At 36.4% G+C, this 57,671-nt stretch carries 47 protein-coding genes and 1 tRNA gene (2 of these 48 running past the window's edge); 21 read left to right on the plus strand and 27 right to left on the minus strand.

What is annotated here, in order from left to right; translation table 11 throughout:
* Positions 1–604, minus strand: partial view of a GLPGLI family protein gene (locus KO02_RS17805; protein WP_038700465.1) — the 5' portion only. 212 nt of this gene lie to the left of the window's left edge; the window shows 604 of its 816 coding nt (coding positions 1–604); the start codon lies at positions 602–604; its stop codon lies beyond the left edge, outside the window.
* 495 nt (positions 605–1,099) lie between these two features.
* Between KO02_RS17805 and KO02_RS17810 the strand changes: the two genes are divergently transcribed.
* Positions 1,100–1,663: a hypothetical protein gene (locus KO02_RS17810; protein ID WP_038700467.1), complete on the plus strand. Its 564-nt coding sequence runs from the start codon at positions 1,100–1,102 to the stop codon at positions 1,661–1,663.
* A 384-nt stretch (positions 1,664–2,047) separates the two neighbouring features.
* Here the strand turns inward: KO02_RS17810 and KO02_RS17815 are convergent, their stop codons facing one another.
* The 5 genes from KO02_RS17815 to KO02_RS17835 all read right to left on the minus strand — a co-directional run bounded on the left by KO02_RS17815 (position 2,048) and on the right by KO02_RS17835 (position 7,331).
* The gene (locus KO02_RS17815; protein WP_038700469.1) at positions 2,048–2,269 is read right to left on the minus strand and encodes a hypothetical protein; all 222 of its coding nucleotides are present in this window, start codon (positions 2,267–2,269) and stop codon (positions 2,048–2,050) included.
* A gap of 90 nt (positions 2,270–2,359) precedes the next feature.
* The gene (locus KO02_RS22960) at positions 2,360–2,677 is read right to left on the minus strand and encodes a hypothetical protein (RefSeq protein WP_051960024.1); all 318 of its coding nucleotides are present in this window, start codon (positions 2,675–2,677) and stop codon (positions 2,360–2,362) included.
* Between the two features lie 20 nt (positions 2,678–2,697).
* Positions 2,698–4,032: a TolC family protein gene (locus tag KO02_RS17825; RefSeq protein WP_081918424.1), complete on the minus strand. Its 1,335-nt coding sequence runs from the start codon at positions 4,030–4,032 to the stop codon at positions 2,698–2,700.
* Positions 4,032–6,194, minus strand: a complete 2,163-nt coding sequence (locus KO02_RS17830) for a peptidase domain-containing ABC transporter (RefSeq protein ID WP_038700474.1) — start codon at positions 6,192–6,194, stop codon at positions 4,032–4,034. Before KO02_RS17830 ends, KO02_RS17825 begins: the two co-directional genes overlap by 1 nt.
* Before the next feature lie 39 nt (positions 6,195–6,233).
* Positions 6,234–7,331, minus strand: coding sequence for an HlyD family secretion protein (locus KO02_RS17835; protein ID WP_038700476.1), 1,098 nt, complete (start codon positions 7,329–7,331; stop codon positions 6,234–6,236).
* A 111-nt stretch (positions 7,332–7,442) separates the two neighbouring features.
* Here KO02_RS17835 and KO02_RS17840 point away from each other — a divergent pair, with 111 nt between their 5' ends.
* Positions 7,443–8,099, plus strand: a complete 657-nt coding sequence (locus KO02_RS17840; protein WP_038700478.1) for a rhomboid family intramembrane serine protease — start codon at positions 7,443–7,445, stop codon at positions 8,097–8,099.
* Positions 8,100–8,525: 426 nt separating this feature from the next.
* The gene (locus KO02_RS17845; protein ID WP_038700480.1) at positions 8,526–8,822 is read left to right on the plus strand and encodes a helix-turn-helix domain-containing protein; all 297 of its coding nucleotides are present in this window, start codon (positions 8,526–8,528) and stop codon (positions 8,820–8,822) included.
* Positions 8,823–8,924: 102 nt separating this feature from the next.
* On the opposite strand, the gene KO02_RS17850 is transcribed toward KO02_RS17845, so the two are convergent.
* The 3 genes from KO02_RS17850 to KO02_RS17860 all read right to left on the minus strand — a co-directional run bounded on the left by KO02_RS17850 (position 8,925) and on the right by KO02_RS17860 (position 15,647).
* On the minus strand, positions 8,925–10,817 hold the full coding sequence (locus KO02_RS17850) for an alkaline phosphatase (RefSeq protein WP_051960025.1): 1,893 nt from the start codon (positions 10,815–10,817) through the stop codon (positions 8,925–8,927).
* Entirely contained in the window at positions 10,811–12,367 is a 1,557-nt protein-coding gene (locus tag KO02_RS17855; protein ID WP_038700482.1) for a RagB/SusD family nutrient uptake outer membrane protein, read from the minus strand. Before KO02_RS17855 ends, KO02_RS17850 begins: the two co-directional genes overlap by 7 nt.
* A gap of 193 nt (positions 12,368–12,560) precedes the next feature.
* Positions 12,561–15,647, minus strand: coding sequence for a SusC/RagA family TonB-linked outer membrane protein (locus KO02_RS17860; protein WP_144243358.1), 3,087 nt, complete (start codon positions 15,645–15,647; stop codon positions 12,561–12,563).
* 612 nt (positions 15,648–16,259) lie between these two features.
* Between KO02_RS17860 and KO02_RS17865 the strand changes: the two genes are divergently transcribed.
* Positions 16,260–16,332, plus strand: a tRNA-Lys gene (locus KO02_RS17865).
* A 122-nt stretch (positions 16,333–16,454) separates the two neighbouring features.
* Positions 16,455–17,111, plus strand: coding sequence for an HAD family hydrolase (locus KO02_RS17870; protein ID WP_038700484.1), 657 nt, complete (start codon positions 16,455–16,457; stop codon positions 17,109–17,111).
* A gap of 30 nt (positions 17,112–17,141) precedes the next feature.
* Here KO02_RS17870 and KO02_RS17875 read toward each other — a convergent pair whose 3' ends face one another.
* The 7 genes from KO02_RS17875 to KO02_RS17905 all read right to left on the minus strand — a co-directional run bounded on the left by KO02_RS17875 (position 17,142) and on the right by KO02_RS17905 (position 29,267).
* Positions 17,142–18,593 (minus strand): FAD-dependent oxidoreductase, encoded by a 1,452-nt coding sequence (locus tag KO02_RS17875; RefSeq protein ID WP_038700490.1) that lies wholly within the window; start codon positions 18,591–18,593, stop codon positions 17,142–17,144.
* A gap of 246 nt (positions 18,594–18,839) precedes the next feature.
* Positions 18,840–20,828, minus strand: a complete 1,989-nt coding sequence (locus tag KO02_RS17880) for a RagB/SusD family nutrient uptake outer membrane protein (RefSeq protein ID WP_038700492.1) — start codon at positions 20,826–20,828, stop codon at positions 18,840–18,842.
* 12 nt (positions 20,829–20,840) lie between these two features.
* Positions 20,841–24,332, minus strand: coding sequence for a SusC/RagA family TonB-linked outer membrane protein (locus KO02_RS17885; RefSeq protein WP_038700494.1), 3,492 nt, complete (start codon positions 24,330–24,332; stop codon positions 20,841–20,843).
* Between the two features lie 182 nt (positions 24,333–24,514).
* Positions 24,515–25,735, minus strand: a complete 1,221-nt coding sequence (locus KO02_RS17890) for a FecR family protein (protein ID WP_038700496.1) — start codon at positions 25,733–25,735, stop codon at positions 24,515–24,517.
* Positions 25,736–25,804: 69 nt separating this feature from the next.
* Positions 25,805–26,386, minus strand: coding sequence for an RNA polymerase sigma factor (locus KO02_RS17895; RefSeq protein ID WP_038700498.1), 582 nt, complete (start codon positions 26,384–26,386; stop codon positions 25,805–25,807).
* Between the two features lie 779 nt (positions 26,387–27,165).
* Positions 27,166–28,359 carry a multidrug effflux MFS transporter gene (locus tag KO02_RS17900; protein ID WP_038700499.1) on the minus strand — a complete coding sequence of 398 codons (1,194 nt, stop codon included), beginning with the start codon at positions 28,357–28,359 and terminating at the stop codon, positions 27,166–27,168.
* A gap of 62 nt (positions 28,360–28,421) precedes the next feature.
* A complete protein-coding gene (locus KO02_RS17905) occupies positions 28,422–29,267 on the minus strand; it encodes a helix-turn-helix domain-containing protein (protein WP_038700501.1) in 846 nt (281 codons plus the stop codon).
* Positions 29,268–29,746: 479 nt separating this feature from the next.
* Here KO02_RS17905 and KO02_RS17910 point away from each other — a divergent pair, with 479 nt between their 5' ends.
* The 5 genes from KO02_RS17910 (at position 29,747) to KO02_RS17930 (ending at position 34,198) form a co-directional block, all read left to right on the plus strand.
* Entirely contained in the window at positions 29,747–30,760 is a 1,014-nt protein-coding gene (locus KO02_RS17910; protein WP_038700502.1) for an SMP-30/gluconolactonase/LRE family protein, read from the plus strand.
* 635 nt (positions 30,761–31,395) lie between these two features.
* A complete protein-coding gene (locus tag KO02_RS17915; protein WP_144243359.1) occupies positions 31,396–32,169 on the plus strand; it encodes a hypothetical protein in 774 nt (257 codons plus the stop codon).
* The gene (locus KO02_RS17920) at positions 32,163–32,438 is read left to right on the plus strand and encodes a hypothetical protein (RefSeq protein ID WP_038700505.1); all 276 of its coding nucleotides are present in this window, start codon (positions 32,163–32,165) and stop codon (positions 32,436–32,438) included. Before KO02_RS17915 ends, KO02_RS17920 begins: the two co-directional genes overlap by 7 nt.
* Positions 32,439–32,609: 171 nt before the next feature.
* Positions 32,610–33,203 (plus strand): HD domain-containing protein, encoded by a 594-nt coding sequence (locus tag KO02_RS17925; protein ID WP_038700507.1) that lies wholly within the window; start codon positions 32,610–32,612, stop codon positions 33,201–33,203.
* A gap of 167 nt (positions 33,204–33,370) precedes the next feature.
* The gene (locus KO02_RS17930) at positions 33,371–34,198 is read left to right on the plus strand and encodes an aminotransferase class IV (RefSeq protein WP_051960027.1); all 828 of its coding nucleotides are present in this window, start codon (positions 33,371–33,373) and stop codon (positions 34,196–34,198) included.
* Between the two features lie 77 nt (positions 34,199–34,275).
* On the opposite strand, the gene KO02_RS17935 is transcribed toward KO02_RS17930, so the two are convergent.
* From KO02_RS17935 to KO02_RS17960, 6 genes are all read right to left on the minus strand, one after another.
* Positions 34,276–34,947, minus strand: a complete 672-nt coding sequence (locus tag KO02_RS17935; protein WP_038700509.1) for an ankyrin repeat domain-containing protein — start codon at positions 34,945–34,947, stop codon at positions 34,276–34,278.
* A gap of 10 nt (positions 34,948–34,957) precedes the next feature.
* Complete coding sequence (locus tag KO02_RS17940; protein WP_038700511.1) at positions 34,958–36,301, minus strand: amidohydrolase; 1,344 nt, start codon at positions 36,299–36,301, stop codon at positions 34,958–34,960.
* A 156-nt stretch (positions 36,302–36,457) separates the two neighbouring features.
* The gene (locus KO02_RS17945; RefSeq protein WP_038694773.1) at positions 36,458–37,633 is read right to left on the minus strand and encodes an IS4 family transposase; all 1,176 of its coding nucleotides are present in this window, start codon (positions 37,631–37,633) and stop codon (positions 36,458–36,460) included.
* 468 nt (positions 37,634–38,101) lie between these two features.
* Positions 38,102–39,148: a fatty acid desaturase gene (locus KO02_RS17950; protein WP_038700513.1), complete on the minus strand. Its 1,047-nt coding sequence runs from the start codon at positions 39,146–39,148 to the stop codon at positions 38,102–38,104.
* A 350-nt stretch (positions 39,149–39,498) separates the two neighbouring features.
* On the minus strand, positions 39,499–41,970 hold the full coding sequence (locus KO02_RS17955; RefSeq protein ID WP_038700515.1) for a glutaminase family protein: 2,472 nt from the start codon (positions 41,968–41,970) through the stop codon (positions 39,499–39,501).
* Between the two features lie 383 nt (positions 41,971–42,353).
* Entirely contained in the window at positions 42,354–42,704 is a 351-nt protein-coding gene (locus KO02_RS17960; protein ID WP_038700517.1) for an ArsC/Spx/MgsR family protein, read from the minus strand.
* A 311-nt stretch (positions 42,705–43,015) separates the two neighbouring features.
* On the opposite strand from KO02_RS17960, the gene KO02_RS17965 reads away from it, so the two are divergent.
* A complete protein-coding gene (locus tag KO02_RS17965; protein WP_038700519.1) occupies positions 43,016–43,321 on the plus strand; it encodes a DUF4298 domain-containing protein in 306 nt (101 codons plus the stop codon).
* 224 nt (positions 43,322–43,545) lie between these two features.
* On the opposite strand, the gene KO02_RS17970 is transcribed toward KO02_RS17965, so the two are convergent.
* The 5 genes from KO02_RS17970 to KO02_RS17990 all read right to left on the minus strand — a co-directional run bounded on the left by KO02_RS17970 (position 43,546) and on the right by KO02_RS17990 (position 49,486).
* The gene (locus KO02_RS17970) at positions 43,546–44,394 is read right to left on the minus strand and encodes a glycine betaine ABC transporter substrate-binding protein (RefSeq protein WP_038700521.1); all 849 of its coding nucleotides are present in this window, start codon (positions 44,392–44,394) and stop codon (positions 43,546–43,548) included.
* A gap of 1 nt (position 44,395) precedes the next feature.
* Positions 44,396–45,223 (minus strand): ABC transporter permease, encoded by an 828-nt coding sequence (locus tag KO02_RS17975; protein WP_038700523.1) that lies wholly within the window; start codon positions 45,221–45,223, stop codon positions 44,396–44,398.
* 1 nt (position 45,224) lies between these two features.
* Positions 45,225–46,466 carry a glycine betaine/L-proline ABC transporter ATP-binding protein gene (locus KO02_RS17980; RefSeq protein ID WP_038700525.1) on the minus strand — a complete coding sequence of 414 codons (1,242 nt, stop codon included), beginning with the start codon at positions 46,464–46,466 and terminating at the stop codon, positions 45,225–45,227.
* A gap of 538 nt (positions 46,467–47,004) precedes the next feature.
* Positions 47,005–47,988, minus strand: coding sequence for a Gfo/Idh/MocA family protein (locus tag KO02_RS17985; protein WP_038700527.1), 984 nt, complete (start codon positions 47,986–47,988; stop codon positions 47,005–47,007).
* 148 nt (positions 47,989–48,136) lie between these two features.
* On the minus strand, positions 48,137–49,486 hold the full coding sequence (locus tag KO02_RS17990; RefSeq protein ID WP_038700529.1) for an acyl-CoA dehydrogenase family protein: 1,350 nt from the start codon (positions 49,484–49,486) through the stop codon (positions 48,137–48,139).
* Positions 49,487–49,730: 244 nt separating this feature from the next.
* Here KO02_RS17990 and KO02_RS17995 point away from each other — a divergent pair, with 244 nt between their 5' ends.
* The 10 genes from KO02_RS17995 to KO02_RS18040 form a co-directional block, all read left to right on the plus strand.
* Entirely contained in the window at positions 49,731–49,931 is a 201-nt protein-coding gene (locus tag KO02_RS17995) for a hypothetical protein (protein ID WP_038700531.1), read from the plus strand.
* A 146-nt stretch (positions 49,932–50,077) separates the two neighbouring features.
* On the plus strand, positions 50,078–50,293 hold the full coding sequence (locus KO02_RS18000; protein WP_038700533.1) for a hypothetical protein: 216 nt from the start codon (positions 50,078–50,080) through the stop codon (positions 50,291–50,293).
* Positions 50,294–50,418: 125 nt separating this feature from the next.
* Positions 50,419–51,768 carry an adenylosuccinate lyase gene (gene purB / locus KO02_RS18005; protein ID WP_038700535.1) on the plus strand — a complete coding sequence of 450 codons (1,350 nt, stop codon included), beginning with the start codon at positions 50,419–50,421 and terminating at the stop codon, positions 51,766–51,768.
* 74 nt (positions 51,769–51,842) lie between these two features.
* Entirely contained in the window at positions 51,843–52,397 is a 555-nt protein-coding gene (locus KO02_RS18010; RefSeq protein ID WP_038700537.1) for a NifU family protein, read from the plus strand.
* Positions 52,398–52,786: 389 nt separating this feature from the next.
* Entirely contained in the window at positions 52,787–53,635 is an 849-nt protein-coding gene (locus KO02_RS18015; protein WP_038700541.1) for a transketolase, read from the plus strand.
* Between the two features lie 88 nt (positions 53,636–53,723).
* Positions 53,724–54,677, plus strand: coding sequence for a transketolase family protein (locus KO02_RS18020; protein WP_038700543.1), 954 nt, complete (start codon positions 53,724–53,726; stop codon positions 54,675–54,677).
* 23 nt (positions 54,678–54,700) lie between these two features.
* Positions 54,701–55,246, plus strand: a complete 546-nt coding sequence (locus KO02_RS18025; protein WP_038700546.1) for an RNA polymerase sigma factor — start codon at positions 54,701–54,703, stop codon at positions 55,244–55,246.
* A gap of 33 nt (positions 55,247–55,279) precedes the next feature.
* Entirely contained in the window at positions 55,280–56,122 is an 843-nt protein-coding gene (locus tag KO02_RS18030; protein ID WP_038700547.1) for a hypothetical protein, read from the plus strand.
* Complete coding sequence (locus KO02_RS18035; protein WP_038700549.1) at positions 56,122–56,544, plus strand: hypothetical protein; 423 nt, start codon at positions 56,122–56,124, stop codon at positions 56,542–56,544. The genes KO02_RS18030 and KO02_RS18035 overlap by 1 nt, the downstream gene beginning before the upstream one ends.
* 63 nt (positions 56,545–56,607) lie before the next feature.
* Positions 56,608–57,671: the 5' portion of an aspartate aminotransferase family protein gene (locus KO02_RS18040; protein WP_038700551.1), read on the plus strand. Its footprint extends 124 nt past the window's final position; only the first 1,064 of its 1,188 coding nucleotides appear in the window; it begins with the start codon at positions 56,608–56,610; its stop codon lies off the right edge, out of view.

Below are 57,671 nucleotides of genomic sequence, written 5' to 3' on the forward strand. Positions count from 1 at the left end.
TACTGATGGAGACCATATCGAATGTAAAATACTTATCTCGATCTGATATGGATAACACTAAGCCAGGAAGTCCACAGAATTTGTACGGCCCATCTGAAATCGGGATATCCATCGTGAACCAAGCGACCCATGTTCTTCCTCCCCAATCTGTCGTGGCCTTTTGGCAAACAAAATTATGTATATGGGCAGTATCCGGATGTATTTCCCATTGCATATCCACCTTCTTTTCCTCGTAGTAGGACAGTTCATTATTTCCTTTAAATCCCATCCCGTTTACGGGTTCATAGGTGGAAATAATATCTTCCCGCTTTACAATTAAAAAGTTATTGGGTTCTATACGACCATACCTGTAGAAAGACATATTACTACCTTGTGCCAGCGCCAATGCTGAATCACCTCTAAATTTTGATAGGGTCTGAAAATGACTCTCATCATCACCGATCATCAATTGTGTAAAAACACTTTTTCGGGAAGCACTGGAGATACTATCATTCTGATAGGTAAACTTATACATAATCTTCGTATCAAATTTCGCGGGTTTTTCCTGAGCCTGAACATTGAAATGGAATAGTGAAAGAAATAAAAGGTAAAAAAGGTTTTTCATATGCTGGTACATTATAATGGGTTAAGTTTAATCCTTGACTCGTTCTTCTTATAATTTCTTTAATTTAAGTTACGTCTAATAGAGGTCTGAATCTCTACACTCAATTCTATTAACAAAAACTACCTATCCTAATGCCTAAGTTTTTATCGAACACAACCAATTACAAAGGTTCAGGTATTATAAATGGTCATTGTATTTTTACTTTTAAATAAAGCAAGGCCATCCATAAATGAAACATTTCACTGAATTACAGACGATTGACTTTACTTCTTTGTGGTTGTAATTATTTAAGTTTATACTCTAAGATAAACAACTACCCTGATATATTAAAAAAATAAACGAAAACAATCGATTGCTTAATTTTTAACAACATTTCAAACCCTATTTTGAATAAAATAGTATAAGTCTAGAAACTATAATAAATCAGAAATATATCCTTATAATTGTTCGTATTAATTTATTTCTTATTAAAGTTAACAAATCTCTATTTTTTATATGAAAAAGTACATACTCTTATTAATATCAAGTATCATGATCAATTGGGCGAATGCTCAAGTGTCAAATTCCAAAGCTTTTATGGAAGCTTTTAAACCCCATCTTGGTAATTACTATGAGGGGACTATTATCAAAGGAGGTAAACAAGGTGATGGATTTACTGGTGAACGATTATTGATGCAGGTTATGAGCTATGATGATAGAGAGGTGAAAGTTCCGTTCTTTGTTGGTGAAGATAAATCACGTACCTGGATATTTTCTTGGAGCAATAATCGTGTAGAATTAAAGCATGATCATAGATTGTCGGACGGTTCTCCTGATCAAGTAACTTTTTATGGAGGTACAGCTACCAACGAAGGTCAACCACATATGCAAATGTTTCCAGCAGATGCGGAAACAGAAGAGCTTATTGATTATGCAGCATATAATGTCTGGTGGGTAACCATCGACGATACCAAGTTTACTTACAACCTAAGTAGAATAGGATCCGACCGCGTGTTTTCAGTTGAATTTGACCTAAAAAATCCTGTTACATCAGATTTTAAACCTTGGGGTATTCTCTAATTTATATTTTTACAAATGGAATCCTTATTCCAATTTGATTAGACAGCTGTGGTATAAATCAGTGTTATATAACTAAATCGCATTCATTATGCAGTGATTATAAATGAGCTGAATTATATTCCCATATATGTAAAGCGATACCTCACGGTATGTCCTCCACTAAGCACATGAATCAAACTTGGTCATCGGTATAAACTGACGGATGGGGATTTTAAAACAAAAATAGTTGAATGAATAAAAGGAGTAGATAAAAAATAATCGAGCCATAACAAGTATGGCTCGATTAATCATCACAATAAGTAACTAGAAATTATTTAATCAGGATTTCTCAAGTTTAAATCTTACACTGTATTTTCTAGTTATTAAAAGTAAATATGTAAAAAATTAAGCTTTTACACCTAAGTTAATACCGATACCTTGACCAAGGCTAAGACCTAAACCAATGTTAATAGAACCTAATTGCAAGCCTAATTGTAAGCCCAATTGTCCATCTAATTGTAAGCCTAAAAGTAAACCAAGACCACCAATTAATCCACCTTCAACATTAGTCATTTCGTTCATGTTCAATTCTTGAACACCGATTGTGTTTAACTCTAAATTATTCATTTTTTTGTCTATAAAAAATTATTCCTACTCTATTATTTAAGCCTTTTCGGAGAACTGCCTTGTTGTATTAATGCACTAAATTAGTGTTGTTCAATGCTTAAAAAAAGCATTGAAAGTATTATTTGAAAAATAAAAGGAGCCTGCAGAAATGCTTCTAATCTGATTATTATCAAGCTGTTGAATATCAACCCTAATCTGGATTGAATAATCTTTTTCATAATAATAGGTATTCCTTTTTCGATCGTATTCTAAAGGGGCGCCAATCTCTTTCATATACTCAATAATACGAGCAAGTCTAGATACAGAGAGTCCAAGTCGATTTGCAAATTCAGCCTGTGTCCCAGTTCTACCTTGACGAATCAAACTATCCATTAAGTTAATGCGATCGATATATTTGAATAGTTGCATAATCTTTTGTTTTAATGTCGTTAATATGAAAACTTGATGTCTCCAGACACATGATAGTGCAGCATCAAGAGGCTAAATAATGTATTGTATCGGGCTCGAATCATTTCGGCTTCCGATTTTATCAGGTTATTTTTACTGTTATTGATATCATAGATGGAAACTTTACCTGCCATAAAACTACGTCTAGAATACACCAACGATTCTTTTGTCGCAGAAAATGCCTCTGTCGAAATTTCATATTGCTGTTTACTTTCCTTCCAATCGAGCTGAAGCTTTTCTAAAATTTGTATCTGTTGTATTTTTTCATTTTCGCTCAATAATCCGATTTCCTGCTTACGTAAATTGACTTGCTGTAACTGTCTTTTAGTCCTGCCCTTGTTAAATACGGGAATCGTTACCGCTATAGCTATCTGCTGTGCAAAATTATCTTTGGACTGGCCAAAGAATGGCCGTTCATTTGCAGTTTTGAATGCGTTAAAATAGGTAGTGCCTAAACTTGCGGATCCTTTGACCATCGGATAGTCTGCTGCTTTAAATAGTTTAGATTCGATATCTAGTCCAATTAATTGATTTTCATACTTGTTAAGTATGGGATTATGTCTTATTGCTTCTTGGATGAGATCTGACTTTGTTCCTCTTATACCTGTTTTAAAAATCTCGGATTCTAAAAGAGGATCATACACCCTTAATGCACTATAATCCGCATAGTTCATATGCTGGGCCAAGGTTAATTTGGCTTGCTGAGTTTCTTTATGATATTGTTGATATTGTTGTTTTTCTCTTGCCAAATTCGCTTTTGCCTCAAACACTACAGCTGGAGCAGTTGCCCCTATCGCAGTACTCTTTTCAGCTTTATCCAATAATTGCACTGAAAAGTTGATTGCTGAATCTTGTGCATCAACCAAAGCTTGTGTCAGCAGAACTTGTAGATAACCCTGTACTATCTTAAGTGTCAAATCCCTTTTTAGAACTTCTTTTTCAAGCTGTTCTTGTTCTGCCTCTACGGTCGCTTTTTTTGCTTGATTGCGCAGATAATTAAATTGATACAGGGTCATCTCGGCATTAATCCCCATATTACTATTAAAATTATCATTGCGACGGATGGTACCAAACACATCCTGAGAATGGCCAAATGTACTGTACCCATTGAAATAACTTCCAACTGCAGGAAGTCGCTCTCTATGGGCCATTTCTTGATCTAAATTTTTAATAGCCACTAAAACATCTTGACGTTTTAGTGGAAGATTATGTTCGATTGCATAAGACACACAATCTTCCAAGGACCATTGCTTTTGTGCAACTGCCATTCTTACTCCCAAAGTGAGTAACAAAGCGATGATTAGTATTTTTTTCATCAATCTAGAATAACGGATTGCTTTTTCCACATATCTCTATAAGCTGACGCTGTCAATAACAGTTGTTCATGACTACCTTGTTCGACAATCTGACCATCTTGCATAACCATGATGGTATCTGCCCCTGCTATGGTACTCAATCGGTGAGCAATAACGAGCATGGTTTTACCGGCTGCTCTAAATCGGTCAAAAGCACGTTGAATAACCAACTCGGTCCCGGTATCTAACGCTGATGTTGCTTCATCAAGAATCAAGATATCCGGATCGCGATAAAGTGCTCTAGCAATGGCAATACGCTGTCTTTGTCCACCGGATAACATAGAGCCATTTTCTCCTAAATAGGTTTCGAAACCTGAGGGTAGTTTTTCAATGAACGACATCATATCCAATTCTTTAACGACAGTCATCAAACGTTGGAAATTTGGAACTTCTTCCCCTACAGCAATATTTTCGATAACATTACCAGAGAAAAGATCAATCTGCTGCGGAACGATTGCGATGCGCTCTCGAAGAGATTGCTTAGAAATATAATTAAGATCATATTGTCCAATATGAATCTTCCCCGATTGGACAGGATACAATTGCTGGATCAGTGCTCCTAAAGTAGTTTTGCCACTTCCACTCTCACCTATGATAGCAGTCATTTTGCCTTTTTCTATTCGACAACTGAAGTCTTTGAACACTTCGACTCGAGATCCATAGGAGAACCGTATATTTTCAAATAAAATATCACCGACTTCATTGCTCACCAAATCCAGTTTACCTTCATTTTCTTCTCGCTCAAGATCCATAATTTCAAACAAGCGGTCGGCAGCAATCAATGCATTTTGCAATGTTTTATTCATTCCGATCAATTGACTAACGGGTCCTGTTAAGTATCCGATCAAAGCATAAAATGATAACAACTCGCCCGGTGTAATCGTACGATCAATCACATAATAGGATCCAGCCCAGAGTAAAATAATTGTAAACAGGCGGGAGAGAAATTCACTCGATGTCCCAGAGAAAAGTCCATTCAATACGGACGAGTAAATGGTCTTCAAGAGATAGGTGAATTTGTGATCAGTACCGCTATTGAAATAGGTCTCCATACCAAACTGTTTGATGGTCTTGACTGAAGTGAGTGATTCGACTAGATGCGATTCCAGTTCAGCTCCTTCTTCCATAAGCCGGCGTTCCACTTTTTTATTCAACTTATTGGTTAACCAATAGACAAAGAAATAAAAAGGAATGACCAATAAAATAATCAATGCCAGTTTCCAGAAATAAGAGAACATTAAAGCAAATGAGAACACAACAATTAAAACATTAACGACGGCCTGAATGGCAACATCATTGATAAATGCCCGAATTTTGACTGCATCATTTACTCTCGATATAATCTCTCCGACTTTCATCGTGTCAAAAAAACGCTGTGGAAGACTTAGTAAATGTTTGTAATAGCCCAAGATCAGGTAGCGATCAATCCGTTGTCCGGTTTGTAACACCATGACGCTTTTGAGCGTACCGATGATTACTTGAAAGAACAAAATAACCAACATGGCGACCGAGAGTAAATTGAGTAAACGAACATTGCCATCTACAAGTACAAAATCGGTAATCTTTTGGATATAAAGTGAAGAGGACAAACCGAGTAAGGTATAAACAACTGCACCGACTAATGCTTGTAAAACAATCGATTTATGTGGTTTTATCAGATTCCAAAAACGATTGTAAACATTAGTTTTCTCATTCCGCTGCTTAAAATATTCATTGGGTTCTAATAAGATCAACACGCCAGTCCAGATTTTCTGAAATTCTTCTATACTGTATTGTTGGACTTTCCCCAGACCGGGATCCATTACCGTGACCTGACCCTTATGGACTTGATAAATGACAATATAGTGCTGCAATTGACCATTTAAAACGACGTGTGCAATCGCTGGTAAAGGGATTTGTGGTATGGCATCTATAGCTCCTTTCACTCCTTTAGCTGTAAACCCTAATTCCTGTAATCCTTGGATCATGCCAAGTACGTTGGTACCTCGGGTATCGGTGTGGCAATGCTGTCGTATTTTTGCTATTGGAATATCTGACCCATAATAACTTGCAACAGAGGCTAAACAGGCTGCCCCGCAATCACGGATATCATGTTGCTTAATACGGACTGGAGATTTTTTCATCAGAATAAAATGTTTTAAAATGGCGAACGAAAAAAACAGTTATGAAGTTATTTTATTACCTAGATTGGGATTAAAGAGATCGTCCGCCCGATCAAACAATAATTGCCAAAGTGTCCGATCGACCAGAAAAAAACGGGCATTAAAGGTGTTACCTTTACCAACTGTAACTTTACTACCATTGGGCAAACTCAAGTGATTGCCATCTATATGGCAACGAACTTTAAAAAATGGCGCATTATTCTGATTGGCTACCAGATTGTAATCGATGTCTTGAACTGAACCTGTGAGAAACCCCCACTGATTATAATTATAGGTATCTATCTGAAATTTGACCGCTTGCTTATCTTTAATATAACCAATGGCATTTGCTGGAACCATACATTCGGCTATTAAATTATCTTCTGGAGATATTTCTAATATATCTTGTCCTTGTATGATTTGACTTCCTTTTTGAAAACCTTTCAGGTTGACCACTGTCCCGCTTAAGGGTGCTCTGACGATATAGTTTTCTCCATCTATTTCAATAGCGTCTCTTTCTGTTGAATTAGATTGATATTTTTGTTGCAGTTCTCTCAACTTTGCACTCCATTGTGCCATCTGTTGTTTTTCAATTGACAAAACCTGATTTTTCAATTGTTCATATGTATACCTACTTTTATCAAACTCCGCTTGAGCTATAATACCTTGACTGAATAAGTAATCGTTACGTTCAAATTCGCGTTTCGCTAATGTCAATTGTGATTGCACTTCGGACATGCGTTGTTTCATAGAAACAAGCTCCATCTGATATAAGCTACTTTGTAAACCAACATGTTTCCTAGATAATAAAAACATCAAATCAGAGATTTGTTGTTGATAATCGGCTGCCATATGTTGATTGAAAGACAATTTATTTTGTAGTTCTTTTGAGACAACCACAAATAAAGTATCCCCTTTCGTCACCCGTTGATTGTTTCCACTGATCTGGCTATCCACAATACGACCACTTACAAGGGAAATGATCTTCGTATTCTCTGTTTGCGGCCTAATAATTCCAGGTGCAGAAATAGATATCGGAATGCGTACAAAAGGTAAAACAGCAAGTGTGACAGCAACAGCAATTAACAACAAAATATAAATAATATTGGTTTTGTGCATAGTGGTATTTAATTATCCAAATCTCTCAAATAAGAATATGACATACCACAACTACAAGTTGTATTTTATTATATTTACCTTATCTTCAAACAAGATTAATTAGTAATATAAATGCAATTTTTTGACGTATTTCCAACTTTTCAAGAAGCTCCTTATTCATATATTATAGTCCCTATCCTGATGATCAGTAGCATCCTAGGTTTTTACACTAAACCCTATTTTCATGCTTTACTTTTACATCCTTATGAACTCGCAAGAGGTAAGCGCTTACATACGTTGCTTACCTCTGCATTTATACATAGAAATTGGATACACTTGTTGTTCAACATGTTGATTATATATGGATTAGGATATGACATGTTTGGAAACATCATGCAAGTATATGGCTCGGTATCTGCATATTTACTAACACCACTCTTATTTTCTCTACTCATTATTATCCCTAATGCATTTCTGGTATTAAATAAAAGAAATGATTTTTACTTTACCTCTATAGGAGCTTCTGGACTTACATTTGGCCTTTATGGTTTCTCAGCATTGTTCTTTCCTTTACAAAAGATTAATCATTTATTCATTCCTTGGATTCATAATGCTGCTCAATATTGGCTCTATATATTGATTGTTTTGACCCTTTTGTCATGCGTGAAAATTTCCAAAATAAATAGGTCGTTACACATTGTTGCTTACTTATTAGGTTCAATTATTGCATTAATAACTAGAAATGAGTCTATTTATGAATTTACGAAAGCCTTATTTCTTAAATTCTAAAGTATTCAAAGAATATCTCCCATAAATTTGACCTTTTCTGATTTGACCTTTCGCCACCTGCATTGATTTCCTTTTGTTCTTTAATACTTAATGCGATAACCTTGATTTTTTTATTTTTTTTGTCCACGTTTTATTATTTTAATGTTCTCAAAAATACGGACATATAAAAAAGTATACCACAACCTTGGGTTTTAAACGGTATTTAAATTACACAGTCTCGTCAAAAAAATTCAAACCTATTTTCCAAAATATAATCCCTTCCACTATTCAAATGATTCAGTTTTTAGTCTAGAAATTTCAAGAAAATGTACCCTTTGAATCCATAAAAACATAGGATTAATACTTACTCAAATTTTTAATACTTATTAATTTTATAACTTCAGGTTATATACTTAAATTAGCCTGTAGAAAATTACAGTATAAATTATGTCAAAAGCTGAGATTGGAACTTTCATAAGACAGAAAAGAGAAAATCTAAAATTATCGCAAGAGGCTGTTGCCTTTTTCTTAGAAATATCACAGGCTGCATATTCTAAAATTGAACGGAATGAAACCAAAGTAAAAGTTGATCAGGTTTATAAAATTGCGGAGTATTTTGGTGTAAGCATTTACGAGCTTTTACCTCCTTCATTAGCAAGCGATGTTACAGGTGAAAATATACTTGGTTTAGGATACCATTATCTTATTCTGGGATTTAAAAAAATAACATCATTCTGTAAATAGTTCCAGTATTATTAAAATCGTCAAGATCTTAAATAAAACAGCCACATCTGATGATGTGGCTGTTACTAAACATGATAATGAATACGAAAGAAATTGAAACCGCTATTTCACAGCTTCCAACAATTTGTGGAATATCGCAGTATTATCATACACTCCTTGAAATAAAAATGATCGTGCACCATAAGCAAATACCGGAACGAAGGCATTTGTATGATCGTTGCTACTAAAATTAACAACTACACGTCCAGATTTACGATCTGAATCCAATAAGGTAAGTCCCCCCGTTTCATGATCTGCAGTTACAATAACCAGCATCTCTGGATCTTGATCCGCCAAACGCAGGGCTTCAGCAATCGTATTGTCAAAATCCAATGTTTCCATGATTGAATATTTAAGATCATTGGCATGCCCAGCATAATCAATCTGCGCAGACTCTGCCATCAGGAAGTATGGTTTATTTTCACGAGAAAGGAACTTGACACCATCCAACATCGTTTTTGTCAAAATTGCTGGCCGACCATCTTTAACCGGTTTAAGGAATTCGTCCGAAAGAAAAACAATTTGCTTACCTCCTGCTTGATCTATGGTATTGTCTAAGACCGAAATACCGGCATATCCCTTCCAGTTATTTTCCTTTTTTAACCAATCTGGCTTTCCTCCAAGAATGAAATCCATTTTTGATTGTGCAAACTGTCCTAAGATGGATTCACTTTCATTCCGTTCCTGCTGATGGGCATAGAAAACTGCCGGGGTAGCATCCGTCACATCACCAACGCTTATAACACCAGTCTTCCACCCTTTGTCGGCTAAAACCGCAGCAACGCTTGGAAGTCCCTGGCCATGAGCATCCACGGAAATAGCCCGATTATTAACCTTCTGCCCCGTAGCAATGGCAGAACCTCCAGCGGCAGAATCGGTGTTATCAGCATTTAAAGCCTCGGTCTGTGAAAGTCCAACAGTCTTAATCTGTGTCATATTCAGGGATCCACCATTTGCTAAAGTCGCTGCCTTTACTGCTGCAAGCCCCATACCATCTCCAACTAATAGTAGAATCCGCTTCACTTGGCGGTCCTTCGCATCATACTGAAAACTGGGTTTATAAACATCATGCGGTTTATCCAATTGAAATGACGAGCGTGCACGCTGATCAAGAAATAATTCCAAAGACTTAGGTTGATCTGTATTGATCCAGTAGACACCCTGATTGATGAGCTGCTGCCAAGCATTCGGACTATCGTGTGTTCCATAGAAACGAAAACGAAGTCCTAGAGAATCTGCTTTAGCGACCGCTTTCTCAATTGCTGGTATATTTTCAGGCAATCCCTTCCCGTTCCAATCCGTATAATCTTTTAGGTCAGCGCTGATCAACCCTGTCTGCGCTAAACTCACCGCATCATAGGTCCAATTGACCTCACCATCAAAAAATAACCATTTGGGATAGTTTTTGAAACCTTCAGGCGAAGGTCTTCCTCCCGTAACGATTACTTTAATTGCATTTGGATTTTTAATCGGATTAAAAATGTCACCATATTGCTCCACTTCTTTTACAAGGATGGGTAATAACCTCTTATAATCTTCTTTTATGTCAATCAATAGCTGCAAATGCTTGGTACTATCCGTAAATGCAGTATGGCCATTTTTACGGTACAGCGCAACAAGAGGTTCCAAATATAGCGCATTAAGGGTGCGTTCATTTTTGATTTCCTTTGCATCATGAGCCACCATTAATTTGCCATTCCGAAGAAAAACATCAGCTTCGATAGACTCCATACCGGCATAATAGGCCGTATATAAAGGCTGAGCTTGCCAATAATCATTATGACTATGCCCGGCATAAACACTTTTGTTAAGCTGTCCTTTGTCCCGGTTGAACATCAATTGTTCAAACTTTTCATTGAGGGTCTGTGCCTTTGAGAACAAAGGTCCGCCGCATAGACAAGCCGCTATCAATAATACGCTCCATTTATTATAAATGGCACCTTTCAAGCTTACCATCCCTGATTTTGTTTAATGATACCGTTGCTATTGTCAATCTCTTGTTGCGGAACTGCCCATACATGGTGAATCTTAGGATCAAATTTACGACCTGGAAACACGATTGGTTTGCCTGTAGCAGGATCTACCATAGCATAGGTATGCAGAGGTTTAGCATAAGTAGCTGCAGCATCCCCCCAGCGCACCAAGTCCCTGTGACGATCTGTAAACTCGCCGGCCAACTCGTTACGACGTTCGCGTTTTAAATCTGTCAATGTCATACCTTGCATTTCATCTAGATCAGCACGTTTACGCAGCAGATTAAGTTCCTTATCCCCTGCACCTGTACCGTTTAACATGATCAGCGATTCTGCCTTGATTAAAAGAATCTCTGCAAAACGAATTAGGGGTACATTTAAATCTGTTGCCATATGATCTCCATTTGGACTCACATGTGAACCGATCGGAGATGGGTGAGAAAAAGGTTCCATATACTTATTGAACTGCATATCACAGGTCGCCGATCCAGCAGGTGTAAAACTACGTTCTTCACCAAAAAACATGAATTTATCGCCAGGTTTTAGAATAGTCGCTTCTCTTCGCGCATCACCCTTCTCGTAAGAATCATAAAGCTCCTTAGTCGGTAAATAATAACCCCAGCCATTATAAAGACCCCATGCACCATTGGTCAACATGACACCTGGTAGAATAGAACCCCAACCAGACCTTCCTGATGGAGAACTGGTTGCCGACCAGATGTATTCTGTTCCCCAGTTATTGGAAGCCTTAAATACGTCTGTAAATACAGGTTCTAAGCCACGTTTCCCCTGATTGATAACCGAATCTGCATACAGATTTGCGTTTTTATAATCTTTCTTATACAAGTACATTTTCGAAAGCAGCGCCCATGCAGCAACTTTGTGTGCACGACCATAGTCCACTTTGGCCAGCTCATCGAAAAAAGGCAATTGATCAGCCGCACTTTTTAACAGTTTTTCAACATGAAGATAATTTTCTTCAATATTAGCTGCCCGAGGTGTAGCCAATTCATTATCCATATTCTCGACAGTTACTATGGGTACACCCGCTCTTTCGTCAGCATAATTAGCTGCCAATTGAAAGTACATATAACCTGCGTTGAAGTTAGCTTCACCCAATATGCGCTTTTTTAAAGCACCATCCATACTTATAGTTGGAACATATCTCAAAATATCATTAGCACGCTTAATGATTGCATAGCGATATTGCCACTGCGGTTCAGTATATCCGCCGCCAACATAAGTGCTGCTAAAATTACGTACATTTTCTGCTTGCGCATTATTTCTGCCTGTTACCATGTCATCACTCGCATTGATAAACCAAAAGAATCCACGTCCGTAAAATTCTTCTTCGTCATAATTGGCGTATAAAGCATTGGCACCTTTTACGGCATCTTCAGGTGTTTTCCAATAATTACCCTTAGATGGTGCTCCTTCTGGAGTAATGTCCAATTTATTGTTACAAGACTGCGTGAAGGTCCCGATACCACAAGCCAGCATTGATAATGTGATATACCTTGTTATGTTTTTCATTTTAATATTTTTTAAATCGCTGATGAAACTTGCAAGAGCCAATTATTTTCATCAATTGTTTATTTTTAATGATGTTCAAGAACTCACCCAATACGACCTAATCGGATGAGTTCCTGTTTATAGATGCTTTAAGCTCACGGTGATTTCATTTGAATATTACTTTTCATGACCGTGTTCTTTATATTGATCGGGACTAGAAGGATACAGATGCTCCGATCATGAATGTACGTGCTTGTGGATAGCGACCTGAGTCCATACCATAGCTATCCATACCAATCTCAGGATCCATACCCGTATATTTTGTCCACGTAAAAAGGTTACTTGCCGAGGCATATACTCTTAATTTTTGAACTTGATATTTCTTTGTCCACTCCATGGGCAGCGTATACCCAACAATTAAATTTTTCAAACGTAGGTAAGAACCGTCTTCCACATAGAAATCAGATACCTTAGAGAAATTACCATTTGGATCAGTTACGGATACGCGTGGAATATCTGAATTGGTATTTGTTGGCGAATAGGCATTCTTGATATCTTCAAACATATTATAGGGTTGACCTGATGCTGCATTCAATCCTGTATATTTTAATGCATTGAATAGCTTATTGCCTTGCACACCTTGGAAAAAGATATTGAAATCAAAGTTCTTATAGCTGGCATTAAAGGTAAGCCCATAATTGAAATCAGGATAGGCACTACCCAAAAACACGCGATCTTGGTCATTGATAGCTCCATCACCATTTTGATCTACAAATTTCATATCTCCAGCTTGTGCATCTGGCTGTATTTTTTGTCCATTGGTATTTTTGTACAGTTCGGCATCTTCCTGAGATCTAAAAAGTCCTGCTGTCTCTAAGCCATAATATGAATAAAGTGGTTGTCCGGGTTGCACCATAATCGGACGAAGAATACCTCTGTAGTTATTTGACAAAAATTGATTTGGAAGTCCTGCAGCCAAATGCTCAACCTTATTATTGATCTTATTAATCGAAGCGCTTACATCGTATTGAAAAGCTGCATTGGATTTACTACTATAGCTAAGCGCAAGTTCGATACCGCTGTCTTTCACCAAACCTCCATTGACCGTTTTTGTCTTCACACCAGTGGTACTCGGTAGCGTGATATTCATAATCATATTATCTGTATTCTTGACAAAGTAGTCTGCATTCACTGTTAAACGATTGTTCAACATTCCCAGATCAATACCAATATTGGTTTGTTTTGATTCTGCCCAGGTTAGATCAGGGTTGGCCATCACTTCCTCGGCATATCCTGGCAAAAGGGATGGTTGATCACCAAACCAACCTTCTACACGTGATAATAATGGACTTACCGCAGTTGGATCTAATGACGCTAAATTACCCAATATACCATAGCTACCTCTCAATTTTAAAGTATTGATTACTTGGGAATCTGAAAGAAAAGATTCGCGATGGAGTGCCCATGCCCCAGATATGGCGCCATAATTCTGAAAACGATTCTGAGAGGCAACCAGCGATGAACCGTCTCGTCTACCAATCAATGAAAGCATATAACGGCCATCATAATTATAATTAGCCCGAAATAGATATGAAATCAATGCTTGCTTATACAATCCATCTTCAATGGGTCTAATATTACCCGCATTCACCATGTAACGATAAGTCTTGGATTCATCATCAAAATTTTCTCCAGTGACATACGTATATTTTGTCTGTTTTTCTTGATACATATAACCTAATAAGCCATCGAAATGATGTTTATTAATATCCTTTTCATAGGTCAATGTCTGCTCTGCCAAGATATCTGTAAATCTTATCGTCTGTTGCGTCAAAGAGTTTGACATCACTGGTTTTCCAATCTCTGGCACTTTTGAAGTAAATTCCTTGTAATCGGTAAACTGCTTAGTATAGGCAAAATTGGATTTGAATTTTAATCCCGGCAATAATTTCATTTCTACATAGGGATTAATCAGTAGATTATGTACAGGATTGTCCACATCCAATCTACTTAAGTATGCAACAGGATTGATGACATCACCATAACTACCGGGACCATATTTTTCGGGAAGACCCGAAAATTTACCATTAGTATCATAAACTGGAACATTTTGCGGATAGTGCAGCGCCGATAGAATAGCACCTGTATATCCAGAACTGGTATTTGCTCCCTGTCCATTTGTGAAACTATAAGCTATATTTTCACCTAACTTCATCCAAGGGGTAATCTGGGTTTGCGAATTCAGACGAAAATTATACCGTTTCCCATAGGTATTGATTAACACTCCCTCTGCATCACGATAATTAAAAGCAGTATAGAATGAAGACTTCTCATTTCCTGCACTCGCTGACACATTGTAATCCTGAGTTTTTGCGGTACGAAATATTTCATTCATCCAATTAGTTCTGGTAATCTGCCCATCGGGATAAAGACTTGCATCAAAAGCGGGATCGCGTTTAACACCTGCATTATCTGCCGCCAAATTAGAAACCATGGCGCGATCTACAGCATTAAGCGATTGCAACATATTGTGCGCCTTCTGTATCCCAAATTTAGCTTCGGCTTCAATTTTCAATTCGCCTGACCGTCCTCCTTTTGTCGTGATCAAAATCACACCACCTGACGCACGAGCGCCATAAATAGCGGCAGCAGCATCTTTCAAAACACTGATTTCCTTGATATCATTTGGATTTATCTGTGGTACACCATGAAAGATTGTTCCATCTACAACATATAATGGTTGCTCACCATTAATACCACCAAGTCCTCTGATATTTACTCGTGCTGCCGAAGTGGGATCACCACCTTCATTGGTGACTGTTACACCTGGGGTTTTTCCTTGGAGCACCTCACCTATTCCTGTAACCGAACGACTAGAAACGCCCTCAAGATTGGTCGAAGAAACAGAACCCGAAACTGTACTTTTTCGCTGTGTACCATAACCAACAACAACAACCTCTTCGAGTTGGCTTGCATCCTCTTCTAGTGTAATCTGTATACTATTACCAACAACCAGTTGCTCTAAGGTCTTATAGCCTATAAAACTAAAACGCAATGTCTCCCCTTGATTCGATGAGAGCTGGAATTTACCGTTAGAATCCGTCACCACAGTTTTACCAGATTGAATGTTTTTAATCGTTACACCAGAAATAGCCTGCCCATTTGGCGATAAAACGGTTCCATTAATCTGATTCTGAAAAACCATGCTTCCGATTGTAGACGGGAAAGGCCTTTTTACGGAGAATGCTTGCCCTTGGGAAGTAATGCCAAGCATGAGTGGTAGTATTAGTAATTTGTTCATATGTTACTGAAAGTGTTTCGGCGAAAGTAGAAAACCCCAATTACCCGAACATTAATCCTATGTTAAGAAAGTATGAACAGCTCTTTAATCCTTTTGAATCAAACATTTATTTTACAATTTAGATGATCGTGTCCAGTATTTACCTTGTCAATAAACCTCATCCGATTAGAAAATTCGATTTAGTACACGATTAATCGCTATTTTCTTATCTCATAATTTAAACTGAAATAACAGAATTGATTCCAGTTGTTCAACAAATTCTGATCACCCTGTATTTAAAAAAATAATTTTCGTTTGTTATATCAATGGACTTTTTAAAAAATACTGGGCGATACCTAAACATCTTAAAAGGTAATTCCATCCATTGGAAAACAGACATTATAAAATCAACTGCATATAGTTGAAATCCATAAGATTTAGTATTTTGATGCATGCCATTAACCCTTAAACTATAAGAAGGAAAAGGGAAATTAAAGTTAATGGCATGACGAATTAATGAGTATAAAAAGCCTTATCAATAAGAACAGGATCGCACCATCATAAAAATTAAAAAAAACCTGACCATAATATTTGATTTTATAAAAATCTAACTTACATTTGATTATACTGAATGACTTTGTAGCTCAGCTGGTAGAGCAATTGACTCTTAATCAATGGGTCGAGGGTTCGAACCCCTCCGAGGTCACTGAATAGGCTTCTCTATATAGAGAAGCCCATTTTAACACCTATTGACCGTAAATACCAATACCTATTATAAATTTCTCAAGGGAATAATCAAATCACCATTGTTTTTGTTAGATTTAGCACATGAAGCTTATCATATTTGATTTAGACGGAACATTGTTAGACACACTTCAAGATTTGGGCGATAGCTGCAATAGGATACTTGAGGAATATGGCTATCCAATTCACCCTCTTCAATCTTACAAAAAATTTGTTGGTAATGGAGTTCGAACTCTTATCGAACGAGCATTACCTGTAAATGCAAGAACAGACGATACCATAACACGTCTACTTGTCGCATTCAAGGAACGATATGAAGAGAAGGCTGATAACTGTACGCAACCATATGCTGGCATCATGCATTTATTACAGACACTTAAATCATCTGGTTATCTGATTTCGATTGCTTCCAATAAATATCATGAGGCTGTTATTCCATTGGTAGAAAAGTATTTTCCTGAGATTTCATTTGATCTAATCTTAGGGCATCGAGCGGGGCATCCTGCTAAACCAGATGCACATATTGTGTTCGACACGCTCAATAGATTAAACATACAACCTGCTGATTGTTGTTATGTAGGTGACTCTTCTGTGGATATGGATACTGCTAAAAATGCAGGAGTATGTGCAATCGGTGTGTCATGGGGCTTTCGAGATGAAGAAGAGTTAACAAGACATGGAGCAGATTATATTATTGATGAACCCCAACAACTCTTGGATATTTTGAAATCGTCTTTATAATATTAATTGATATCGCTATAACCCGAGCTATTATTCCGAGGGATTTTTCTTTACACATCTTCCCCTAGGTTCATCGCCCTCAAGGAGTACAATTTCAGAATGTAGAAATTTTGCAGCATCTGCTGAATCTTTTACCTTGGAGGTACTGCGAGCTATCATTTCTGATTCATATTCTATTAATACACTTTGCCTCAATCCCGCTTTTTTCCAGTGGGATGACCGACATCCTCTTGAGATATCCCGAGCCAATTCGAGTGCATCTAGCAACGCCTGATTCGCTCCTTGTCCTTTGAATGGACTCATAGGATGGGCAGCATCGCCAATCAGTGTTACTTTCCCACCTTTCTTTAACAATTCTGCGTCGAGCAATTCTCGGTCATACACCGGATATCCCGAAACTTGAGCTTCCAAGGTAGCTGCTAAAATCTGAGGAATTGGATCGTGCCACGGTGTCCTAAGGCACGCTTCTTCTTTGAGTGCTTGAGGTCCTTTAGCACTTAAGAGTTTGGCTTCGTCTTCTGGGATTGGAAAACTTAATTGCCACATCACCGAATCTGATGTATATGGCATGATATAAATTCGTTCGTTTCCGTTTGCAGTTTGAAATACCGTAGCTGAGTCAAGCAAAGAACTTTTAAGATCTCCAAGCGCTGCCAAAGGACAAATACCTAATATCACCATACAGCCTAGATAACGTAAGGGTGTAATATCCTCACCAATCAACAACCTTCGCACTGAACTTCGAATACCATCTGCTCCAACCACAAGGTCTGCTCTAACATTCTTTATCTCCCCATCCACTTGAAAACTTAGCCCAACCCCCTTGTCTTCAGAATCCTTAAAATCTACTAACTGATGTCCCCATTGTACCGCATGATGATCACCGAGCTGCTTTAGAAGCGCTAAGCGCAGAGATTGTCGAGAAATATGGACATTGGAGCGTTTAGCAGACGTTTCTACATCCGAGGGTATCCACTTTCGCATTCCCCATTCACCAATCACTTTTCCTTCTGTCGTATGAACAACATGCTTTGTTGAGATCACCCCTTCTTCTAACGAAAAAATGCCCAATCCCGCAATCGCTTTACTTGCTTGCTGTAAAGTCAGCCCGTAACCCTGCGACCTGGCATTGAAATCGCTGTCGCGCTCATAGAGGGTAAACGGGATGCCGCGATGTAAACAGGCCACTGCTAAAGCTACTCCTCCAATACCGCCTCCAATAATAGCCACGTGTGGAAAATTTTCGTTGTCTGCAATCGGGTGGCTTGCAGATTGTATCAAACCAGTTCCGCTGCAGTTGAGGCATGTATATAGGTGTCCCTTTGGGCGAACTGGAGCTATTCCTTCGCCATTTGTTTTTTCATATTGATTCCATGCTTCTTGATAGCTTAGCCGTACTTTCTTGCTAATTTTCCGACTTTTCTTACCGCGCCCTTGACATTCCTGGCAGATACACCACCTTGCTCCTTCTTTTTTTTCCACTCCTATTTTTTAACTTTTCGTCTCTATTTTAAGAAATACTTAACCATATAGTCCGCAATAAGATAATACTGACCACGAAGTTAACGATTACTATTTAATGCATATAAGTTTATACTTTTTCAGCATACTGTAGCTTGTGATATTGAAGCAAAAATAAGATAAATAATGGGGAGGACTCTTGGTTTACCCGTAAAAATTGTCTGTAAAAAAACAAGGGCAATGTTAACATTGCCCTTGTAATTGTTATTAATCTATTGCTCCTTCGTTGGCCGTTATAGGCCAACCTGGATTTTGGTAAAGGGTTGAGCTTGAAGCTGAACCATCTGTCGATGTAATCGTAAAATGTTGGACTGCAATGGGATTTAAGTAGTGTGCATTGGCCCACTTGTAACCATTCAATACTAAGTTATTCGCCGAGTTATTGATGCGATAGGGGCGTAGGTATAAGCTTTCTGATTTAGCTGATACATTGGCCGTTTTCCCTGGCGTATTGGGTTCGACTAGCGTGGAAACACCTGAAGTATTGACATACCAATGTTCCATATCGCTCCATAGTTTGAAACCTTCGACGATGTAAGGCGACGATTTTAACTGATCAAGTGCGCGCCATCTCTTTAGATCTTGGTAGCGGAAACCTTCGGCAACCAATTCTAATCTGCGTTCTCGACGAATATTGAACAGAATCTTATCGGAAAGTAAAGTACCTGAACTATAAGCTCCAAAATCATCTTTGGCTTCTTCATTCATATCAGTATTATTAACCGTATGCATAAAGTCTTGATTGACACCTGCTCGATTGCGGATTTTTTGCCAATATGCTGAAGCCTTAGCATCGATAAAATTATTTTTAAGATAACTTGCTTCTAAATAATTTAAATAAGCTTCTGTAGCTCGAAATGTAATGGAACCTGTAGAGCCCGCTGATCCCGGAAGTTGTGCAGCTAAGTAACTCATACCTTTTTTAAGTGCATAACCTGTAACATATCTGGTTTCTGCAATATCCAAAATAGCTGGATTTGACTCCAAAATTGGTGTGCCATCGGTATTCATTTTATCTTTTACGCGTAATTCTCCAGGTGCTTTCATAAAAATCTGCAATCTATTATCTCGGCCTGCTTTGATGTTTTTAAAATCGTCATCACCTAGATAACCTGATCCATTAGCATATATAGGAAGTCCATTGGCCATGGTAAAGGATTCCACTAAGCCTTTGGTATAACCCGAGTTTCCACCGTTTTGGTTCATATAATGATTCACATTATGTGTAACGCCCAATGAAAACGAGTAGGATCTCCACATCAATACCTCTGAATAGTTAGACATATCGACATCCGAAAACATGTTGTAATATGGATTGTTAGACGAATTTTGGCCATCATCCTTGATATTGGCAACTAATTCAACTTTATCTGCAACTTGTTCTGCCGCAGCCATAGATTCGGATAAGAAAAAGTTGATTTCTTCGGCCAGATTGATACTGAAATTGGGGTGCGATTGTGCTCCTGGCCATCCTGGGCCTCCGGGTACTCGTGCAGTATTGCCATGGTACTTCAACCAGCTTCCCTCATATAGTCCAACTCTCGATTTAAACAGAAGCGCTACATCTTTAGAGATACGATTTTTACCATTGGGTGGAGAGACATTGAGCAAATTAATGGCAGAATCCAAATCCGCTAAAATAAATCGGGCTACTTCATTTCGAGGATTTCTCACCGATGCCGCTGTCAATTGGCCCATATTGTCAATCAATGTATTTTTGACAATCGGGAAATCACCTAGATTCTGTAGCTTACTGAAATATTCAAATGCTCTCAAAAAATAGGCTTCACCAATATAGTGTTCAATATTAGGAAGGTTACCGGTTAACTTATTGGATTTCCATTTTGGAAGAACCATTTCTAAAAAGTAATTAATATGGCGGATACGTGTAAAATCGTAATCTCCGCCTGTTGCAGAAACTTTAAACTCTCCTGGTACCCATATGGTGCTGTAACCACTTGCTACCTGATTGTCAGTGTGATTATCTAGCACGAATGTTCCCATACCCCAACCTGCATGTGAAGGGAAATTATACCGTGTCACGGTATAGGTGGCCAGATCTGCTTCAGTATTTAGGTACTCCTTGGGTGTGACATCGGCTAATGGAGCGCGATCTAAATATTTATTACAAGCTCCCAAAAAGATACTTCCTATGGATAACCCTACTAATCCTATTGTATATTTTATATGTTTCATAAATTGATGTTCTTAGAAATTGACATTTAAGCCGAAAGAATAAACCGTGGAGAATGGGTATGTCTTTCCATCGTTCCAACCCCCTAAGCCTACAGTTTCTGGATCAAACACTTTTGACATCTTTGAAAAAGTCAATAAATTTTCTCCTGACAAGTAAACCCTGAGTTTGGATACACCTATTTTCTTCAATGCTTCCTGACTAAAAGTATAACCGATCTGTGCATTTTTTAAACGCATATATGCCGCATTTTGAATATAGCGTGTTTGTATATTTTGGTTTTTAGTGGTATTGAAATAAGGTCTAGGTAAATAGGCCCCTTTATTTAAATCCAAGATACCATTTTGAACCATCGTAGAGTTTTCATCTCTGTAGAAATCCATATTCTCCTCAAAACCTGCTGACTGCCACATACCACCGGTAGCACCCCAAAAATATGCACCATTGGGCATATAATCTCTTTTTCCTATACCTTGTAAGAAAACACGAGCGTCAAAACCTTTATATGCCATGCTTAAGTCTAAGCTAAAGCGGTAACGTGGAGAACTATTACCTATTATGCTTAAATCCCCATGATCTTGAAGTGTATTTGCTCCATTATCCACTTTACCATCACCGTTCAGATCGGCATACATAATATCACCTGCTTGCCACTGTGAGGCAAATGTTTGTTTGGTATGGGCTAAATGCGCATCCATTTCTCCCTGACTTTGTGCTATACCTAAAGTTGTATAACCCCAGATTTGATTACTTGCCCTTCCGCTGTACCATTGCGCCAAATCACCGTATTCATTTGGATATTTAGTGACCACTTGATGATCATCTGATAAAACCCCACGTACGCTATAGTCAAATTCTCCGATACGGTCTTTCCAAGATAGCTCGATTTCAAAACCCTTTGAATACATTTCAGAGTTATTTACTCTTGGAACTGCCGTACCTAAAATAGCTGGTAAAGTGGGTGCAGGGCCTATCATGTTAAAAGTGTTCCTTTTGAAAACCTCTAAAGTGATACCCAATCTATTCCTTAATGCCTGCACATCTAGTCCCACATTCCAACTGGAGACGCGTTCCCAAGTAAGGTTTGAGGAAATCAAACCAGGAGAATTAGCAGTATTGGTTTTTTGTCCATTTAATAACCAGCTTCCATTATTGGTTGATACCGGCATAAGCTCATAAAATGGATACCAATTATTGGTATATTGATTCCCAAGTTCGCCGTAAGACCCCCTTAATTTAAAGGCTGATATTTGATCTTTCCATTTCCAAAAACTTTCATTTGCGACGTTCCATCCCATCGATACGGAAGGAAACAGATTCCACCTCAATTCGGTAGGAAAACGTGAAGATCCGTCATAACGTCCATTGACCTCAACTAAATATCGATCACGATAACTATAATTGATACGACCAAAAAAACCAGCAGTGGCCCAATGTTGGTATGCTCCTGATGTCAGTGGGTTTTTAGTAGCGGTATTGAGCGTTGGGATATCATCAGATATTAAATCGGTCATACTACCTCTTAATGAACGGTTTTTTTCCAGCTCGGAGTTGAAACCTACCAAGAATTTAAATTGATGGTCATCTGCTATCGTTAAACTATAATCTGTAAAGATATTCGTGCTAAAGTATTCTTCTTTTACACCTACCTCAGTGACTGCAGTATTACCTGCGGAATTATAACCTACTGCTAGCGGAAATGGCTCACCATCCGCTTTATAGGCATAGGCCTTCAATAATTCACTATGTGAGTTTGTGTTACGAATGCGGTAATTTACATTCGCATTAATATTCCAATCTTTTGTTGGTTTTATGAGCAATTGCACTTGTTGATAAAGGAGATCTTTCACCTCATTAGACCGTCCACCATTTAATAATTGACTGATCTCTGAAGGTTCCGAATAATAGCCATTGTCATCTTTTACCGGTACAGTAGGCCATCGTCTTGCAATATTATGGTAGTAGAGATCGTTCATATGTGCCGCTTTACCATAATCTTCTCTAACAAATCGGGTATTGGTCGTTAACTCGACATGGTCATTGACTATAAAGTTCAATTTATTTGCAAAAGTATAACGTTTGAATTTATCATCTGAATAACGATTCAAACCACTTTGATCCATATAGTTACCAGAGGTGAAATATTTTATCTTTTCACTCCCTCCATTGATACTAAGGCTATGCTCATGTGAAGTAGAGAACTTACGATAAAACTCATCAAACCAATTGGTATTGGCGTTGGATCCTGTATAATATCCCCAATCACCACTTGCATTAGGTACACTGACCGTATTAATGGTTCCTTTTTGATAGGCATCGATGCGATCAAGTACGTCTTGCGAAAACTTAGCTCCTTCACCATCATTGGCTGCAGCCTCATTATAATAGTAAGCAAATGTTTTTGAATCCAACATGGTCGGGAGTCCCATAGGTTTGCTTAGTCGTATATTATTGTTATAATTAACGACCGCCTTGCCCGATTTACCAGATTTGGTTGTGATCAAAATCACACCGAAAGGTGCGCGCGATCCATAGATGGCTGAGGAAGCTGCGTCTTTTAAAACAGAAATACTCTCGATATCATTGGGATTAATGGCATTGAGATCTCCTTCCATCCCGTCAATGAGCACTAAAGTAGAAGCGGAAGAGCCTACGCCGATTGTTCCACCACCGCGAATATTGACACTTAAGTTTTGATTCAATTCTCCGCCTAATCCAGATGTCTGCAAATTCAGACCCGGTACCAAACCTTGGAGCGCCTGTCCTACATTTTGCACCGGTCTAGATTCTAATTCTTTTGATGATACTGTAGAAACAGCGCCTGTTAAATTTGCTTTCTTTTGTTTACCATATCCTACGACAATAACTTCATCCATACCATAATTGGAAGATGCTAATTGAACCAAGAGGTTGGTTTTGCCAGAAACTTGAATTTCTTTGGTTACATAACCTACCGATGAAATAATTAAGGTCGCATCGGTGGGTACATTTGATAATTGAAAATTACCTGATCCATCGGTAGAAGTAGAATTGGTGGTTCCTTTTATAATAATCGTAGCTCCTGGTAAAGGTTTTCCATCTTCATCTTTTACCTGACCCGTCGTTGTTTTCTGATTGCTTAAATTCTCCCGTAATATTGTTTGTTCTTTAGTGGGGGCAACATGAATGACAACTGTATTGTCCATCAATTCCCAAACTAAATTTTTACCCTGAAGAATTGTATTCATCGTTTCAGGTAGAGAAGAATCATGTATGGTCGCCGTAATGGGCATATTGGCTATAGCATCTCCTTTAAACAAGAAAGATACTCCTTTTTGTTTTTGTATTGTTCTCATCACGTTTTTCAGAGATTCCCCTTTCACGTTAAGTTGAATGGTTTGGGCTTTCACGCTTGCAATAACCTGAAAAATAGTAGTAATCAGTAAAAGTGCTATTAGCTTCATCGTAATGAATAATCGGAAAGCAAAGCGACTATCTAGCCACCTTACAATTGGTTTAAAAAACATATTTTAAAATGTTAAATTGGTTATTTAATTTGTTTCATGAAGGATTTCCACCTCCTTATCGGTAATTTATATTCATCATTTAGGATGATTGATGTCCCACCACCAATCAGTTTTTATTAATATCAATAAGTATATCTTGCTTTTATAGAACCTCCTTTCTTAATCAGAACCTATTATCTTCACTATTCTTCAATTAGCAATTTTATATGATTTCCATTGCTGAGAATGCTAAATTTAAGTCCACTTTTCTCCAGCATGTACAAGACAGATTTTAAACTTTTAGTTCGATCTATGATGCCATAAAATGGTATTGGTGAATAATGATCGGGATATTCGATTTCAATGCCATACCAACGTCCCAATTGTTCTAATACATCTTTGGAATCGGTGCCATCAAAATAAAACTGACCTCTTTTCCATGCTGAGATCTGTTCTAAATCCACAGTTTGTATCTTCATCTGAACACCATCACTGGTACTTTGCTGCCCTGGTAATAAAAATTGCTTTTCAAGTCTGGAACCATTCATACTGACAGCAACTTTTCCTTCTAACAGAGCTGTTTTAGTATACTTTTGATCAGCATAAGCGGAAACATTAAACTTAGTGCCCAAAACTTCGATGGTTTGATTTGCAGACTTGACGATGAATGGTAATCTTTGCATGCCATTTTTATGTTTACTATTCGGAATTTCAGCTCCCACAACTTCAAAAAATGCTTCCCCTTCAAGTTCAACGATACGTCTATCTGAATCAAAACCGATGGGATAGGTTAATCTGGACCCTGAGTTTAAAAAGACTTTTGTACCATCAGAAAGCACAACTTGATAACTGCTTTTTAAAGGCACTTCGAGTACCATTTTTGTCGATTTATCAAGATAGTCCTCTCCGAGCTCGAGGGTCATTCCGTATAGCGCACTGTCTCCTAAATGTATACCCTCAGAATTATCATTTAAAACAATAATACGACCATCAGGCAAAATGATTTGTGCCTTGGTTGTTCCAGCTGCAACATCCGTCATCTCGCTAAACGTAACAGTACTATATTGAACATGGTTGTATTGTAAATAAAAAATCATAGCAGTCACAGATATTGTAAGTACGATGCTCGCCGCCCAATATAAAATCGTTTTTTTATATGTTTTTCGACTACTTCTAGATTGAATGCCATCCGCTACCCGTGCCATCAGCTCTTGCTCCTTTTCCCCATTCATCCAATCTTTTTCTAAATTTTGGAAACGGTCTAAATCATCCATCAATGTTTTCGACTGCCCTAAAGCATTTAAAAAATGTTGATTTCTAACATCTTCGTCTAACCAAACATTTAAATCGAGCGCTTCATCCTCGTTCAATCTTTCTTGAAAATATTTCTTAATTAATTTTGAAATATAATTTAGGTTGTTCATAATTACTCGGCTATTAACAGTATATACAGTTAGGGAGGTAAAACCTAATCAAAAATTTCACCGTTAAACCTAATTACCTAAATAACAGGAGAATAAAATAACTCCAAACCAATTATTTGGTTTATCTAATACATTACGTAAATGCTTAATAGACTTAGATTTGGCATTAAATACAACCTGAGGAGTGGTCTCCAGTAAGAGACAGATTTCTTGAGTAGAATATCCCTGCATACAACTCATTCTAAAAATATTCCTTTGTTGCTCTGACAACTTAGCAAGCTCTTTCTCTACCTGTTGTAAAAACTCATCGTATATGATTTGCTGTTGTATATCCGTATCATCGTAAATCAACAGATTATCCAATTCATAATCAAACGGTGGAACGTGTTTATTTTTCTCCACTGCATTTAAACAAGCATTTTTTGTCACCTGGTATAGAAAGCGAACGGCATGTTGATCAGATTGAAATTTTTCCTGATAATTCCAAACCTTCAAAAAAGCATCAACCACCAGTTCTTCTGTTAATTCTTTTGATTGTACAATATTATAAGCGAAAAATGATAATGGCTTTAGGTACAACTTCATGAATCTATTTAAACCGTTCTCATTTCCATTTTTAAGTTCAATGTACCATAATGCATCAATTTCCATTCTGACTCAATCTTTAAAAACATTTTTCAAACCAACATCCTGACTTCAGTTAACCCTGTTTATGTAGGTGGATTAAATTGGTATTGTTTTCTAAGATAATACAAAAACATATCATTATGTCATACTTAAGGATCGCTGTTTTAAACTATTAGAAAATCAATCAGTTTCCAAATCTGATAAATATTACCACTTTTAAATAGAAGGTAAATTGATGGAAGGTCTTAATAAGTCACACTAGGCATGATTTTCTAGCTACACACTTGTTCCATATGCAACTAAGCATTTGGAGAAGACTAGTTTAAAATAGTATTTCGTTTCAAATTTTGCTATAGATTTGAAGGTTTTGCTAAATGGATATTTCCTTATTTCCAAACAGTCTAAATGGGTGTTTAGCCATCTAATATTGACTAAATATTGGTGAATATCTGAACAATAAATTGAACAGGTGTTCTACTGTCAACAAACACAATATTTCATTTCTATTTTTTCATATTTTCTATTACAATCAAATTATAAAAGACACAATCAATAAAAAAAATTTTGGTTTCGCAGTATTTTCGATGTAAATTTCGCTGATGATTTCACTAAATAAATTACCCGTAACGCAAAGAATTTTAGTGAAAATCTGATAAAAAAAACGATTATATCGAATGTAATTAAATCATATTTGTAACAAAAAATATACGTTTCTAGCTTAAAACGTATTGAGAAGCATCCCTTTAAAATAATGTTTTATTTAAAAGAGATGCTTCTCAATACGGATATTCGTTTAAAATAGTCTATTGGTTATGCTTAATAATTTTGGGTTCTAAAATCAAATAACAACATACATAAAGCACATGGCAAACAAACAGTGCTAGACCCGTCAATAGTAATAAATCGGCAGGGATAATGTTGGTGATAGCGGAGATACAAAAGGTAACGACCAACTGTAAAGAGCCTAATAAAGCGGATGCAGAACCACTGTTCTCATGAAACGGTTCTAAGGCTAATTTAGTCGTTGTTGGGAATAAAATCCCCAAAGTCAGAATCAAAAAGAATAATGGAATCAATAGCACTATAATTGGTTGTTTAGCAATACATAGTCCCAGAAAAACCACGCTAAGTATCAATCCTATTAGTATTGTACTTTTAATGATTTGGCGTACAGATAACCAGCGTGATAATACCGAATTAGATAACCAGGCTCCGATTACTAACCCTATGGCATTAAAAGCAAATATATAACTGAAATATTGTGAAGTGAGGTTTCCATATTCCATAATCAAATATGGTGCATTCGCTAAATAAATCATCAATATACTATAAGTCAAGCTACCAATTAAGGTGTATTTCACAAACGTTCTGACTTTAAGTACGCTCTTAAACTCCTGCAATAAGTTTCCTTGTTTTCCAATCGTTTTAACTCTAGTTTCAGGTAGGAATAGGATAACAGAAAACAAGCTAAATACACCTAAAACCAATAGCGTAATAAAAGTTGATTGCCAATCGAAATGTGAGACCAAAAAATTTCCGGCAACCGGTCCAATAATAGGGGCTACACCTGCTATAATAGCTAATAGGGAAAAGATATGCATAGTCTCTGCCTTGTCAAAATATTCGTTTACAATGGCTCTTGCGATCACAACTCCTGCACAGCCGGCAAACGCCTGGAAAAACCTAGCAATCCAGAACTGTTCGATAGTAACGGAGTATATACACGCAATAGTTGCTACAATAAATAGAAGTAAGGATATAATCGTCGGCCATTTCCTTCCATAACGATCTGACATAATTCCCCAAAATAGTTGACCAGCAGCAAATCCAGCTAAAAACGTAGATATAGAAAACTGAACGGCTTTCAAATCTGTTTGATAATACTGTGCAATTTTTAAAAATCCTGGCAAATACAAGTCGATACTAAAGGGCTCTAAAGCAGACAAAAGTGCTAAAATGAGCACGACTACGAGTTGATTTGTTTTTAAGTTACCCATGTTTCTTTTTTGTGATTACAAAGGTAATTGTGAATTTAGTTCAAAACTTATGCTAATGCGACTTATCCTTGGACTTTCTTCACCTGTTCTCTAAAATTTAGTGGAGTCTGTAGGGTTAATTTCTTAAAAAAACGATTGAAATAGGAGACCTCAGAGAAACACAGTTTATGCGCTATATCCTGAATATTTTCGGTGCTATGGCCTACGAGCCTTTTAGCTTCAAGCAGTAATCGATCTTGCAGTTGTTGCTTTAAACTTTTTCCGATAGAAAGGAGGAGTATTTCGTTCATCCGCTTAGTAGAGAGTGCCACTTTATCCGCGTAAAACTCATTTTTCCGCTGCGTGATGTAGTGTCGTTCAATCAACTCTAAAAGTTTATGAATACGCGCGTCAATAGTAACATGACTTTGCTGCACTACAGGTAAATCTTGTAGATGAAGAATATACAATTGTAAATATTTTTCTAATACGGCTGCCCGTTTTAGTGAGTGAAACTCCATTTCAATCAAGAGATGTAAATGTTCGAAGAGCTTCTGCATTGGAAGAGTTACATCAAATTTCAGGTGATTATGTCCTGTAAACGCTTTTTGCTTGGCTTCATTAAACAAAACGCGATGAAAGTAATCCATGTCTATCGCTAAATAATACCCAGAAACAGCAATGGGATCAAAATAATGTACTTGTCCTGGATAAATAATCCAAATCTGGTTGGGCTCTATTTGATAGGTCGTGAAATCAATTTGATGTTCTTCTCCAGAAGCACCGGTAAACCAATAGATTTGATAAAAATTGTATTGATAGTGCTGTTTAAAATCAAACAATTCTAAACTATTTTCAATTCTAAAAAATTCGATTGGAATATCTTTATCCTGTTGTTGTATCTGGATGACTTGCTTTCTCGATTTCATAAATACTGGACCTTAGTAAGCTATTTAAAACAAGTAAATTTTAATTGCAAAAATACTAAATATCAACAATAGTATCCTATAATTTTACTGCTCACCAGCTCATGTACTTTTACAGTATTGGCCCAAATGTTTGTCCATATATCATTAAAACTTGTTTTATTCTTGACAATCCAGATTACCTATATCCTGTTCTATTTAAAATAAACTTCAATGATATTCATACAATTTTTGGAATATCATCTTGCTCTAATTGATTCCTTTCCGATATACCATACGCTATAATTACCTTTATAAAACTCACAAAGACGTGTAAAAAATTATGGTAAATCATAAATATTCATATCTTTACATATACCTAAAAATCTGTCAATTACGCGAATATTCATTGTGATGTATCTTGATAATGAAATTAAAAATTTCATCATAATCATTAATTATTCAAAAGCAGATCTAAAAATTAAATTTCAAAACTTAAAATAATGAAAATATATAAAAATATACAAGTTGTGGTACTCCTGTTGATTATCCTATTCCCATCAATTGTGCTAGGGCAAGCCAGTTCGAAACCCTTTGATGGAGCTAAAATCGAAGTATTTCACCCCGACCTCAAGAAAATAATGGACCCATCCACAAAAATCGAATTGCTGGCCGCTGGTCTCGAATGGACAGAAGGGCCGGTTTGGAACCATCAAGGAGACTATTTATTGTTTAGCGACACGAGACTCAATACCATATATAAATGGTCTTCAAAGAATGGTCTAGAGAAGTTTTTAGAACCCGCAGGATATCAAGGTGCTGATATCTACAGTGAAGAACCAGGCACAAATGGATTATTGATCAATCAAAAAGGAAATATAGTGGCATGTGATCATGGTAACAGACAAATTGTCGAAATTGATCTCAATACTAAAAAATTTACACCCTTAAGTACTCACTGGAATCAATTGCGGTTTAGTTCGCCTAATGATATTTGTCAACATCAACGTGGGGATTATTTTTTTACTGACCCTCCATATGGACTCCCAAATAGAGAACGTGATACTTTGAATAGAGAAATTACTGCTAATGGCGTTTACAGACTGGATCGTTCAGGAAAAACCACACAAATCATTACAGACTTAACGAGACCAAATGGTATTGCACTGTCGACAAAACAAGATAGGTTGTATGTCGCCATTAGCGATCATAAATACCCTTTTATTATGGAGTATCCTTTAAATAATAAACTGGATATTGGAAAGGGTCGGGTTTTTGTAGATTTTAGATTAAAATTTCCTTCTGAACCGATGGCTGCGGATGGTATTAAAGTGCATTCAGATGGATATATATTTGCTGCCGCTGGAAACGGAATTATCATCTTAAATAGTGATGGGGAATTACTGGGTAGAATTAAACTTGGTATTGCTACTGCAAACTGCAGCTTTGGAGGAGATGGATATTTATATATAACTGCTTCAGATAAACTATTACGTGTTCCACTTCAAAAAATATAAGCCGAAAAAAATAGGCCTTATCCTATATTTACATCATACCAGTCATCGACAAGCTCCCTCTTAATAGTTGCGTACCATTTAAGAGGGAGCTTATCTGCATGTAATATAAGAATATCATCTAGCTACCATATACCTACCTGAATCTACACAGCAATTGCTCTTGGTAAGAATAGTCATTCTTACCGATTCGAGAACAGCTATATTTTTCAAATCCACGATAGCTGCAGCTCGTCTTTACCGGATCATAAATATGGATTATATGCCTTTATAAAATGAATTATATACAGCATAACCATCTTTAAATCCGCTGAAGTGACAATACAATTAACAACACACGCCCAAAAACCCTACTCCTATTCATCAAAAATATTGTAGCTAAAAGTACCTCTTTGGTTGAGGAAAGAAAAAAAATCATTGAATGGACGACTTGAGCAGGTAAAGACAATATTTAATTTGAAATATAATTAATAATTATATAGATTTGTTTTAGATAATAGTAAGACTATTTTAAACCATTTATATAAATCAAGTTCATTAATAGAATAAAACTTGTTTTCAAAATAAACGATTTAAATTATAATCGGGAACATTTTATCAATTATATTTTATCATATACCTAAAAACAATAACCTCCCATGACTAGATTTACACAAAAGATGATGTTAATCCTGTTGATTTTTTCCAGTCAACTTGTCGTTAACTGTTCCTCAGATGATGATTCAATTAATGAAGTAATTGAAAATTCGACCATTTGGATGGATGATTTAGAGTCATCACTTGGTACAGGTACAAAAGCCAAATTGAATAGTTGGATAGACAAGGGTTTAAATTCAACCAAACTCAAAGATGCTTTTTCCAAATCAAACGATAAGTCGGGCTTAATGACTAATCTAGAATCTGCTATCAGCATTTATCACCAACGGGTATTCATTGAAGATTGGGATAATATTCCTGGAATTGCTAAATTTGATTACAAATCAAATGGTTTATCATCGGGCATAACAAATCCTGATTGGAATAATCCAGATTTAGATTTACCTGCTATAGAAGCGGCAAACTTTGTTGATGCTGCTGCAACGGTATTACCTGCCGGAACAAAGATTTATCGTGTCACTGGTGGTAATCCAGCGGGCGGATATTGGACAAGAGAAAAACCTAGCTCTATTGGAGCTGTAATCGGCGGAACTGCTGTTCAGCCGGCTTGGAATGATTTTAGCAAGTGCTACGAATATGAGGTTCCAAAAGAACTAACGTTGAAAGTGTGGCAAGGTATAACAGCAAGACAACCTATCGCGATGGGGGTAATCAACCCTCACTTACCTGGGGGAGATGTGCAACTGTTTCTCCCACCAGTTGTTAGGGACGAAGCGTTTAAAAAATTAGTGATACAAACAGCATTACTATGGTAAATTCTGAGAAAATTAAAAATGATTACTTACAACTGTTGCGGTTGATTGAAAAAGAATCTTTAATAGATACATCTATTTCGAGATACCTGAACTATTTGAACAAATACAAAAACAAGTTCATAGACCAAAGTAATCTACAACATAAAGAGGAATTAAAGGAATTTTTAAAAGGAGCAAATAGGTTCTCTGACGAGTTTTCCTTCTCCGATCAGAATATTTCTCAGATTCGGTCATTGATCAATAATCTTTATGAAACATTAAATCACTAGTAATAAGAGCTGTCAATACACAATAAGAAAACCTCTCCATTGCTGATGGAGAGGTTTTCTTTTATAGCATTAAAACTGCTCCACCACCCTAAATTAAGGGAAATACGAGAACAATGAGGAAATTGGTATGTCGAAGTTTATCTTTGTAAAACATTTTATAATTGATTACAAATGGATTTCAAAAATTTACTCAAACAAATTGATTTCATAAAAGAAATTGACAAAGTCAAGTATATCCAAAGGAAAACCAAGTTGTTCAATAGCGATCGAAAAGAAAACGATGCTGAACACAGTTGGCATTTGGCACTCATGGCGATGGTTTTAACGGAGCACTCAAATGAATCTATAGATATTTTAAAAGTGATAAAAATGGTTCTCATACATGATATTGTCGAGATCGATGCCGGAGATACATTTATTTACGACACCAAAAAAAACCACGCTAATACTGACGAAGAGAGATTAGCCGCTAATCGTATTTTTGGTTTATTACCGAAGAAACAATCGCAGGAATTCATTGACATCTGGGAAGAATTTGAGGCTGGATTAACATCAGAAGCTAAGTTTGCAAAAGCAATGGATCGCCTAGAACCGCTCTTACAAAATACGTCAAATAGCGGTGGGACATGGAATGAATTTGGTGTCAGCTATAGCAAAGTATACGAAAAAAAGAAAGTCATTGATGCGGGATCTAGATCAATATGGAAGTATGCTGAAAAACTAATCAATGAGAGTGTAGATCAGGGTATTTTGAAGAAAGATTGAATCGCAAAATTAGGTTTACTGCATGAGCTATTTCATGTTTTTATCAAAGTAAGTTTCGATAGCGACCCTATTAGAATACGTATCGAAACGAGTCAACTGCATAAAGTTGTTTTTTTATAGCGCATTGTATAGATTTGTCTTCTCTATACCTTCAACACAAAAAGACGATGCAAATTTTCTATGTAATTTTCAACGGAAAACTGATTCCTGAACACGAAGCCCAACTGTCCATCAATGATCTCGCTATCGTCCGTGGATATGGTATATTTGATTTTTTCAAAACTGTCCAAGGTCTTCCGATCTTTTTAGAAGATAACCTAGATCGCTTTTATCAATCGGCATATTTAATGGATCTCCCCGTCAACTATTCAAGAGAGGAAATTAAACAATTCATCAACAATTTGATGCAAGCTAACAGAATACCAGACTCTGGCATTAAATTATTGTTAACAGGTGGTTACAGTACTGATGGCTATAGCATTGCTGAACCTAATTTAATCATTAGCCAACAACCGCTGAAACGCAATATCACTTTGGAAGAACGGGGCTTAAAGCTGCTCCCTTTCGAGTACCATCGCCCATTCAGTCAAGTTAAATCCATTGATTATGTCATGGGAATACAAGCATTGAAAGAGGCCAAGAGACACGGTGCTGACGATATATTGTATGTACAGAATGGTTTAATTTCAGAATGTCCACGTGCCAACTTCTTTTTGATAAGCTCGGAGGGGAAGTTACTAACCGCAGCGGACGATGTCTTACCTGGTATTACACGAAAGAAAATTCTTGAAACGGCGAACAAAATATTGGATATCGAAGTCCGGGACATCAGCCTAAGGGATGTAGCGGATACCGCCGAAGCTTTCATAAGCTCTACTACTAAAAATATTACTCCAGTCATATCATTAGTTGGTTTTAAGGATTTTGGATTACAGGCGGGTCCGATTACAAAACAATTGCAACATCTCTTGCAAAATTTAATTTACAATAAATAGCACGTAAATGATTAGGAGAATATGACAGCAGTTACTGAATATATTGTACACAAATTGCATATTTTTGTAACAGAATTCTATGATTTTATGATGCTGATAATTTTTCCATAGCCCCTTGATTGCGCATGCTGTAAGGGCGTTACCCCGTCATGATCGGGGATATCCATTCTGGCACCTGCATCTTTTAAAATCTGAACAATTTGTTGGTATTTTTCACTACCATCTCCTAATACTATTGCTTCCATCAAGCCGGTCCACCCTAAACGGTTAACATGATCGATTGGATAGCCTTTGGTATTTACCAATAGCCTGACCGTTTCTACATGCCCTCGTTCGCAGGCTGGTATCAATGCCGACCCATTATAACGATTGAAAATATCGAAGCGTGCACCATTATCCAAATATAATTGTACCAATTCAGTTTGTCCACTTGCTCCAGCATACAAAAAAGGACTATCATAATTGTCAGATTGCTGATTTACATCAGCTCCAAATTTCACCAACAACTTGGCCATTTCAGTTTGTTTATTAACAGTCGAAATCAATAATATAGAACGATTCGTATCGTCAACGGCATTCACATTAGCCTTATCTTCTAAAGCTGCTGCAACGCTTTGAATAGCACCTTCTTGTACTAATTTTATAATATCCATATCAGTCATTTCTCCAGATTTAAGGGAGTTTGATGGTGCAGCACGACAGGAGGTAATAGACACCATAAACGTCAATAAAAAAAAGATAATTTTCATACAATAGTATTTAAAACACAACATTACCCTTATATACCAAAGACTTAACCTGAGATATCCGAGAAACAGCCTCGGCAGAACAACGTGCGTCTATAAAAACCAAATCTGCATCATCTCCTACCTTTGGCCATTGTTGTACCCCTTTATCATCCAAAGGTAAGATACCTGCCGTAGCTAGTTTTAACATTCTAGATAAACCAAATTCTGAAGAATAACCATACAATTGTGCCGCAAGATTAGCTTTCTGTAACACGCTCCCCGTACCGAATGTGTTCCAATGGTCCACAATACTATCATTTCCGGTCATTACTTCAACGCCATATTTCATCAGTGTAGGAATTGGCATGATGAGCCCACCAAACGGTATAGTTGAAACAATACCTATTTGAGCATTTGCTAATTTTTCAGATATTTCTTCCTGCTTTGCTTTATCCAGTCTTGCTAGTACAAAACAATGGCTGAGATACGTTTTCCCTTTTAGACTTGGATTTTCGTTTACTTTATTGATTAGATATTCCATCGTATCTAATCCTGAATCTCCTGACTCATGTAGATGTATATCAATACCTTTACCATTATCTAATGATAATTGCACAGTAAAATCTATTGTTCTTTCAATCGCACCGTCAATAGTGAAAGGATCTACACCACCTATAAAATCAATATCCATTTTTGCAGCCTCTTTTAAGTAAGATGCCGAATCCGTATAAAACACACCGTGCTGTGGAAATGCAACTAGTTCAGCTCCAAAAACTTTCTTTTTATTTTCTAACGCTACTTGAAGATTTTTTAATGAATCTAGCTTAGATGTCGGTTCGATATTGACATGACTCCTAGCAAATGAAGTTCCCTTTGACTGTAACAGTTCAATCATCTTTTCTGCCTTATGGGTAGCATTTTTCAACATATCGGGCAATATCTGCTGCTCTAACGCAATCATCCCCTTTACACCACCTGAACCTCGTTTAATGGCTTGCCATTTATCGCCATAAAAAGTTTTATCCAAATGGATGTGCATATCCTTAAATGAAGGTAGCATTAACATTCCTTTCGCATCTATTGCTGCAACCCCTGGTTGGTTACTGCTGATTTTGCTTATTTTTCCATCTGCTATTTCGACAGAAAAAAGCTCGGTTTTGGTAGCGATAACTTCGTCGCCAGCATACTCAAAACCAGTTTCCAGAAGAACGTTTTTTAACGTATAAACCTTGGTCGACTTTAGACCTTCGCTATGATATTTCATTTCGTTCTGACTTGTCTCTGCATGCAATATTCCAGGTACTATGGTCAGTCCTGCTAGACTTAATGCTGAATTTTTAAGAAAGTTTTTGCGTGATATACCTAATTTTTCCATAATTATTATACTCGATATGATGACATTTCTGTTTTAAAAGTAGATGTCGTTCACAAAGTTACATATTCAATCACTTCCGTCCTAAATAAATTTTAGGCGCGTGTTTCCCTTGAAACAGTATCTATTTTTAGATAATTTCAATTTTGACCCTATTTTTTAGTCTGAGAATATCTGTAGCTGTCCATTTTTACCCTTAACTGGTGGCCTGATAAAAGGATCATCTATCCATTGCCATATATTTATTTTCACGAATATATTCATCCTGATAAACCCGACCAAGTTAGACAGATTCCAATCGTATTTAGCCTTCTTCTGAAGGTATTTGAGCAGTAATATTCCAATCAACGAAGTCCATATTTGGATCATGACCGCATTTTCAGAAGTACCCACAAAAGATGATATTTTTAAGCGTTGCTTCAGATGCTTGAAGAAAATCTCGATCTGCCATCGCTGTTTATAAATGTTAGCTACTAGTGATGCCTTCCATTGGATATTATTTGTCAGAAAGTGGTACTGGTTGTCTGTGCTGCTGTCCCAAAAGTGAATCAAGCGTAATGGTTTAGAGTTGTATCTATCTGCTGATGGACCAGAAAGCTCAATGATCTCATCTTTAATGATTCCCTTTTCAAGGAGTGCTTCACTCTGGTATGACTTGATAACGTTGTACTTCATGTTAGTTTTACTCCTGGTAACAAAATAACAACCTCTGCTGTCCAAATCCCCGAGCCAGTTGTAATCCACATAACCTCTATCCACCACTACAACGCTTCCTTTGGAAAAACTATAGCTACCCGCACGCTGGCTTTCATGAACTTTCCCGTCTGTAATCTGCATGAAAACAGGAAGACATCCATCATAATCCAGCACAGTGTGCAGTTTTACAGCACCTTTGGTGCTTCTAAATTTAGCCCAGTCAAATACAGATAAACATAAAGGGATGATACTGGCATCCATCAGATAAACCTTGCGCTTTAATTGCGTTAGATCTTTGCGCAAATGGGTATCCTTTTGCCATAGCTTATCTAATAGCGAAAAGTACAGATCTTTAAAGAGTTCATGGGTGCGGTGCTTGTTGATATAGGAAATATTGGACTTGCTGGGTGCTCTACCAACACCTAAATGGTTCAAATTACCAGTCGTACTACGTAAGCCATTACTGATATCACGAACTGAATCTGCAGAAGAAAAATGGCAAAACAACATGCTAGCAAGATGCGTCCAGCTGTTGATCCCTTTACAATGTTTGTCACTCTTGTGCTTAGCAACCAAAACCTTGAATAATTCGCGGTCGATAAGTGATAAAATCTGACTAAAAACGTTTAAATTTACCATGGCGGTGTGTTAAAATTTGACGATTTAAATATAGCAACTTTGCTATAGCAAAACACCGCCACTTTTTTCAACGTTTAGGACGCTACTGATATTCAATCTAATGAAGCACTTTCAAAATCTTTAATATTACTTGAAAAATCATCTTTTTGTCCAAATGCATTACCTTAACTCCTTAGTTCGACAAAAATGATGTGCGGAATAAACAGCAGTTATGAGGCTATCGAGTAAAAGCAAATTAAAAAAAACTGAAACAATTCAATGCTATTAACTTCTACTCCTATAACGTAGCGGTCCCCATAAGGAGTATTAACCACAAAATTTTAATAATAATTGTTATATGAGAATCTGGTAATAGTCGAATCCAAAGATAATATTGATTTTCGGCTTTAACAATCAATGTCACCTATGCTCCATTAATAAAGGAACATGGTTGATAAAGGATGAGTACAAAAGTACCCAAAAGAGAATCTACTCGCTTATTTCATTAAAACGATTTGCCCTTCTAAATGTCCCGAGGTCATTGAAGCGTACGCCATATTTCTTCATAATCTTGTGCGCCTGTTTTCTAGCGATGTGTCTAACATAGAAAGATTCATTGACGACAAAATGATGAATGCCATGCGTCCAACCAAAAAAGAAACAGAATATCTGAAATGGATAAGTCCACCAAACTGTTAAAATTTGTGTTTGTTCAATCACATTTCCATGCTCAACATCTCCAAAATAATGTAAATTTGAAGTGATAAAGTGGAGACAAAACTGTCGTAATAGATTTGGAAGTAGGATAATAAAAATAATAGGGTTACACCAATTTAATATTGATTTAATCATTTCTGGAAGAACAAAACCAATATCAAATTTTCTATTCAAAAAGTCCAGTAGCAAATCAGCTCCAAAAAAATACAATATAATATGAGAAGCGATTGTTAGTGGGATCAAGCCAAAGACGCCACACAATTTTATTTTATGAGCAGTTTCGAACTTCAAATTTCCATTATCCACTTCACGCTTTATATCAGAGAACAATCCCCTGACCCGCAGTAAATTTCCTATTACCAAATCTGGTGTAAATAAAAGTCGTTTTAGGTTCCACTTTTCACCATTAGTAACCCCTCTTTCTTCAACGTCATGCAGGGTTCCTGAAAAACGATGATGATGCAAATGTAGTGTTCTTCTAAACCATGGGTTTAATGTCAATGGTCTCAATATCCAAATAAAAAATAACATCAAATTATGAACGAACTTATTACTTTTAAAATAGATATAATGTATTAGATCATGTTCTAATTCGTGCAACACTCCAAATAAAAATGCATTCACAACAATTAGACTCCAGGTTGGCACCATATCGATATACCACAAGTACCCCATTAATAAGCTAATGCTTATGGAGAACAGGAAAATCGTAAGCCCAATTGCGTTCTGATATTTTAACATCGGATACTTCGATTTTAATACTTTATAAGATTCTACAATCTCTTTTCTGATTTTACTTGTTCTTTCTTGATGCGTCACGCTTGTCTAAATTGAAATTCACTGCAATGTACCCATTATTAGATAAATAATATGATTCTAACTCAAAAGCAAACAAAGAACTGACATAAGTCGATTCTCTACTCCACGTGATTTTACCTGCTCAAGAGTAACTATATTGATCATATATCTTGTTCTAGATGAATTATTGTGAAGTTAGCAGTAAAGGAATAGGTATTAATATCTTATACCTTGCATAGACGATCTATCAACCCATTTGGATAAGTTAGTTTTTTTGAATTAACAAGAAACGGGACCTTTGGCCCCGTTTCTTGTTAAGCGCTATTTTTTAATCGAACGATTTAATTACTTTTTGATAATGATGTTGCCATTTAATTATTCATCTGAAGCTTATCAGATAAGAGTTTCATATAGAAACCACCTACCACACTACGAGCCTTAAAGTTTTCACGAATTCCTGTATTTGAATCGTAAAAATCATTAAGTGGCACTCGTGATTCGGTCTCAACTGCATGTCTGTAAACGGGTTTCACCAAGGCTTCAAACTCTTGACTTGTTGGGGCAAAGGTTGCTGTCCACAAAATCCAATCATTTTTTGTATATGCCTTTCTACTATCCAACGGTATACCAAATTTATTTTGCTTTGTTAGATAATATTTGATTTCGGTATCATAGACTTTCTGTGGAAATAAATTCAATCCTAATACCTTATCCCAAATTAAGTTATATTTTTGACTCCACGTATTTTTATCATCGAATGTAAGCGCATAGTGATCGCCTGCATCGGTCAATTCAATCCATTTCGGAACCATTCCTTCGGCAATTGCTCGGTACTCCTTAGCTGTTTCAGTTTCACCTAGCTCCTCAGCCATTTGCGCATAACTGGCAATGGCTACAATCGCTTTTACTGAAAGGTTGGCATTACGTGCCAAATGACCTGCAAAGTCATCAGTACACAATTGGGTTTTGGGGTCAAATCCCTCCTGGACAAGATAGTTAACCCAAGTGGTAAGTGTTTTCCAGTGTTTCTTAGCATAGCTGGCATCATGCTGCACTTTCGTAATGGCTGCTGTCAAAATAATCATATTACCCGATTCCTCAACTGGCATAGGTTCGCCATATGTTTGACCATTTGCCAAAGGATAGGTACCCAAATCATGTGCTGCCCACGGGTGCGGGTATTGACCACTTTCGCTGAAGTAGAATATACCATTCAACATTCCCTTTAATAATTCAGGGTTGTAGATAAGATATAATGGAGCTGAGGGATATGTGACGTCTACCGTGTTAATAAAACCACCACTATTATTCTCCTTTGATAACCATAATAATTCGTGTTTTGGACTCTGTACTAATGTATGAGCAGCAATACTCTGACGATAAGCCAATGCCGTCAGGTGCGCATATTCATGCCCCCCCGATTTAACTGCATCGCTATAGACCTCTTTATCAAATGCACTGCATTTGTTCATAACAGATTGGTATTCGCGAGCTGCTATAGCGAGTTGATTTTCCATGGTCTCTTTTCCTGAGTTATTCCACCAAGGTCTTAGATTACTTTTAAAATATTGAACAGCGTATATTTCATCATAACCTAACTCAATGAAACGCTCCACTTCGAGATTGCCAACTGTACCAAAAGGAATAACCGTATTCAATGATAATGAATATCCTTTAGATGCTGTAGAAAGGCTAGATCCTTTTCTAAAATGATCAATAGCAGATGCTAGCGGAGTTATAAATTGTTCGGCGCCAAATACTTTTGGTGCAGCTACATAAAAGTATCCCCAGTCGATACGCATATCATCCGCACCTTTTTGTAAAACTGGCTGTTCAGTGGTACCTGTTTTTAATATGGATAATTTATCGGTTGTATATTTCTCCGCCGTTACTTCTTGAGCAGGATTATATACTGCAATATTTGATGATGCACCTAGCAATACTTTTACGGCATGTTTTTTTCCGTCATTAGCCTTTACACTATAAGTAATGTAAGAAACTGGTCTCGACAATAAACTTAAATCATCCATAAGCAATGGTGAAGTGAAGGTAAGTTTCAAATTGACTTTACCAGCTTCAAAGTTATATATCGTTTGAGTGGCAGTAACTTCTACATTTTTCTGCACAGCCGCTTGTATTTTGGGTCCAGTTTCTTTCAACCTATCAACTAAGCCAAAATCAAGGAACCGCCCACCAGCAGTATTCGCTAATTTTATAGCAATCACATTTTCTCCTACTTTCAAATCAGCTTTATTAATCGGTAAATATTGAAAACTATTCGTCCAACCAGTTTTCTCATATACCATTTTTCCATTCAGAAACACCTCGATATTGTCGTCATGGTTCATTTTTAAAAAAAGTTCATTGATATTGGCTGGATTGGCAATATTGAATGTACGCCTTACCCAGACATCATCTGACTTCCATAGAGTTTTTACATTTTTTTCATCATCACCTATAGGTGATGTGCCAGATTTCCAATCATTTGCTTTATAACCAAGAGAGGACCACTCACTGTTCGGCTTAGTTTCAGTATATTGAACAGAATAAGGTTTGTCTTCAGATGTGCTGAGAATCGTTTTATAATTAGGTTCTTCTTTGCCTAGGAAGCGGTAGATGTTTCCATCGACATTAATCAATCCCAATAAGGAATGATCCGCACCTGTCCAATGTTGGGTGGTGGATGCATTCAATTGATCGGTAGTCGACCAGATACTAAAATTGGGATTATGAGTAATTAGCGGGTATGCGGGTGCTTTTCTATCCTGCGCCTGCAGTTGAAAGACAGTCGTCATTAAACAGCATAGTAAACCCCATGCGTTCATTTTTTTACGTTTGTTCATAGCATTAATCGGGTTTTGAAAGGTTTCAACATAATATCAAGATGGACGATAATCTTACCAATACGAGCATCTGCATTAATTTTTAAGTTTATACAATTTCAGTTTGTTTCTAAACACCAAATTAAGTTCTAATATTTTAGAATCAACAGACACTCCGTATCATTTTATGCTCAATTCTTATCAAGTTATAAATGCGAAACAATTAATTTCATTTAGAGGTTGACGACAATCAGCCTGATGTTATAGGTAATGACTCATCAAATAAGAATTGCTTAATCACACAAACTTATTGAACTTTGGATGTGATTAAAATTAAGCGAACCCTATAATTTCTGAAGAAAGAAATCACTATAAGAACGTATAAGGAGGGTTCTTAATATCCATTACTCTCCCTTTAATAAATTAATTACTTTTTCTATTGGCCGCCCAATAACTGCTTTCCCTCCCTTTACGACAATAGGACGCTCAATAAGTATAGGGTTTTCCAACATAATATCCACCCACTCTTCATCAGTTAATGGCATATCCGCGTACTTTTCCTGAAATAGAGGCTCATGATGACGAATCAACTCCAGTGGTTTTAGCTTGAGTAAAGTCAACAATTCAAGCAATTCATCTTTTGTAGGAACATCGTGGATGTATTCCTGTATCTGCAGGTCCAACTGATGTTCTTGCAGTAAATCCAGTACAGCACAACTTTTACTGCACATTTTGTTATGATAGATCTTTATCATGATTCCTATTTAATAATCTTAAAAATTAAATCGTAGCAATTACAAGCAACGTTACATATTAACAGTTATGAAGCTGCGATATGCTAATTTAAAAACTAATCGACTACTTTTTCTAAACAATTCTTTTATATGTTCTATTCTATTAACAACAATAATATAAAAATGAACAAAACATAAAAAATGAGAAATGAAACTTTGAAATTACCAGCTATCACGCGTGGGGCTTTTGATAAAAGTCTTCCTTATATTCACCACAATAACTTAGCATTCATAAAATTATTCAATTGACATTATCGCAACCCATCCTTATCATGAAAGAAAGAATAGATAATATTATAAAAATGGAAGACCATTTAAATAAACTACAAGAGCTTGTTACAGAAGTCGAAAAAATGCGTGAAAAATGGGCAGGTGCACAAATTGATTTTCAAGAATTGATCTCTTATTACAATAGTAGCGTATGGAGAGATGATGTCGAAGCTTATGACCAAGGCACCATACCTTCTGATGTGCGCTGTGGTGTATTAAGCGAAGATGCTATTTATAATCTGATAGTAGAACAACATAGTTTAGCTATACAGCTCATAAAAACTGCTGCAAATATTTTAGATAATTGATAATTCTGCTTTGTCAAATTATAGATTCACAATAAACTCACTGACAAAAACTAATAGAATTACTAAAGCATTTCATTAGCTGCACAATATTTAAATTAAAAAAGGAACTTCCCATTGGATTGAGGAAGGAAAACTTACTGAATGCCAGGCGCGCTTGAAGGTCATAAAATATATAAAGTCCAAACTATTTTTATGATTTGAACTTTATATATTTTACTTCTACTTTAAGATTCGCCCTTCAGCCATTCGTTGACTAAAGATCTATTTTCATCAACCCAAACTTTAGCCGTCGCCTCTTTATCCTTGCTGGCTTCCATTTTCGTTAACAAATCGGACATTGTTTCAAGTTCAAAATGAACATGCGAAAAGAAATGTGTGAGTTCAGGCTGATCAAGAGGAAACTCTTTCCTTGAGTAAATTTTAATTTGCTCTGTCGTTCCTAAAGATTTTTTTGAATCTTCCAAAAACTTCAATTTCATCTTACCAAACATCCAATGTGGCTGCCAACCAGCAACTACAATCCAACGATGCTCCTTAATTGCATTTTGCAATTCAGTAATCATAGCCACAGTAGATGAATTCACCTGCCTGTAATTCAAACCATACTCTTCTATCGTCCGATCCACTGCTGCAGTAATACCCGCACCCTTTTCGATTCCAATAATCTGCTTTTTAAATTGTACCTCATGGTCTTTTAATTCTTCAATTGCATTAATCGTAACATAATCTGGTACTACAAGTCCATTCTTCGCGTGATCATAACTAGTTCCCAATTCTACAAGATTTGGGAATTTAGCAATTTTATCACCATGAGTTAATGGAAGCCAGACATCCATATAAAGATCTGTATCCCCATTATTCATGGAAGCTAATATCATATCTGGAGTCGCCCTCTGAATCACGACATGGTAGTCCAACTCTTCGAGAACCGCTTTGGCTACATAAGTCATAGCGACACCTTCTGCCCACCCGTCAACCATTCCAACGTTAATGTATTTTCTATTCTTGACAGGACTACATGCACTTAGCAGTAAAATAACGCTCCATATCAATACTATTTTTAATTTTCTCATGTTATTTTTTATTCTTAACAAAACCCTGAGTTATCCGATCCAGAATAATTGCTAAAATCACAACAGATAAACCACTTTCAAAACCAAGACCTATATCTAAATTGTTAATCCCTTCAAGAACCTTCTCACCTAAACCTCCTGCAGCAATCATTCCGGCTATAACGACCATCGATAGCGATAATAATATGGTCTGGTTTATTCCTGCTAAAATAGTTTTGGTCGCCAATGGTAATTCAACTTTAAATAAAATTTGCCTATTGGTGGCACCAAAAGCACGGGCGGCCTCTACTATGTCTTTCGGCACAGCTTCTATTCCCAACGTAGTCAAGCGAACTGCTGGTGGCATCGCGAAAATAATCGTTGCAAATGCCCCAGGTACTTTTCCGATACTAAAAAATAATACCGCTGGTATCAAATATACAAAAGCGGGCATTGTTTGCATTAAATCTAGCATTGGGCGGATAATTTTAGCAGCAAGTTTATTCTTCGCAGCCCATATCCCTAGTGGAACTGAAGCAACCAAAGCTGTCAAGGTTGCTACCAAGACAAGGGCTAGAGTCTCCATAGTTTCCCGCCAAAATCCCATTAAGTAAATCAATGTCAACCCCACCAATGTGGTTACTGCCACACCTTTACCTGATTTCCACCACGCTAGGCTGGTAAAAAGAGCTATTACTATGAAAAATGGAATGGCTAAGAGTACCCATTCAATCCCCAGAATGGAAGAATTCCCCGTGTTCTTAATAACATCGAACAACGGTTTCAAGTTATCTGTCAACCAATTGACAAGTACCTCTATATACTGACCTATATCTATTACTTTACTCATTTTATTGATTATTTGCTTTTTCTTTTAATTCGTTAATTTCCTCTTCATTAAATCTAGTTGCTTCGATAATGAGCGATGTTTGCGTCACTATTCCCAACAGTCTGTTCTGATCATTGACGACTGCAATCGGAGATTTAGTTTCTGAAATCAAAGGCAACATCTCCTCAACTGTTACATCTTTAAAAACTGAGGGTACATTCGAATGAATAATAGAGGCTACTGTTGGCTCTTTGCGTTTCGCCGATTGAATAACCTCATTAATATTTACAAAGCCCAAAAATGTATCATGTAAATCTACAACGGGTAGAATATCCATCCCTGTGGATCGCATTTTACGAAGTGCACCTTCAGGTCCATCCTTTTTAAAACGTACGACTGTTAATTTTTCAAACATTAGTGAACCCGCTGTGATGATAGATTTACGATCTACTTTATCTACAAAAGCTTTCACATAATCACTTGCCGGGTTTGTCAAGATATCCTCTGCTCTACCTATTTGCTCAATAACACCGTCTTTCATAATTACGATACGATCACCTAACTTGATTGCTTCATCCAAATCGTGGGTTATGAAAACAATTGTTTTCTGCAAAGTATCTTGTAGGTCAAGTAACTGATCCTGCATTTCAGATTTAATCAAAGGATCTAATGCCGAAAAAGCTTCATCCATGAGTAAGACCTCGGGGTCATTTGCTAAAGCTCGGGCCAATCCTACGCGTTGCTGCATACCGCCTGAAAGCTGGGATGGAAATTGTTGTTCAAACCCGCTTAATCCTACAATTTCAAGAGCACTTTGAGCCTTAGCTTCTCTTGTTTCTTTATCCTCCCCCCTTATTTCTAAACCAAAAGCTGCATTATTCAAGACTGTATGATGGGGAAGCAAACCAAACTTTTGAAAAACCATGCTCATTTCAGTTCTTCTTACTTGCAAAAGCTCCTTATTATTCTTACTCGTAATATCATCGTCATTGATAAAAACTTTACCCATGGTCGGTTCGTTCAAGCGGTTCAAACAGCGTAACAAAGTAGACTTACCACTACCGGACAGTCCCATGATAACAAAAAATTCGCCCTCATAGATTTCAAAATTAGCTTTATTGATACCTATTGTACATCCCGTTTTTTCTAGAATAGTTTTCTTTGAATAACCTTCATCCAGTAATTTAAGTGCTTGCTTTTTCTGCTTACCGAAAACAATGGTTAAGTCTTCGACTTTTATCTTAACTTTTCTACTATTATCCATCTTTAAAATTTATTTAAACTTAAATGAATCGTCATTTCACATATGGCATAATCAACAGATAAGACACCCATGTTATTGCATAACATAAAATATCCCATAATGTTGAAATAGTTCGACCGAAAATCTAACTTTTGTTCAATCCACTTAATAATTTAACTCAATTTATTCCCAGTACGAGGAAGAGAAATCATGAAAAAGAAAAAATCTTTTATAAGATGAGATATTAAAAAACATCTCCAGTATACTTTGACAAGTATATAGCGAAGAACTTAGATAATGCTCCAAAAAAGAGCTTAACAATAACGGAACAAACTCATGCCTCCGTGTCTAACGACAGGACAAAGGTAGTAAAAATAAATTTAAGCCCTTAAAGATGAGCTAAGACACTGTGAGACAGAGTCGCTAAAAAAAACACTAATAACCAACGAGTTAATACAAAAAGTAACACTTCATCACATTAAATTACATACAATAGGACTGCCTTTCATAATCGAAAATCAACGATTACCTTGGTCAATAAAAGCATTAAAAGTGAACATCAAATAACCTTAGCAAAATTATCTATGATTTTCATTAAAATGATAGCTTCCTCTATTGAAGAAGGATTTGACTCGCTATCCAAAAAATAATTCACTGCACTCCTTATCATAGGGTATTCAATATTTTCAGGATGAGTAAAGGAAAATTCCTGTTCTCCGTTCTCATTTTTTATAATCAGCTTATTTCCAAATATGGAAAACCTCAAGCTCCCCGAATCTCCTATAATTTCACAGCAGTCGATTTCGTCTTGTTTAGCAACATTAAAACACCAACTACCGTTAAATAAGATTTTGTTGTCGAATAAAATAGTACCCGTAGTTTGGTCTGCAACCTGCTGGTTAGAAACCTGTATCTGACTAAAACCACTATAAGATAAAGGAGGGCCAAAGAAATAAAGCATCAAATCCAATTGATGGGGGGAAAGGTCTAAGAAATATCCCCCACCCGATATTTCAGCATTAGTCCTCCAACCGACTTCTTCCTTTGTAGCCAAGGCATGGGTCCTATTCTGCCATAGTCGCAACGTAACTATACGGATGGTACCTATCACGCCTTCATCAATCATTTTTTTGATTTTCAAAAACATAGGAAGTTTCCTTCTGTAATGTGCCACTACAAGTTTACCATTATATTGATGAACAGCTTTTCCTAATAACGTAGCTTCCCTGGCATTGATAGTAACAGGTTTTTCGACATAAACAGCTTTACCTAGTTTTAGAGCACGTATTGCATATTCAAGATGTGAAGAAGGTGGAGTCGCAATGTAAATCGCATTGACTAATGGGTTACTTAACAAACTATCCGCATCTGAATACCAAAATTCCACTTGATGGCGGTGGGCATAATCAGCTGCCTTGTCAGCATTTCTACGCATTACGGCCAAAAGCTTACTATCCTTTATTTTATTAAATGCTGGACCACTCTTCTGTTCAGTAACGTCTCCACAACCAATAATTCCCCAAAATATTTTTTTATCGTTCATATATAATTATCAGAATTTAAAGCGTAAGATTACCGAAGATCTGCTATTATTTAATTTCATAACAGTTCTTATTAACGTCCATTCATTTTTGTTCAAACTATTTAATGAAATATTAATAGCATCTCCGTACTTTTAATTTACTTGAATATTAAACAAATGCGCTAAAACCAGTAATACTTCTGCCCACTATTAACGAGTTAATCTCTTTAGTACCTTCGTAAGAATAAATGGCTTCGGCATCAGCTAAAAAACGTGCAACGTTATATTCCAATAAAATTCCATTTCCACCCATCACTTCTCTAGCCTTTGATACAATATCTCTAGTTCGTAAGGAGCAAAAAACTTTAGCTAATGAAGCATGCTCATCTTTCAACTCGCCATTATCTTGTAATTCGGATAAGCGATAAACCAAAGTTTGCATTGCTGTCAAATTTGACAACATCTCAACCAAGTGATTTTGAATCAATTGAAACGAAGCAATTGGTTTGCCAAACTGTTTCCTTTTTCTTGTATAATCTAAAGCATTCTCATATGCCCCTCTGGCACAACCGACCGCCATCCATGCTACTCCTGCCCGGGTCATCTGCAAGACTTTTGCAGTATCTTTAAAGCTATTTGCATTTTGTAATCGATCAGATTCTGTAACTAAACAATCAGTGAGGGTGATTAATCCATTTTGAACGATACGTAATGCCATTTTGCCCTTAATCTTTTCAACAGCAAAACCAGTATTTTCTTTTCGTACGATGAATCCTTTAACTTGTCCATCATCAAGATCTCGTGCCCATATAATAGTTATATCTGAAAATGTAGCATTGCCAATCCACTTTTTCTGTCCATTTAACACCCAACCTCTCGCTGTCTTTTTACACGTACAGGTCAACCCTCCCGCAGCTCCAGATCCTACCTCAGGTTCCGTCAACCCGAAAGCACCAATTATTTTCATCTGCTGCATACGAGGCAACCATTCTTCTTTTTGTTCAGCGGATCCACATAAATATATTGACCCCATAGCTAAGCCACTTTGGACACCGAAAAAAGTAGCAATTGAGGCATCCACACGCGCGATTTCCGCAGCAATTACACCCTCCATCAAAGAACTTCCTCCTGCACACCCATATCCTTCATATGTATATCCACAGATATTTAATGCTGCAAATTTTTCAATAATTTCAAAAGGAAATTCATCTCTCAGCCAATAATTATTAACAATTGGGCTGATTTCTTTCTCCATAAATTCGCGAACTTTCAATTGTGTCAACCGGTCTTCTGGTGATAATTTCGATTCCACATGATAAAAATCCCCGTTTATAGGAGGTAATTCTTTTTGCTTACCCGTTGCAGTGAGTAATTTCATAGCTCCCTTCAGTTGGTTATCATCCATTTTGGATACCGCATGTAGGACCTGACCTAAATCAACTTTTTGAGAAACCTGTTGCAATTTTTCTAAATCAACTGTTTTCAGTAATTTCAATATGCTTCTAATTTTATCAAACATAGTCTCATTCTTTAGTTTAATTATTTACAATTTTCCTCTTCAAGATACATTTTTTATTGGGTAAAGTGCTAAAATCAGCAACTATCAATTAGAACAATAAAAGAAAAACAAACCATAAGTCACTGGCTACCAAATTGAAAAAATAAAACTTGATAATATTTTATTTCTTAAGGTTACCTTTTAACATTTCAAGTATTAATAAGTATAATAACAATTTTGTTTCCATTAATTTAGAAAAATCAAAATGAAAAACACATTCAAATTCGCTTTCTTAGGATTAGCTTTAACAGTAGCTTTCGCTTCATGTGGTGGTGCTGAAACTAAAACGAATACTACTGATGATTCGACTGCTAATCTAGTTGACTCTACAGAAACAGCAATTGATTCAACTTTAACTACAGTTGATTCGGCTGCAATAAATGTTGACACAACTGTTACTAAATAATTTTAGTACTGATAATGAACTAAATACTTACATTTTCACAATGTGTTATTTAATTCAAAAAAAAAATAAAATAAATGGGTTACCTTTTCATATTTAAGGTATAAACCTATGAATAAAGAAATTTAATAAAATTTAATAAAATCAAAATGAAAAATTCATTCAAATTCGCTTTCTTAGGATTAGCTTTAACTGTAGCTTTCGCTTCTTGTAATGGTACTGCAAACAAATCAGAAACTTCTTCTGATTCAACAGCTATCGATTCAGCTAACGCAGTTATCGATTCAGCTAATGTAGCTATCGATTCAGCTAAAACTGTAGTTGATTCAGCTAACGTTGCTATTGATTCAGCAAAAGCTAACTAATTTCAGGAAACTGATTTTAAAAAATATAAAAGCCCCAAGTTTTGGGGCTTTTTTTTGTTATATACGTCTGATTAAATTGATAAGCTGCGTGCAATTTTCTACCTTTGCATAAACAAAAACGTATTATGGCCTTATCATCGCTCACCGCCGTATCTCCAGTAGACGGTCGTTATTATAACGCAACTCAAGAATTAGCGGCTTATTTTTCAGAATTTGCGTTAATCAAACACAGAGTTTTAGTAGAAGTTGAATATTTCATTGCCCTTTCACAATCAGGAATTGAACAGTTAGGTCATTTTGATGGATCTCTTAATGAAAAACTACGCGATATTTATAGAAATTTTACAGAAGAGGATGCTATTTGGATTAAAAATACTGAAAAGGTTACCAACCATGATGTAAAAGCAGTTGAATATTTTTTGAAAGATCAATTCGAAAAACTAGGCCTACATGATTCCTTAGAATTTATTCATTTTGGTTTAACCTCTCAAGATATCAACAATACAGCAATACCATATTCTTGGAAAGCTGCTGTTGCAGATGTCTATACCCCTGCGATTGAAGAGTTGATAAACAGATTAACGACATTATCTTCAGAGTGGTCTCATGTATCGATGTTGGCACGTACGCATGGGCAACCCGCCTCTCCAACTCGATTAGGTAAAGAAATCAAGGTTTTTGTAGAACGTTTACAACGCCAATTTGAACAATTGAATGCGATACCATATTCTGCAAAATTTGGCGGTGCCACAGGTAACTTCAATGCACATCATGTAGCATATCCTCAGACGGATTGGGTCGATTTTGGAAATAAATTTGTTAATGAATCTCTAGGATTAAACCGTTCACAAACAACTACTCAAATTGAGCATTACGATAATTTTGCTGCTAGTTGCGATGCATTCAAACGCATTAATACGATTTTAATCGATTTATGTCGCGACATCTGGACATACGTTTCAATGGAGTACTTTAAGCAAAAAATAACTGCTGGACAAATTGGTTCTTCTGCAATGCCACATAAGGTCAATCCAATTGATTTTGAAAATGCAGAAGGAAATTTAGGAATCGCAAATGCACTATTTGAACATTTAGCTGCAAAACTACCTATCTCACGTTTACAACGTGATTTAACAGATTCAACTGTACTCCGAAATATAGGCGTTCCCTTTGCACATACACTTATTGCCATCAAATCAACGTTAAGAGGTCTAAATAAATTGATTTTGAATGAAAATGCCCTAAAAGCAGATTTAAATAACAATTGGGCTGTTGTTGCGGAAGCGATTCAAACAGTGCTGAGAAGAGAGGGGTATCCTAAACCTTATGAGGCTCTGAAAGATTTAACACGTACAAATACGCATGTAACGGAAGAAACGATTGCTGAATTTGTTAACAATTTAAATGTTACTGATAAAATAAAAGCGGAATTAAAATCAATCACTCCGTCTAACTATACGGGTGTAACACTTTAAGCTTTTACGCTTTAATGACTAAGATCAACTGATATTTAGCTTATATTTGTTATTTGAAATAGACACAGATTAATATGGCAACAATTAACGTATATACAGAATCCACTCCAAATCCATCTACGATGAAATTTTTGGTCAATAAGTTATTGATCAACGGTAGTTTGGATTATGCAGATAAGGATAAAGCACAAGAATCTGCCTTTGCAAAAGAATTATTTAAATTCAATTTTGTAAATGGTGTATTTTTCGCAAGTAACTTTGTGACAATCACAAAAAGTGAGGATGCTGAATGGAGCGATATCGAAGCGCTTTTAAAAGACTTTATTAAGGGTGCTATCGAATCTGAGCTTGCTGTAAAACCTATTGAACATACGGAAGAAGTGGCTTTTGAAGGTACAGAGGTTGAAATTAAAATTCAACAAGTTTTACATGACTATGTACGCCCTGCTGTAGAGCAAGATGGTGGAGCAATTGCTTACAAATCTTTTAATGATGGTACCGTGACTGTAGAACTACGTGGCTCATGCAGTGGCTGTCCTTCTTCCAGTATTACTTTAAAATCTGGTATTGAAGGTTTAATGAAACGCATGGTTCCAGAAGTTGTAGAAGTTGTAGCGGAAGCGATGTAAGTCAAGATATTTTATAAAAAATAAAGGCCGTCCATGTTGGATGGCCTTTATTTTTTATAAACAAATTTAACAGACACCAAATAACTTTCTATAAGAGTGGACTTCCCTTTAGTTTCAATTGCTCAATTGTAAATTCTATGGATAATAATGATCTTAAACTGGTAATATATCATAAGCTGATATCCTGTTTTATCCCATACAAACCGTAGATAATAAGTACTCTTATATTATTTTACAAAAATAATATAAGAGAAAACAATTGTATTCTAAATGAGACCCTATCAAAGTCAATTTTGAATAGTTATTTTGACTTTAAAATTTACATTTTATACCCCCACTCTGTTAAAAATGACTAACTTTACGGCTAATTGTGAAATCAATATAATAAAATGAGTGCAGATATCAATAAACTAGAACAAATTGCATCACAAGTAAGACGTGACATCGTACGTATGGTACATGCTTGTCAATCTGGCCACCCAGGTGGTTCATTAGGTTGTACGGATTACTTTGTAGCCCTTTATTTCAATACGATGAAACATAATCCATCTTTCAATATGGATGGCATCGGAGAAGATTTATTTTTCTTATCAAATGGTCACATTTCACCAGTTTTTTACAGTACCCTTGCTCGTGCAGGATACTTTGAAGTAAGTGAGTTGGCAACTTTTAGAAAAATCAACACTCGTCTTCAAGGGCACCCGACAACTCACGATAACCTTCCTGGTATTCGTATTGCATCTGGTTCATTAGGTCAGGGACTTTCTGCTGGAATTGGTGCTGCTCAAGCAAAAAAATTAAACAAAGATTCAAACCTTGTTTATGTTTTAATGGGAGATGGCGAATTGCAAGAAGGTCAGGTTTGGGAAGCAGCAATGTATGCTCCTCATAATAAAATTGACAATCTAATTGCAACAGTTGATTACAACCGTGCTCAAATAGATGGTTCTACAGATCAAGTACTTTCTTTAGGAGATCTTCGTGCTAAATGGGAAGCTTTCGGTTGGGATGTATTAGAAGTAGAAAAAGGTAATGATATGGCTTCTGTAGTTGCTGGTCTTGAAGAAGCTAAAGCTCATACAGGAAAGGGAAAACCCGTAATTATATTATTGCATACTGAAATGGGGAACGGTGTTGACTTCATGATGGGATCTCACAAATGGCATGGTGTAGCTCCTAACAATGACCAATTAGCTTCTGCTTTAGGTCAATTAACAGAAACTTTAGGCGATTATTAATTTTTAGATAATAGATATTAGCCATTAGATTTTAGAAATTTTGATAAGATCTAAATACTATCTCCTAATATCTAAATACTAGTAAACAATGAAAAAATATACTTTCACAGAATCAAAAGATACCCGTTCAGGATTTGGAGCTGGATTATTAGAAGCAGGTAAACAAAACGAAAATGTTGTTGCTTTATGTGCTGACTTAATCGGGTCATTAAAAATGAACGATTTTATAAACGAATTTCCAGATCGTTTTTTCCAAATTGGCATTGCTGAGGCTAACATGATGGGAATTGCTGCTGGTTTGACAATTGGTGGTAAAGTTCCATTTACTGGTACTTTCGCTAACTTTTCAACAGGTCGTGTATACGATCAAATTCGTCAATCAATCGCCTACTCTAATAAAAATGTTAAAATAGCAGCTTCACACGCTGGTTTAACTTTAGGAGAAGATGGCGCTACTCACCAAATCCTAGAAGATATTGGTTTGATGAAAATGTTACCTGGAATGACAGTGATTAATCCATGCGATTACAATCAAACTAAAGCTGCAACTATTGCTGTTGCAAAACATGAGGGACCTGTATATTTACGTTTTGGCCGTCCGGTAGTTCCAAATTTCACGCCTGCTGATCAAGAATTTGTAATTGGAAAAGCAATTACATTGAATGAAGGTACTGATGTAACAATTATTGCAACAGGACATTTAGTATGGGAAGCTATCCAAGCTGGTGAGCAATTAGCAGCATTAGGAATTGATGCTGAAATCATCAATATCCATACGATTAAACCATTGGATGAAGAAGCAATCCTAAAGTCAGTAGCTAAAACGAAATGTGTTGTTACTGCTGAGGAGCACAATCGTTTAGGTGGATTGGGTGATAGTGTTGCGCAAGTATTAGCTAAAAACTTACCAAGCCCGCAAGAATTTGTAGCTGTAGATGATAGCTTTGGTGAATCAGGTACTCCTGCTCAATTAATGGAAAAATATGGCTTGAATGCTGCTGCAATTGTTGCTGCTGTTCAACGCGTTATTAACAGAAAATAAATCAAAAATCACAGAGTCAATATATGGAAGATGCTTTAATTATTTCAAAATTTGCGAACGAAGCTACTCGCGAAGAAGCATTTAATCATCTGCTTACGAAATACCAGCAAAAAATCTATTGGCATGTGAGAAGAATGGTCATTGATCATGATGACGCGGATGACGTTGTTCAAGACATTTTTATCAAAGTCTGGCGCAATTTGGCAAATTTCCGTGAAGACTCTCAATTGTATACGTGGCTTTATCGCATCGCGACCAATGAGTGTATTACATTCTTAAATAAGAAAAAACTTAAGCAGAACATATCGTTAGATGACGATAGTTCTGCTTATTTAGCAGACTCTTTATCTAGCGGTAGCTATTTCAGTGGTGATAAAGCACAAATGAAATTACAACAAGCTTTATTAACCTTACCAGAAAAACAAAAACTTGTCTTCAACATGAAGTACTTCGATGATATGAAATATGATGAAATATCTGAAGTATTGGGAACTAGTGTTGGAGCTTTAAAAGCATCGTATCATTTAGCCGTAAAAAAAATAGAAGCTTTTTTTCATAACAACGATTAAACCTTTTGGGATTTAGGTACTCTAAAGATTACTATGAAGGAAAATAACACATATCATGAAGGAATGGATGCACCTAATCTTCCCAATTCATTACGTGTAAATCCCTTTGACACGCCTGAGAACTATTTTAAGGATTTAAATACGTCTTTAATGTCTCAAGTCAAATTGGAGCTACCATGTAAGGAAAAAGAAGCTTTTGATATTCCTGCTGGTTATTTTGATAAACTTCAAGAAAATATCACCTCTAAAATATCTTCCGAAAATTTAAAGGAAAAAGTTCAAAGTGATGGCTTCACCCAGCCACATAATTATTTTTTTCATTTGCAAAATGATATTTCATCTAAAATATCAGAAGATAATTTAAAATCTAAAGTGACACATGATGGATTTGATATTCCACCTTCGTACTTCAACGATTTTAATACACAAATCGCCGCTAACATAATAGAGGACAATTTAAAACAGATAGTTGAACGAGATGGTTTTGAGGTTCCTAAGACTTATTTTGATAATTTAACAGCTAAAATCACGAAGTCAATTCATGTTGATTCTACTTTAAATCTTCCTAAAGAAGCGACTATTCGTTCTATAAAAAATAAAACTTCTTGGAGTAAATATGCCGTAGCAGCATCTTTAGTTGCTACATTAGGAATTGGAAGTTATTTTGGAATCCAAAATAAGAATTCATTACAAGATCAAAACAATCTAACTCATGTCTCCGATCAGGAAATCATTAATTATCTAGCACAAACTGGGAATAGCGATGATTTACTTTATGTTGCTAAATACATAGATGATGCAGATATCGACATGTTAGGCACGAATGGTGTAATAAAGAACGAAGATATAGAGGATTACCTTAAATATACGTTATAATGATGTCAAAAATTAAGAATATACTTATTGTATTGTGCTTTTGTATTATAGGTTTTTCATCAACTTATGCACAAGACAATGCTCGATTTCAAATGATTGAAAATGAAAAAGTAGCTTTTATTACGCGCGAATTGAATCTAACTCGAAAAGAAGCACAAGACTTTTTCCCCATTTACAATGAATATTCTAGGGAAATGTGGACTGTAAAAAAAGCCAAAACAGGTAATACCCCTAAAAAGAACAGCTTACGAGGTAGCTCTCGTGATGTCATTGCTTATGATGCTAAAGAATTAGATATAAAGAAAAATTATCGGGAAAAATTCTCAAAAGTAATAGGAACCGCACGATCTTCTCAATTCTTTCAAGTAGAACAAGAATTCCGAGAATATTTGATAAAATCGCTAAATAAACGGAAAAAATAATTATTAATACGTACATAGAAAGAAGTCCAAAAGACTTCTTCTTTTTTTTAAAACAACGATAAGATGTTAAGTAACCGCGAACTTTTTTTGCTAAATACTGCTCAAACTTCCAATTCTCCTAGAATGATTGAAATTGCAAAAGCGGAGGGAGTTTATTTATATGGGCCAAATGGCGAAGAATATATGGATTTAGTATCTGGATTCAATGTAAGTAATATAGGGCATAGAAATCCAAAAGTTATTCAAGCAATCCAAAAACAACTTGAAAAATATTTACATGTTACTGTATACGGAGAGTTTGTACAAGCACCGCAGGTAGAGTTTGCTACTGATTTATTAGCGATACTTCCCAAACACTTTCAATCTGTCTATTTTACGAACTCTGGAGCCGAAGCTGTGGAGGGAAGTATGAAAGTTGCTAAGCGTTTTACAGGTAGAAGACAAATTATAGCTGCTAAAAAAGCTTATCACGGCAGTACACAGGGAGCGCTAAGTCTTATTGGTAATGAACAATATCATAGTGCATATGCTCCACTACTACCAGAAATAGAATTTATAACATTTAATGATGTTTCAGATCTAAAGCTAATAACTGAAAAAACTGCGGCAGTAATTATTGAGGCTATTCAAGGTGAAGCTGGTGTACGTGTACCTGATGTTGACTATATGCAAGCATTACGAAAACGCTGCGATGAAACAGGAACATTATTAATCTTCGATGAGATTCAAACCGGTTTTGGAAGAACAGGAAAGTTATTCGCTTTCGAACATTATGGTATGGTACCAGACATCTTGATGCTTGCCAAAGGTATTGGAGGTGGTATGCCTTTGGGTGCATTTGTAGCTTCTAAAGAAGTTATGGATGTAATTAAAGACAATCCCATGCTAGGCCATATCACTACATTTGGAGGGCACCCCGTCAGTTGTGCTGCTGCAAAAGCATCACTGGAGGTCATATTAGAAAATAAATTAGTAGAACAAGTAGCTGAAAAAGAACAACTATTTAAAAGTCTATTAAAACATTCTAAAATCAAAGAAATTAGAGGAAAAGGACTCATGATGTGTCTCCAACTTGAAAATTTTGATCAAGTATATAATGTAAGTAATTATTGTGCACAACAAGGGAT

It is taken from the genome of Sphingobacterium sp. ML3W, from assembly GCF_000747525.1.
In the GTDB taxonomy this organism is placed as follows: Bacteria; Bacteroidota; Bacteroidia; order Sphingobacteriales; family Sphingobacteriaceae; genus Sphingobacterium.

Coding starts and splice junctions, on each gene's coding strand:
- KO02_RS17810 (WP_038700467.1), top strand. CDS start 1,100: ATGAAAAAGTACATACTCTTATTAATATCAAGTATCATGATCAATTGG.
- KO02_RS17815 (WP_038700469.1), bottom strand. CDS start 2,269: ATGAATAATTTAGAGTTAAACACAATCGGTGTTCAAGAATTGAACATG.
- KO02_RS22960 (WP_051960024.1), bottom strand. CDS start 2,677: ATGCAACTATTCAAATATATCGATCGCATTAACTTAATGGATAGTTTG.
- KO02_RS17825 (WP_081918424.1), bottom strand. CDS start 4,032: ATGAAAAAAATACTAATCATCGCTTTGTTACTCACTTTGGGAGTAAGA.
- KO02_RS17830 (WP_038700474.1), bottom strand. CDS start 6,194: ATGAAAAAATCTCCAGTCCGTATTAAGCAACATGATATCCGTGATTGC.
- KO02_RS17835 (WP_038700476.1), bottom strand. CDS start 7,331: ATGCACAAAACCAATATTATTTATATTTTGTTGTTAATTGCTGTTGCT.
- KO02_RS17840 (WP_038700478.1), top strand. CDS start 7,443: ATGCAATTTTTTGACGTATTTCCAACTTTTCAAGAAGCTCCTTATTCA.
- KO02_RS17845 (WP_038700480.1), top strand. CDS start 8,526: ATGTCAAAAGCTGAGATTGGAACTTTCATAAGACAGAAAAGAGAAAAT.
- KO02_RS17850 (WP_051960025.1), bottom strand. CDS start 10,817: ATGGTAAGCTTGAAAGGTGCCATTTATAATAAATGGAGCGTATTATTG.
- KO02_RS17855 (WP_038700482.1), bottom strand. CDS start 12,367: ATGAAAAACATAACAAGGTATATCACATTATCAATGCTGGCTTGTGGT.
- KO02_RS17860 (WP_144243358.1), bottom strand. CDS start 15,647: ATGAACAAATTACTAATACTACCACTCATGCTTGGCATTACTTCCCAA.
- KO02_RS17870 (WP_038700484.1), top strand. CDS start 16,455: ATGAAGCTTATCATATTTGATTTAGACGGAACATTGTTAGACACACTT.
- KO02_RS17880 (WP_038700492.1), bottom strand. CDS start 20,828: ATGAAACATATAAAATATACAATAGGATTAGTAGGGTTATCCATAGGA.
- KO02_RS17885 (WP_038700494.1), bottom strand. CDS start 24,332: ATGTTTTTTAAACCAATTGTAAGGTGGCTAGATAGTCGCTTTGCTTTC.
- KO02_RS17890 (WP_038700496.1), bottom strand. CDS start 25,735: ATGAACAACCTAAATTATATTTCAAAATTAATTAAGAAATATTTTCAA.
- KO02_RS17895 (WP_038700498.1), bottom strand. CDS start 26,386: ATGGAAATTGATGCATTATGGTACATTGAACTTAAAAATGGAAATGAG.
- KO02_RS17900 (WP_038700499.1), bottom strand. CDS start 28,359: ATGGGTAACTTAAAAACAAATCAACTCGTAGTCGTGCTCATTTTAGCA.
- KO02_RS17905 (WP_038700501.1), bottom strand. CDS start 29,267: ATGAAATCGAGAAAGCAAGTCATCCAGATACAACAACAGGATAAAGAT.
- KO02_RS17910 (WP_038700502.1), top strand. CDS start 29,747: ATGAAAATATATAAAAATATACAAGTTGTGGTACTCCTGTTGATTATC.
- KO02_RS17915 (WP_144243359.1), top strand. CDS start 31,396: ATGACTAGATTTACACAAAAGATGATGTTAATCCTGTTGATTTTTTCC.
- KO02_RS17920 (WP_038700505.1), top strand. CDS start 32,163: ATGGTAAATTCTGAGAAAATTAAAAATGATTACTTACAACTGTTGCGG.
- KO02_RS17925 (WP_038700507.1), top strand. CDS start 32,610: ATGGATTTCAAAAATTTACTCAAACAAATTGATTTCATAAAAGAAATT.
- KO02_RS17930 (WP_051960027.1), top strand. CDS start 33,371: ATGCAAATTTTCTATGTAATTTTCAACGGAAAACTGATTCCTGAACAC.
- KO02_RS17935 (WP_038700509.1), bottom strand. CDS start 34,947: ATGAAAATTATCTTTTTTTTATTGACGTTTATGGTGTCTATTACCTCC.
- KO02_RS17940 (WP_038700511.1), bottom strand. CDS start 36,301: ATGGAAAAATTAGGTATATCACGCAAAAACTTTCTTAAAAATTCAGCA.
- KO02_RS17945 (WP_038694773.1), bottom strand. CDS start 37,633: ATGGTAAATTTAAACGTTTTTAGTCAGATTTTATCACTTATCGACCGC.
- KO02_RS17955 (WP_038700515.1), bottom strand. CDS start 41,970: ATGAACAAACGTAAAAAAATGAACGCATGGGGTTTACTATGCTGTTTA.
- KO02_RS17960 (WP_038700517.1), bottom strand. CDS start 42,704: ATGATAAAGATCTATCATAACAAAATGTGCAGTAAAAGTTGTGCTGTA.
- KO02_RS17965 (WP_038700519.1), top strand. CDS start 43,016: ATGAAAGAAAGAATAGATAATATTATAAAAATGGAAGACCATTTAAAT.
- KO02_RS17970 (WP_038700521.1), bottom strand. CDS start 44,394: ATGAGAAAATTAAAAATAGTATTGATATGGAGCGTTATTTTACTGCTA.
- KO02_RS17975 (WP_038700523.1), bottom strand. CDS start 45,223: ATGAGTAAAGTAATAGATATAGGTCAGTATATAGAGGTACTTGTCAAT.
- KO02_RS17980 (WP_038700525.1), bottom strand. CDS start 46,466: ATGGATAATAGTAGAAAAGTTAAGATAAAAGTCGAAGACTTAACCATT.
- KO02_RS17985 (WP_038700527.1), bottom strand. CDS start 47,988: ATGAACGATAAAAAAATATTTTGGGGAATTATTGGTTGTGGAGACGTT.
- KO02_RS17990 (WP_038700529.1), bottom strand. CDS start 49,486: ATGTTTGATAAAATTAGAAGCATATTGAAATTACTGAAAACAGTTGAT.
- KO02_RS17995 (WP_038700531.1), top strand. CDS start 49,731: ATGAAAAACACATTCAAATTCGCTTTCTTAGGATTAGCTTTAACAGTA.
- KO02_RS18000 (WP_038700533.1), top strand. CDS start 50,078: ATGAAAAATTCATTCAAATTCGCTTTCTTAGGATTAGCTTTAACTGTA.
- purB (WP_038700535.1), top strand. CDS start 50,419: ATGGCCTTATCATCGCTCACCGCCGTATCTCCAGTAGACGGTCGTTAT.
- KO02_RS18010 (WP_038700537.1), top strand. CDS start 51,843: ATGGCAACAATTAACGTATATACAGAATCCACTCCAAATCCATCTACG.
- KO02_RS18015 (WP_038700541.1), top strand. CDS start 52,787: ATGAGTGCAGATATCAATAAACTAGAACAAATTGCATCACAAGTAAGA.
- KO02_RS18020 (WP_038700543.1), top strand. CDS start 53,724: ATGAAAAAATATACTTTCACAGAATCAAAAGATACCCGTTCAGGATTT.
- KO02_RS18025 (WP_038700546.1), top strand. CDS start 54,701: ATGGAAGATGCTTTAATTATTTCAAAATTTGCGAACGAAGCTACTCGC.
- KO02_RS18030 (WP_038700547.1), top strand. CDS start 55,280: ATGAAGGAAAATAACACATATCATGAAGGAATGGATGCACCTAATCTT.
- KO02_RS18035 (WP_038700549.1), top strand. CDS start 56,122: ATGATGTCAAAAATTAAGAATATACTTATTGTATTGTGCTTTTGTATT.